37 protein-coding genes and 1 other annotated feature are annotated in these 45,755 nt (G+C 27.3%); of the genes, 29 read left to right on the top strand and 8 right to left on the bottom strand.

What is annotated here, in order from left to right; translation table 11 throughout:
- Nucleotides 1-702, top strand: a 702-nt coding sequence (locus B2W91_RS19220) for a hypothetical protein (RefSeq protein ID WP_291583852.1), incomplete at its 5' end; no start/stop codon positions are given.
- 90 nt (nucleotides 703-792) lie between these two features.
- Nucleotides 793-1,275, top strand: a complete 483-nt coding sequence (locus tag B2W91_RS19215) for a peptide deformylase (RefSeq protein WP_291583850.1) — start codon at nucleotides 793-795, stop codon at nucleotides 1,273-1,275.
- 122 nt (nucleotides 1,276-1,397) lie between these two features.
- On the opposite strand, the gene B2W91_RS19210 is transcribed toward B2W91_RS19215, so the two are convergent.
- From B2W91_RS19210 to B2W91_RS19200, 3 genes are all read right to left on the bottom strand, one after another.
- Nucleotides 1,398-1,958 (bottom strand): cob(I)yrinic acid a,c-diamide adenosyltransferase, encoded by a 561-nt coding sequence (locus B2W91_RS19210; protein WP_291583848.1) that lies wholly within the window; start codon nucleotides 1,956-1,958, stop codon nucleotides 1,398-1,400.
- Between the two features lie 295 nt (nucleotides 1,959-2,253).
- Entirely contained in the window at nucleotides 2,254-2,460 is a 207-nt protein-coding gene (locus B2W91_RS19205) for a hypothetical protein (RefSeq protein ID WP_291583846.1), read from the bottom strand.
- Nucleotides 2,461-2,849: 389 nt separating this feature from the next.
- The gene (locus B2W91_RS19200; RefSeq protein WP_291583844.1) at nucleotides 2,850-3,746 is read right to left on the bottom strand and encodes a hypothetical protein; all 897 of its coding nucleotides are present in this window, start codon (nucleotides 3,744-3,746) and stop codon (nucleotides 2,850-2,852) included.
- Between the two features lie 148 nt (nucleotides 3,747-3,894).
- Between B2W91_RS19200 and B2W91_RS19195 the strand changes: the two genes are divergently transcribed.
- The 6 genes from B2W91_RS19195 to B2W91_RS19170 all read left to right on the top strand — a co-directional run bounded on the left by B2W91_RS19195 (nucleotide 3,895) and on the right by B2W91_RS19170 (nucleotide 10,388).
- Nucleotides 3,895-4,674, top strand: a complete 780-nt coding sequence (locus B2W91_RS19195; RefSeq protein WP_291583840.1) for a GNAT family N-acetyltransferase — start codon at nucleotides 3,895-3,897, stop codon at nucleotides 4,672-4,674.
- A 153-nt stretch (nucleotides 4,675-4,827) separates the two neighbouring features.
- The gene (locus B2W91_RS19190) at nucleotides 4,828-5,253 is read left to right on the top strand and encodes a flavodoxin (RefSeq protein WP_291583838.1); all 426 of its coding nucleotides are present in this window, start codon (nucleotides 4,828-4,830) and stop codon (nucleotides 5,251-5,253) included.
- A gap of 36 nt (nucleotides 5,254-5,289) precedes the next feature.
- Nucleotides 5,290-5,910, top strand: coding sequence for a DUF3793 family protein (locus tag B2W91_RS19185; RefSeq protein ID WP_291583836.1), 621 nt, complete (start codon nucleotides 5,290-5,292; stop codon nucleotides 5,908-5,910).
- Between the two features lie 826 nt (nucleotides 5,911-6,736).
- The gene (locus tag B2W91_RS19180; RefSeq protein WP_291583835.1) at nucleotides 6,737-7,183 is read left to right on the top strand and encodes an NUDIX domain-containing protein; all 447 of its coding nucleotides are present in this window, start codon (nucleotides 6,737-6,739) and stop codon (nucleotides 7,181-7,183) included.
- A gap of 225 nt (nucleotides 7,184-7,408) precedes the next feature.
- A complete protein-coding gene (locus B2W91_RS19175) occupies nucleotides 7,409-9,547 on the top strand; it encodes a M1 family metallopeptidase (protein WP_291583832.1) in 2,139 nt (712 codons plus the stop codon).
- Between the two features lie 373 nt (nucleotides 9,548-9,920).
- Complete coding sequence (locus B2W91_RS19170; RefSeq protein WP_291583830.1) at nucleotides 9,921-10,388, top strand: hypothetical protein; 468 nt, start codon at nucleotides 9,921-9,923, stop codon at nucleotides 10,386-10,388.
- Between the two features lie 136 nt (nucleotides 10,389-10,524).
- Here the strand turns inward: B2W91_RS19170 and B2W91_RS19165 are convergent, their stop codons facing one another.
- A complete protein-coding gene (locus B2W91_RS19165; RefSeq protein ID WP_291583828.1) occupies nucleotides 10,525-11,469 on the bottom strand; it encodes an NAD-dependent epimerase/dehydratase family protein in 945 nt (314 codons plus the stop codon).
- A gap of 497 nt (nucleotides 11,470-11,966) precedes the next feature.
- On the opposite strand from B2W91_RS19165, the gene rsgA reads away from it, so the two are divergent.
- The 10 genes from rsgA (at nucleotide 11,967) to B2W91_RS19115 (ending at nucleotide 28,084) form a co-directional block, all read left to right on the top strand.
- On the top strand, nucleotides 11,967-13,040 hold the full coding sequence (gene rsgA / locus B2W91_RS19160) for a ribosome small subunit-dependent GTPase A (protein ID WP_291583826.1): 1,074 nt from the start codon (nucleotides 11,967-11,969) through the stop codon (nucleotides 13,038-13,040).
- Between the two features lie 74 nt (nucleotides 13,041-13,114).
- Nucleotides 13,115-13,582, top strand: coding sequence for a methylated-DNA--[protein]-cysteine S-methyltransferase (locus B2W91_RS19155; RefSeq protein WP_414633139.1), 468 nt, complete (start codon nucleotides 13,115-13,117; stop codon nucleotides 13,580-13,582).
- A gap of 629 nt (nucleotides 13,583-14,211) precedes the next feature.
- Entirely contained in the window at nucleotides 14,212-15,960 is a 1,749-nt protein-coding gene (gene abc-f / locus B2W91_RS19150; RefSeq protein ID WP_291583822.1) for a ribosomal protection-like ABC-F family protein, read from the top strand.
- Between the two features lie 468 nt (nucleotides 15,961-16,428).
- Nucleotides 16,429-18,798, top strand: a complete 2,370-nt coding sequence (locus B2W91_RS19145; protein ID WP_291583821.1) for a YhgE/Pip domain-containing protein — start codon at nucleotides 16,429-16,431, stop codon at nucleotides 18,796-18,798.
- Nucleotides 18,799-18,853: 55 nt separating this feature from the next.
- Nucleotides 18,854-19,426, top strand: coding sequence for a TetR/AcrR family transcriptional regulator (locus B2W91_RS19140; protein ID WP_291583820.1), 573 nt, complete (start codon nucleotides 18,854-18,856; stop codon nucleotides 19,424-19,426).
- Between the two features lie 912 nt (nucleotides 19,427-20,338).
- Nucleotides 20,339-21,034 (top strand): response regulator transcription factor, encoded by a 696-nt coding sequence (locus B2W91_RS19135; RefSeq protein ID WP_291583818.1) that lies wholly within the window; start codon nucleotides 20,339-20,341, stop codon nucleotides 21,032-21,034.
- Nucleotides 21,035-21,036: 2 nt separating this feature from the next.
- Nucleotides 21,037-22,287 carry a sensor histidine kinase gene (locus B2W91_RS19130; RefSeq protein WP_291583816.1) on the top strand — a complete coding sequence of 417 codons (1,251 nt, stop codon included), beginning with the start codon at nucleotides 21,037-21,039 and terminating at the stop codon, nucleotides 22,285-22,287.
- A gap of 132 nt (nucleotides 22,288-22,419) precedes the next feature.
- The gene (locus B2W91_RS19125) at nucleotides 22,420-23,103 is read left to right on the top strand and encodes an ABC transporter ATP-binding protein (RefSeq protein WP_291583814.1); all 684 of its coding nucleotides are present in this window, start codon (nucleotides 22,420-22,422) and stop codon (nucleotides 23,101-23,103) included.
- Entirely contained in the window at nucleotides 23,100-25,670 is a 2,571-nt protein-coding gene (locus tag B2W91_RS19120) for an ABC transporter permease (protein WP_291583813.1), read from the top strand. Before B2W91_RS19125 ends, B2W91_RS19120 begins: the two co-directional genes overlap by 4 nt.
- Nucleotides 25,671-26,032: 362 nt before the next feature.
- Nucleotides 26,033-28,084 carry a methyl-accepting chemotaxis protein gene (locus B2W91_RS19115; RefSeq protein WP_291583812.1) on the top strand — a complete coding sequence of 684 codons (2,052 nt, stop codon included), beginning with the start codon at nucleotides 26,033-26,035 and terminating at the stop codon, nucleotides 28,082-28,084.
- Between the two features lie 91 nt (nucleotides 28,085-28,175).
- Here B2W91_RS19115 and B2W91_RS19110 read toward each other — a convergent pair whose 3' ends face one another.
- The gene (locus B2W91_RS19110) at nucleotides 28,176-28,709 is read right to left on the bottom strand and encodes a DUF4352 domain-containing protein (RefSeq protein WP_291583811.1); all 534 of its coding nucleotides are present in this window, start codon (nucleotides 28,707-28,709) and stop codon (nucleotides 28,176-28,178) included.
- Between the two features lie 331 nt (nucleotides 28,710-29,040).
- Between B2W91_RS19110 and B2W91_RS19105 the strand changes: the two genes are divergently transcribed.
- From B2W91_RS19105 to B2W91_RS19060, 10 genes are all read left to right on the top strand, one after another.
- Nucleotides 29,041-31,221 (top strand): DNA topoisomerase III, encoded by a 2,181-nt coding sequence (locus tag B2W91_RS19105; protein ID WP_291583809.1) that lies wholly within the window; start codon nucleotides 29,041-29,043, stop codon nucleotides 31,219-31,221.
- A gap of 230 nt (nucleotides 31,222-31,451) precedes the next feature.
- A complete protein-coding gene (locus B2W91_RS19100) occupies nucleotides 31,452-32,447 on the top strand; it encodes an aromatic acid exporter family protein (RefSeq protein ID WP_291583806.1) in 996 nt (331 codons plus the stop codon).
- Between the two features lie 139 nt (nucleotides 32,448-32,586).
- Nucleotides 32,587-33,033: an aminoglycoside 6'-N-acetyltransferase gene (gene aac(6'), locus B2W91_RS19095; RefSeq protein ID WP_291583804.1), complete on the top strand. Its 447-nt coding sequence runs from the start codon at nucleotides 32,587-32,589 to the stop codon at nucleotides 33,031-33,033.
- Between the two features lie 29 nt (nucleotides 33,034-33,062).
- Nucleotides 33,063-33,323, top strand: a complete 261-nt coding sequence (locus B2W91_RS19090) for a TIGR04076 family protein (RefSeq protein WP_291583802.1) — start codon at nucleotides 33,063-33,065, stop codon at nucleotides 33,321-33,323.
- Between the two features lie 145 nt (nucleotides 33,324-33,468).
- A complete protein-coding gene (locus tag B2W91_RS19085; RefSeq protein WP_291583800.1) occupies nucleotides 33,469-34,710 on the top strand; it encodes a S41 family peptidase in 1,242 nt (413 codons plus the stop codon).
- Nucleotides 34,711-35,055: 345 nt separating this feature from the next.
- Nucleotides 35,056-36,222 carry a sensor histidine kinase gene (locus tag B2W91_RS19080; protein ID WP_291583799.1) on the top strand — a complete coding sequence of 389 codons (1,167 nt, stop codon included), beginning with the start codon at nucleotides 35,056-35,058 and terminating at the stop codon, nucleotides 36,220-36,222.
- A 25-nt stretch (nucleotides 36,223-36,247) separates the two neighbouring features.
- Nucleotides 36,248-36,904 carry a response regulator transcription factor gene (locus B2W91_RS19075; RefSeq protein ID WP_291583798.1) on the top strand — a complete coding sequence of 219 codons (657 nt, stop codon included), beginning with the start codon at nucleotides 36,248-36,250 and terminating at the stop codon, nucleotides 36,902-36,904.
- Nucleotides 36,905-37,151: 247 nt separating this feature from the next.
- The gene (locus tag B2W91_RS19070; protein ID WP_291583796.1) at nucleotides 37,152-38,096 is read left to right on the top strand and encodes an ABC transporter ATP-binding protein; all 945 of its coding nucleotides are present in this window, start codon (nucleotides 37,152-37,154) and stop codon (nucleotides 38,094-38,096) included.
- A 33-nt stretch (nucleotides 38,097-38,129) separates the two neighbouring features.
- Nucleotides 38,130-39,200 carry an ABC transporter permease gene (locus tag B2W91_RS19065; RefSeq protein WP_349680822.1) on the top strand — a complete coding sequence of 357 codons (1,071 nt, stop codon included), beginning with the start codon at nucleotides 38,130-38,132 and terminating at the stop codon, nucleotides 39,198-39,200.
- A gap of 2 nt (nucleotides 39,201-39,202) precedes the next feature.
- Nucleotides 39,203-40,282, top strand: a complete 1,080-nt coding sequence (locus B2W91_RS19060) for an ABC transporter permease (protein ID WP_291583794.1) — start codon at nucleotides 39,203-39,205, stop codon at nucleotides 40,280-40,282.
- A gap of 69 nt (nucleotides 40,283-40,351) precedes the next feature.
- On the opposite strand, the gene B2W91_RS19055 is transcribed toward B2W91_RS19060, so the two are convergent.
- The gene (locus B2W91_RS19055) at nucleotides 40,352-40,903 is read right to left on the bottom strand and encodes a sugar O-acetyltransferase (protein ID WP_291583791.1); all 552 of its coding nucleotides are present in this window, start codon (nucleotides 40,901-40,903) and stop codon (nucleotides 40,352-40,354) included.
- A gap of 493 nt (nucleotides 40,904-41,396) precedes the next feature.
- Nucleotides 41,397-41,728: a binding site (T-box leader), on the top strand.
- 271 nt (nucleotides 41,729-41,999) lie between these two features.
- Here B2W91_RS19055 and aspS point away from each other — a divergent pair.
- Nucleotides 42,000-43,286 (top strand): aspartate--tRNA(Asn) ligase, encoded by a 1,287-nt coding sequence (aspS, locus tag B2W91_RS19050; protein WP_291583789.1) that lies wholly within the window; start codon nucleotides 42,000-42,002, stop codon nucleotides 43,284-43,286.
- Between the two features lie 241 nt (nucleotides 43,287-43,527).
- On the opposite strand, the gene mscL is transcribed toward aspS, so the two are convergent.
- Both mscL and proS read right to left on the bottom strand, forming a co-directional pair.
- A complete protein-coding gene (mscL, locus tag B2W91_RS19045) occupies nucleotides 43,528-43,926 on the bottom strand; it encodes a large-conductance mechanosensitive channel protein MscL (protein WP_291583787.1) in 399 nt (132 codons plus the stop codon).
- 179 nt (nucleotides 43,927-44,105) lie between these two features.
- Nucleotides 44,106-45,542 (bottom strand): proline--tRNA ligase, encoded by a 1,437-nt coding sequence (gene proS / locus B2W91_RS19040; protein WP_291583785.1) that lies wholly within the window; start codon nucleotides 45,540-45,542, stop codon nucleotides 44,106-44,108.
- Nucleotides 45,543-45,755 lie beyond the last annotated feature (213 nt).

Below are 45,755 nucleotides of genomic sequence, written 5' to 3'. Positions count from 1 at the left end.
GAAACATTCCAAAGTATGACTAACATTAAGGTAATTATAGATAGAGATGAGTACAATATTCCAGTACAGCTAAAGAGACTTTGCGGAAGAACTACTTACTTTGATGGGACACCAGTAAAGAATCCAATAGCTTTAACTAATAATGATATTAAAGTTATAGGAAATGAAGAAGGATATTATGAAATATGTTTAGCTGAGAAAGAGGAGTATATAGCAATATTTAATAAAGATTATTCTAAAGAAGCCTTAGAATGCTGGTTATATGATGTTAATTTAATTGAAAATATAGAGTTAGATGTAAGAATAGATAAATTTGAAATTTATGGGTTGCACGGATGGTATGGTGAACATAGTGTTAATATACATTTTGTTCCAATATCTTTAACAAAAGTATTAGAGAATATGAAATATGTAAGTGATGAATCGGATAAAAACAATAATATTTGGTCAGAAGTAAGTGAAGAAGATATAAAAATTTATATAGGTGATGTGGAACAAAAAATAGTGGCATTTAGAGAAGTTGAAGATTTTTTATGCTATGAAGATAAAGGAAAGATTAGTAGACCAGCCTATTTAATTAGCATTGCAAAAGAAACTATGGTCAATGATGTTATAAAAGTTGTTATTAGCAATAAAGCATTGAAAGATAATAAAGAAATAATTGAAAAAGGTGAAAGCTATTATTTTGGATTTTTAAGATAAAAAATATTTAATTAAAGAAACTAAGTTTATTTAATTATTGTAAAAAACATAACTTTATGAAGAAAATTATAGTTTTAGGGGGAAGAACATATGGCTATAAGAGAAATCTTATTATTAGGTAATGAAAAATTATATCAAGTATCAAGTGAAGTGAAAAAAGAAGAATTAGAAGAAGTGAAAAAAATAGCTGAAGATTTGCACGATACTTTAATAGAATTTAGAAAAAAATATAAATGTGGAAGAGCAATAGCAGCACCACAAATTGATGTATTTAAAAGAATTATTTACATGTATATTGATAAACCAGTAGTATTTATTAACCCTAAGCTGCAGTTTGTTGATGAAGAAAAATTTGAACTTTGGGACGATTGTATGAGCTTTCCAAAACTAAAGGTTAAAGTTTTAAGATATAAAAAATGTAAAATTTCTTATAAAGATTTATTATGGAATGATTGTGAAATGTTGCTTTCTGATGATTTATCAGAACTATTACAACATGAATATGATCATTTAGATGGAATACTAGCAGTGCAAAGAGCAATTAATGATAAATCACTTAAGATGGAAATATAGATTATAGTATTAAAACACTTCATAGTTTAACATTACATTTAACTGTGAAGTGAGGATAAAAAATGAGATTAAAATTAATTATAAATTTTAATCTCATTTTTATTAATACTATAGAGTATATTTTATTTTAGTTCCATTATAGTTTCCTTTTTACCCTGTAGATGATTTAAATATCTAGATAGTGTAAAGAAATAGTCAGATAATCTATTTACATATTTATAGCTAGCCCCTACATCTATATTTCTTTCATGAATTAATTCAACGAAAGCTCTTTCGGCTCTTCTAGTTATAGCCCTTGCTACATGTGCATAAGTCCCTTCTGGAGAGCCACTGTATAAAATAAAGTGAGTTTGTGCCGGCATTGAATTAGTCATTTTATCAATAGCTTCTTCAAGAGCAGTAACATCCTCTGATTTAATTTTAGGTTCTTTAAATTCTAAGGAGATTTCCACACCAGTTACATATAGTTTATGTTGAATTTCTTCTAAGAAAGTTGAAATTTCTTTTCTAGCAGAAGGTTTAATACCTTGATTTAAACAAAGCATAGAATTTAAATATCCTACATGACTATTTAATTCATCTATATGCCCTTGAACATCAATTAACAAGTCGCATTTTAATAGTCTGTTTCCAGCTAGGTTAGAAGTTGAACCTTTGTCTCCACCTTTTGTATAAATACCCATAGTTATCACCTCTAAAATTATATATTTATATTATTAATCTATTTTAGTATGTATTTAATTATATCTTAATTATACACTAAATTGCAGGAGGGATAAAGATTATTAGTTGATAAAGGTAATTAATTAAGTAATTATTAGCAAATATTTTTTAAAAATCAATAAAATATTAAAAAGGATTGGTATTTAAATACCAATCCTAGAGAATTATAAATTATTTATAATATATAAAATTTTATTATTTAATCTCATTAAGAGAATTAGTATCAAACGCTATAGTGAGTTAATAGAAGCAAGATTAGAATAGGGAGAAAAGAAGTAATAAAGAAAGTAGGTCATCGCCTTCATTGCCCCAATCATTACTCCAATCGTCTCTTCTACAATGTCTTCTTTCGCATCTTCTTTCGCATTTTCTTTCACATCTTCTTCTGCACTTTCTTCTACATCTTCTGTCTCTATCACAGCGATCGTCAAAATCACAGAATCCAAATAAACCATCACACATTATTAATTACCCCCAACTAATTTATAATTATTATCTTTAATGTCAAAATTATGAATGGCTTGTCCATTTATAATTACTCCTACTCATAATATATACATATTATGAAAAATTGTGATTAAAGATATGCATATAATAAAAAATATATAATAAAAAACTAGATTAAAATATAATTTTCTTGATTTCATAATGTATATATTAAAAGAATAGATATATGATATTAATTAGAAAATATAATAAATAGTTAAAATGTTATATAATGAAAAAATTACTATATAATCAACAAAAAGAAAGGATGTGATAAATTCATATCCTTTCTCTGTAAAAGGGGCTTAATTGTATGAATAATATAATATTATAAATATTTATATTCTAATAGAATTAGATAAAAGTTATTGGAGTTTTAAATAAAAGTTATTACCTTTTATAGTAAAGCCATTATTTTTATAAAAATGTATTCTATCATCATTAATATCTCCTTCAGAAATAGAATTACTTTTACTATAAAGCATTTGAGTTTTAAATTCCTTGCTTAAAGATAAATTTCCTTCTTTGAGTTTTTTATCTAATATATGATTAAGTTCAGGGATTAAAGTTTTAATTAAATATTGAAGTGCAGTTGCACCTCTGTCTGAATCTTTTTCCTTTCCAACTTCTAAAGTTTTAAGCTCAAGTACAGAAGTAAAATTATTGCTATATCCTAAAGTCATTTGAATATAATTACCTTTTTGCGATAAAGATTTATACTCACCATAAAAACCATAAATTTTGAAATTATTTGCGGTATAAGAAAAGTCTGGCGAATTTATATGGCAAAAAAAGGCTATAGGACTTCCCTTTTTATCTTTAGAGAAGTGAAAATACGGTCTTTCTACATTTGAGTAATCAATCCTACAATCCTTTAAAAATTTATTTAAATCCTTTACTACATTTATATATTTGTTATAGTTTTTACAATTACTTTCTATATTTTGAATTATTTTATTGCTTATAAATAATTGTTCTATAATAGTATCTTCGGTAGGATAGTTGATATTTGATAGATGAATACTATCTAAAATATCTTTAGACACAATATCTTCTAAAGAAATATAAGAAAGATCACTACATAGTATTTCATGTATATATTTACAGTTCAAGCATAAATATTTAAATCTATTTAATTTAATAGAGGTTTCAATTTTTGCATTTTCTAATATTTTATTATATTCCCTTAAAGTGTCTAAGGTTTTTTCGGTATTATTTTTACTTATGACAGATAGAAATATATGTTTAAAAGAATACTTCATAAAAACGCTCCTTTCAAAATGGAGATATCGTTAGATTATATGAAGTATAAAGGCTTAATTATTCTTATTTTCAAATAAATTTTATAATCATAAATATTAATTTCATAGAATATATTTATATATTAGAAATTTTATGGAGGAAATCAACTTGATTGTAAAGTTAAATGAAAGCCATAGTGAGAAATTAGAAGAGTTTCTAAACAAAAATAAAGAAATTAATGTTTGTATTATAGGATGTTTAGAGAAATTTGGTTTTGATGATAGGTTACAAGAGATATGGGCTGAATTTGATGAAAATTACAATTACAGAGCTATACTATTAAGACATAATACTCAATTTTATTTTCACTCTATAATAGAAGAGTACGATACAGAAGGATTTTGCAGGATTATAAATGGTTATAAAGATAAAGAGCAGATTTGGGGAGAACTTATTTCTATAACTAAGTTATTATCTGTATTAACTTATGATAAAGTAAAATTTAATCAATTTGCATATTTAGATAATTTATTATTAATAAAAGAAAATGCTTCAGTGATAAAGGCAAATCTGGAGGATGCAGAGGAAATTTATAGTCTTAGAAAGACAATAGAGGAGTTTGATGATTTTAAAACATCACCTGCTAGTATTAAAGCAGCAATTAATAGCGGCTTTGGAAGGGTGTATTGCATTAAAGAAAATAATAAAATTTTAGCTTCTGCAGCGACTACGGCAGAAAGTAAAGAGTTGGCAATGATAGTTTCGGTTATGACTCACAATAGCCATAGGAATAAGGGATATGCAATGAGTTGTGTTTATAAGATATGTAGGGAACTTATAGATGAAGGAAGGACCCCCTGCTTATTTTATGATAATCCTAAAGCAAAAAACATATATAAAAACTTAGGGTTTGAGGATATAGCGGTATGGGTCATAGTTAATTTCTAAGAGTGTATTTATTGGATAAACCACATTTTTCATTTTTTTATGAAAAATGTGGTTTTTGATGTTGACAAATCCAAAAATAACAAATATAATACAAATAGATGGTAATGATAATCAATTTCAGTTAAAAGTGATTTTCGTAAAGGAAGTGTTATTATGAGTAAAGTTTCAATAATTTATTGGAGTGGTACAGGAAATACAGAAACTATGGCTAACTTCATTGCAGAAGGCGCTAAAAGCGAAGGAGCAGAAGTAGAAGTAAAAGCTGTCTCAGATGCAGCTACTAGTGATATAGATAGTGCAGACGTGACTGCTTTAGGATGTCCTTCAATGGGTGATGAAATTTTAGAGGAATCAGAAATGGAACCTTTTATAGAATCAATAGAAACCGCTGTAAAAGGAAAAAAAATAGCCCTATTTGGTTCGTACGGATGGGGAGATGGAAAATGGATGAGAGATTGGGAAGAAAGAATGACTGGTTATGGTGCAATTGTGATAAATGAAGGATTAATTGCTAACTATACACCAGATTCAGGCAAAGAACAAGAGTGTTTAGAGCTTGGTAAAGAATTAGCAAAGTAGTTTTAACATCATCAAAATATTAAGGGAGTGATTACAGTGAAGTTAGCAGTTAAAGCTTTTAGGGAAAAAATAAATACTTTAAATGATGTAGAATATATGTTTAATGTGATAGCCTATAACATTGCCCCTACAATTAAAGGGCTTAAGGCTGCTACCACTGTAACCCTATGTAACCATGATAAAAACATGTGCAATAACTGGAAGGGTTATAAACATGAATTATTAAATAGATTAAAGATAAAAGCCTTTGAGTTAAAAGAAACAAATAATGCAGTAGTAGTACTATTTTATAATGAAGAGTTATTAAATAATAGATTAGAAGATAAAAGAGTTACAAATTTTTTAGTACAGTTTGGCTATGAACCAAATATGTCTATAACTGAAAAGCTAGAAGTATTGAAAAAAAGATATGATATTTCAATTTGTCCTCACGAAATGGGAATATTTTTAGGATTTCCACTAAATGATGTACAAACATTTATAGAAAGTCCACATAAGGAATGTTTACTTTGTGGATATTGGAAAGTGTATTATGATAGAGACTCTGCCTTACAAACTTTTAAATACTTTGATGAAGCAAAACTAGAAATAGTAAATAGCATTTGTCAGGGTAAAAAACTATTCGAGGCTATAGAAGTATTATCTATAGCCTCATAGGAAAATAGGTCAAACAATCTTCTTTAAATATATAATATTTTTTAGTACATGATATACAAACAAACTTATAAAATCCACAGTTTTATCTAAAAATTGGTTAAAGCTGTGGATTTTATTTTAAATAAATTCAATATAAGATTTTATTTAGTAGGCTAATCATCTATTTTTTGGATTTATAGGAATTATAGAGGAAATTTGAAAAGTTTGTAGAAATATAATGTAAGTTTTATTAATTATATTTTCATTATAATTTAAGTACAAATTAAATAAATTTATAGTCATTTATATAAAAATATATTAATTAGTAGGGGTATAAAAGTGTAATGCAGGGAAATAATATGGTATTACCTAAAGTTACTAATTATAGTTTAAAATAATAATCAATATATACAATATCTATTTCTCTATGAAGCTTGCATGTACTTTATAATATACTTAATTCTATTAAAGAATTTATAATAAATCTAAAGAAAAAAGTAGATTTTGATATATTTAATGACACTATAGAAAAAAGAACAGAAATGAATCTATCTAAATTTTTTGATGAATAGATTTTTGAGATAAAAACCTTTAAATATGTTGCTGATGAATTAAAATTTAATGAAATTTTGACAAAACATAATAAAAAGGTATAATAAAAGGCAATTTACATTTTAGTTGATGTATAATGGAAAAATTTATAATATATATTTAATTATTTTATATTGTAAAGTTTGATTGTGAGAGTTAATTAAAGTAAGAAACAAATTTAAATTTCACATAGCTTTAAATGTATCTTCTTAAAATGTAATTTTTACTAAATATATTAATAAAGATAGGTGATAATATGTCAAAGGAAAGAGCACAAGCAGTTATAATTGAAGAAGATAGCGTGTTACTTGGTATTGGTAAAATTAATGGGCAAATTAGACACTTTTTTATTAGTGGAAAAATGCATGAGGGAGAAACCCCAGAAGAAGCTGTAATTAGAGAACTGAGGGAGGAAGCTAATGTAGAAGGGAAAATCATTTTTAATATAGTTGATAATACTTATTTAATAGATATAGGAAATCAAATTCCGATTTTAGGTTATATTTCTAAAGAAGAGGATGACTTGGAATTTTCCGAAAGGACATTAGAGGATATAAAGTATATATCACTAGATGATTATGAAAGCTTTAAGGACATAGATATAAAATATTTTATTTTTCTAGAGAGAAAGTGTAAAGCCTTAAATTATTATCCAATATGGTATGAAAAATTAAGAAATTTAATTGAGCATTATAAAGTGTAGCTTAATTTTTAATGGTTAATATTTATTAAGAGATTAGAAATTATAAATGGAATTAATTCTGAGAAATTAATTCCATTTATTTTGTTACAATATTGTAAGATTGGACTTTAAAAATGTAAGTCTGATGAATGGACTAAAAAGTACTATAAATATAAAATTATAGTAGAATACAGATGGGTAAATTTAATTTATATATATGAGGAAGTGTTTTAGGAGGTAATGGGAATGAAAAGTATAAAAAAACTTGTATCTTTAGCAATAGCATCAATGATAATATCAGGAATGCTAGTTGGATGTGGAAATATTACAGCAAGTAGCGCTGATAATTCTAACAGTTTTATAAATTATAAAATAGATGCAAATTTAAATGAAAAAGATCAAACTATAACAGCAGAACAAAATGTTAAGTTTAAAAATATATATAAAGATGAATTAAAAGAGATATCATTTAATGTTTTTGCTGATGCTTATAATAAAAAAGAAACACAAACTGAAATGTTTAGAAATAGTAATGAAAAGATAGCAAAGGAGAATCCAGATAAAAAGCCGGAAGACTTTTTAGGAGGAATAGATATAAAATCTATTAAAAGCAGTGATGGAAAAGAATTAAAGTTCACAAAAGAAAATCAAGTATTAAAGGTAGAACTAGAAAAAGTATTGAAAAATTCAGAAGAAATTTCTTTTGATATAGAGTTTGAGGTAAAAATTCCTTTTGGAATGAATAGATTATCATATTACAATGATGTTTTCTCAGCAGTTCATTGGTATCCAGTAGTTGCGGTATATGATGAAAAAGAAAAGAGATGGAATGAGATTCCTTATAGTAAAGATTTCGAGACAGATTATTTCGAGTCATCAAATTATGAAGTGAATTTGAATGTTCCTAAAGAGTTTAATGTGGGCATTACAGGAGCTGAAACGGAAAAAATAGAAGGAGACAGAAAAATAGTTTCAGCTAAGGCTGAAAATACAAGAGAATTTGTTTTCTTCGCTAGTAAAGATTACAAAAAAGCTAGTAAGACCAAAGATGGGATTACTGTGACTATTCATTATTTAGGTGGAGATGAGAAAAAAGATAAATTAATGAATGAATATATAGATGAGGGTTTTAGTGCTATTGAGTTCTTTGGTAAGAAATTTGGTAAGTATCCATATAAGGAATTTGATGTATTTGAATCATATGTTGAAGGCGTTGCTATAGAATATACAGGAGCAATACAATTAGGAAGATTTAATGTAGACGGAAATAATCCTAAAGAGAATTCAGTGTTTATTCATGAAATAGCTCACCAATGGTTCCATGGTATTATTGGAAATAATTCAGAGACAGAATCTTTCTTAGATGAAGGCTTTGCAGACTTTTCAACATACTACTATTTAGATAAGACTCAGGGTAGTGAAAATGGCTTTGAAAGTATGTTACTTTATGAGAGTGGTCCAGCAAATAAAAAAATTACTTCCACTAATAAAGAAGTTGATGGAATGTTTAGCCAAGTTTATTATGATAGAGGAAGAACAGCAGTATATGAGCTTTATAAAAAAGTTGGTGAAGAAAAATTTGATAAGCTTATGCAAACTTATTTTAATAAATATAAGTTTAAAAACTCTACTATAAAAGGATTAATAGAAACAATAGAAGAAGTTTGTGGTAAAGATATGGCAGACCATTTTAATGATATAATAAACGATCCTAATTTTGATTTAAGCGATGAATATAAATTATCACCAGAAAGACAGGTAGAATTGCAAGCTAAAAGTATAAAGGAATTATATGACAGTTTATTCCAGATGGAAAGTACTCCAGAGCTTTCTTTGGCTAGAATTATGCATAGAAGATTAAATGAAGAAAAAGTCACATTAGTAAAAGCAACAGGAGTTTCAGAAAAAGAAAATATAGCACAAAATAAATTAATTGAAAAACTTACTTTACAATATGAAATGATGAATGTGAATTTTGAAGTTGTAGAAGATAATAAAATTGATGATAATGCAATAAAAAATAGCAATTTAATAATATTAGGAAATTCATGGAGCAACTCTTTTTATAAGAAAATAGAGAATAAAATAAATAAAAAAGTTACAAAAGAAGGCTTTACTTCAGATAAAAATGTTAAAAATGAAAATATATTTGGAGCATTTATGGATAAGAATCCTGAAAATGAAGAATACTTAGCAGAAGTGATTTTTTGGAATGGTGAAATATCAGATGATGAAAATTTTGAGAGTACTTCTCAAGATATAGTTACTAAAAGTACATCATTTGGATCAAATTTTTACGAATATATTGTATACTCTAATAATGGAGAAAGATTAGTAGATAAAAAAGAGAAAAATCCATATTCAGATTTCTTCCAAATGGATTAGTTTAAATGGCGTGAGCATTGCTTACGTCATTTTTGCAGCCTCTAAAGTTATATTTATAAATTTTACAAGTATTTATTTTATAAACGATAAGCTTTAATTGAATATAAAGATAATCAGAAAATGCTCCTTATTAACCATGAATTAGTTTATAATTTTATTATATGGGGTTACAATAATTGAGGAAATATATTACAATTATATTATCTTAAGTCTTATTAAATATATGAAGAAAATAACTAATTTAAAATGCCAAATGTATTTTGTGTCAGAAAAAAAATATTTTTTAACTATTAAGTTCTGATAATATATTATAATGAAAGCATACTTACACTAGCTAATTTTTAAATATGACTTACATCGGAGGATTATATTTATGGATAATAGGGATATTAAAGAAGAAGAAAAAACTATAAGCGAAATTGCTAATTATGAAATGCATACAATTTTTATATTAGTAATAGGGTTGTTTTTAGATGTAGTTTATAAGTTCTTTATATTACAAAAGCCATTTTATGAGTTTGCCATATCATTTTTTACCCTTGCAATAGGAATGTTATATCTTTCTATAAAGTTATGGGAAAATGGTATAATAATGAAAAGCAAAAAAATAAATGAAGTTAAAAGGATAAAATTAAGCTTATTTAAGGAAAGTATGATCATAGGAATATTTATATCCATAATTACCTATGCAATTGCTAAAGATGGGTTTAAGATACTATATCCACAAGATCTTAGAATAAGCTTTGTGTTAACTTTTATTTTAGAATCTTTTTTTGCGACAATAATAAGCTATTTTATAAAAATAATGATTGGTAAAGTCTTTAAGAAGACTTTAGAATAATAGATTGTGGAATAAATTCAAAAGGAATTTTAATAATTATTAATTTAATTATAGTTATAAGATGAAATTAAAAAATCGTGGCTAAAAGTCACGATTTTTTAATATATTTCTTAAATATATATTAAAATTTTATATTTTAAGCTAGAATTACTTTATCTATATTAACCATGGAGTTATCCTCTAATTTTACAGTAGAATTTAAATACCAACAAAATGATTTTTTAAGTCCTTCTTCTAAATCAATTTTAGGAATATATATATTATCTTTTATAAGTTCAGTAATATCAAGCATATAATTTATATTCCTAAAAGGAAAATATGAACGAGGACTAAAAGGAAACTTTTCTGTATTTACTTCTCGTATTATAGGTGTTTTTCTCATTACTTTTCCACAAGTTTTTACTAGTTCTTTAAAGGTTATTATTCTAGGATGAGTAATATTATAAGCTTTTCCTACTACATTACTCTTCATAGCACTTTCAAAGGCTCTAACCAAATCATCAATATGGATAAATTGAGTTTTAGCATTGCCATGAGGTATAGGAATAGGTTCTTGATTTAGGATTTTATCAAAAAAATAAGCTTCTCTATATAAATTATTTTCTTCGCCGTAAATATAGGTAGGTCTAAAAATTATAATAGGATAATTATTTTCTTTAGATTTTTCTAACAAATAATCTTCTGCCAATTTTTTATTTAATCCATAATCACCAAAATTTTTGTTTTTTCCTCTTTGAAAATCTTCAAAAATCAAATCTTGATTTTCTTTATAAACAGCGCCTGAGGAACAAAAAATATATTTTTTTAGTTTACTACTATCTATAGTTTCTATTACATTTTCTACGTCTTCTTTTGTATATCCACTTATATCTAATATATAATCATAGGTTTTTCCTAAAAATACTTTTCTCAATTCATCAATATTTTTTCTGTCGCAAATTAAATGATTTTTATATCCATGATAGTTTATTTTTCTAAGGCCTCTTGTAAGTATGTCTACATTATAACCTCTGCATATTAAATGTTTACATAAGTTGCTACTTACAAAGGTTGTACCTCCTAAAATTAAAACATTATACATTAATCTATCGCTCCTTAAATGTTTTCATTATGGACTAATAGTAATTTTATTATAAATATATTATATGAATGTTACATAATTATGACAATCTAGCGTTTTTACCATATTATGCTTATGAATAGCTATAAAATAATTAACTAACATACTATCTTTAAATAGTTATTTTATTTAAGAGTAATTAAACTATTGAATTAGAAACTTTATTATGATAAAATAAATACAGAATATTTTGAAAGGAGTGGTGTTTTATGAAAAAGAGAATTTTATTTGCAAAGTTAAATTTTAATAAAAACTACTCCAAGGTATGTATGGTTTCTTAGCATATTAAAAGTTTGAATCACTGAGGGATTTAAAAAATTTTAATATTCTTATGTTGTGATATGATATTTACAACATTATTTAGCTATACATTATAAATTAGAATAGTTCCCTGGGGTAGTTAACAACACTATTTCAGGGTATTTTTATACCCAAAGTTAAAATTTGGGAGGAAATAAATGAATTATAAAAGATTATATGACTTAGGGCTAAATGAAGAATTATTAAAAGAGGTAGAAGAAAAATATAGTGATTTTTATATAGGAAGAGTTGCTTTTGAAAGTAAGGGATTATATAGGGTTATAACTGAAGAAAGTACAGTTATAGCTAAAGTTTTAGGAAAATTAATTTATAACTCTAATGGAAAATCTGATTATCCAGCAGTAGGAGATTGGGTTGTATTAGATAGAGATAGTGATAAAAATGGAGAGGCCATTATTTATGATATACTAAATCGAAAAAGTAAATTTTCAAGGAAGGCTCCAGATAGAAAAATAGAAGAGCAAATAGTAGCAGTAAATATAGATTATGTGTTTATTTGTATGTCACTTAATAATGATTTTAATATAAGAAAGTTAGAAAGATATATTTCTGTAGCCTATGATAGTGGTGCTGGAGTAGTGGTTATACTGACGAAAGCAGATTTATGTGATAATGTAGAGGAAAAACTTTTAGAAGTATCATCTGTAGCTTTTGGAGCAGATGTTATAGTTATAAGTTCTATTTTAAATTTAGGAATAGAAGAGGTTAAAAAGTACGTTAAAAAAGGTAAAACTGTTGCTTTTCTAGGTTCTTCAGGAGTAGGGAAGTCTACTTTGATAAACAGCTTATTAGGTGATGAAAAGCTAAAGACTGGTGATGTTAGAGAAGGTGATGACAAAGGAAGGCATACTACAACTCATAGAGAATTGATATTGCTTCCTGATGGAGGAGTAGTAATAGATACCCCTGGAATGAGAGAGCTTCAAATCTATGATTCTTCTCAAGGGGTTAGTACTAGCTTTAGTGATATAGAGGAGTTAGCAGCAAGGTGTAAATTTTCAGACTGTAATCATGATACTGAGCCAGGATGCCAGATTAGAAGAGCTCTAGAGGATGGAAGCTTAACTATTGAGAGATTTAATAATTATTTAAAATTAAAAAGAGAAGCTGAATTTATGGACAGAAAGATAAAAAAATCTGAAGCATCAAATTATAAGAAAAATATGGCTAAGGCAAGTAAAAAGTTTCATAATGAAAAAAGAAAGCACTAAATAGTTATAATTATAAATTTTAGGCGTATGAAAGAAAATGATAACCTAAAGATTCTAAATTAATGGAGGAGAAGATGGAAACTTTATATACAGCATATTATCAATCTCCCATAGGAGTTATATCAGTTCAAGGAAATGAGGAAGGTATAGTATATATAAACTTTTTAGATGAAAGTAGAGAAGATGATGAAAACTTACCTGAAGTAATGTTAGAATGTTTAACTCAATTGGATGAATATTTTAGTGGCAAAAGAAAGGACTTTAAATTAAAACTAATAACTAATGGTACAGAATTTCAAAAAAAAGTATGGAATGCTTTAACTACTGTTAGTTATGGAACTACTGCTTCCTATAAAGATATAGCAGAAAAAATAGATAACTCTAAAGCAGTAAGGGCTGTAGGAGGAGCAAATAATAAAAATCCTCATAGTATAATTGTTCCATGCCACAGAATAATTGGAAGTAATGGTAATTTAGTTGGATATGGTGGAGAACTTTGGAGGAAACAGTGGCTTTTAGATTTTGAAAAGAAAAATCTTTAGTATTAAATGTGACATATGAAAGAAAATAATAAATCAAAGATGTTAGTATAGTTTATATTCTACTCACAGTGGGGCTATGTTCAGAAACTGACAAGGTCGTATGATGGAAAATAGGCTAACATACTGGTATATTATTTCTTGAATATGCCCAAATTAATGATATAATAGTAGTGTGAATATTTGTGAAATTTCGGAGGTAATATCTAAAATGAGAATTTCTGTTTTTAACTAACCAAATTTAATATTTTCTAAAAGAATAATTTATAAAATTACCTTGGGTATTTTTTTAGATGCCTTAAATAAGGGTTTATTTAGTATGTATTCTTTTAGATTAGGTTGTTAAGAACAGAGGTTTATAATGATTTTAAGAATATTATGCTCTAAATTTTAAATTTATTAAAGCATGATAAGTCATAAGTAGACGTGTGTCTATTTATGACTTTTTTTATTTCTAAATGAAGAAAAAGTATATCTATATTTGATAAGAAAGGTTTTTATTAATAATTAACTTGATAAAAGTTTATTATTTAGTACGGATTAATTATAGATTTAGAATTAAAAACAAGATGTTCTTAATAACCAAAGATAAAGCATCTTTTGAAGATGTATAGCTTTGAGGAGGAATATTTATGTTATTATCTTTTAAAAATATAAAAAAAGATTTTGAGAATGTAGAAGTATTAAAGGACATTAATCTAGATATAAAGAAAAATAAAATATTAGGGATTGTAGGAAGAAACGGTGCAGGGAAGAGCACTCTAGTTGATATTATTTTTGGACTATCAGAAAGAGATGAAGGAAATATAATCTTTCACCAGCCAGAAATTAAGGCAGCTTATCTTAGACAGAATGGTTCTTATGAGCTCAATATATTGTGTAAGGAAAATATCGGAAAAGATAAAGGTATAACTTTAAATCATAATATGCTTAAATATACTAGTGAATTAGGACTTGAAAAATTTTACACTTGGGATGATGTTAGGCTTGACAATTTAAGTGGGGGAGAGAGAACTAAAGTATCTCTAGCCAATATTTGGAACTCTAAGCCACAACTTTTAATTTTAGATGAGCCTACAAATAATATGGATTTTAAAGGAGTTAACTGGCTTTTAAGTGAACTTGAAAAATTTAATGGGGCGGTAATTATCATATCCCATGATAGATACTTTTTAGATAAGGCTGTGGATGAAATTCTAGAGATAGAAGATGGAAAGTCTATAATTTTTGAAGGGAACTATAGTTTCTACAAGGAAGAAAAAGAGCGTAGATTTAAATCTCAGCTTAATCAGTATAAGAAAGAGCAAAATTATAGAGAAAAGATTCAGGAAGATATTAAAGATTTAAAGAATTGGTCAGAAAAAGCTCATAGAGAATCTACAAAAAGGAGAATTGTAACGGAAAATAAGATGGGAGGAAAAGAGTATTTTAGAGCCAAAGCAAAAAAGAGAGATGTGCAAGTTAAATCTAAAATTAAAAAATTAGAAAAATTAAAAGTAGACGGTGTGAAAAAACCTAAAGAAGATAAAAAAATATATTTTGAATTTAACTCTAATACAAAAGGAGGAAAAAGACTTTTAGAATTTAAAAATGTAAGCAAGGCTTTTGAGAAAAATGTATTATTTAATAATTCTAGCTTTTACATTAATAGAGGAGAAAAGATAGGGATTTTTGGTGAAAATGGCACTGGTAAAAGTACTCTTATAAAAATAATACTTGGTGAAGAAAAGTTAAATAACGGAGAAATGTGGATTAGCGACTCACTGGAAATTGCATATTTAAGCCAAAATGTAGTAGATTTAGATAGTGAAATCACTCCATTAGAGCTAATAGGTGAACTTCCTAGAGAAGATATGGGAAAGGTAAGAACTATGCTATTTAATATGGGTTTAAGTAGTAGAATTTTAGATACAAAAATAAAATATTTAAGTTTTGGGGAGAAAATGAAAGTAAAACTAGCAGGATTCATATTGAAAAATTATCCACTAATTATTTTAGATGAACCAGAAAATCATATTGATCTACCAAGTAGAGAACAATTAGAAGAAGCATTGATAAATTATGAAGGTACAGTAATAATTGTTTCTCATGATAGATATATGATGGAAAGAGTTTGCAATAAGATGATAGTAATTGAAAATAAAATGATTAAAAGATATGAGAAAAATATTAAAGATATAAATTTAAGGGAAAACCATAATAGTTTAACTAATGATGAATTAAAATCAAAGCTTATGGTAATTGAAAATAAAATTGCTGAAGTGTTAGGAAAGTTAAGTCTGATTGTAAATAAAGATGAAAAATATTTAGAACTTGAGGAGCAGTTTAATGTTCTTCTAAAGGAAAAATCTATGTTAATGGACAGGATTAAAAACAAATAATTATAATTAAAAAGTATAAAAATAGTGATAGATTTTAATCAAAATCTATCACTATTTTATGTATTAAGGCTAAAAAGGGTTTTCGGGTATATTAAAATAATATTATAAATTAATAAATTAGATGTGAATTAAATATTAAAAATTTTAAAATTATTATATAAAATGAAAAAATATGAGTTTATAATTTTAAAACTACAAATTTATATGAATATTAATAAAATTATGAAGCTTAATGATATGTAAAAAGTATATTATTAGATTTTTTTTAACATTAAATGCAATTATTTATATATATTAAAATGATAATATCTGTATTTTTTTGATTGTATACAATTACATAAAATTTTATTTAAAAAAATATAAATTCGACATATTTTTTTGTCAAAAAAGGTTGATTTTTAAAAAATATGAGTGTATTATAATACAATACTGACTGGTCAGTACAATAAACTACAGAGAGGTGATTGCATGAAAGTTACAGAGATAACTAAAAGAGATCTTAATAAAATAAAAAAGAATGCCTTTAAGATTTTAGTAGCCTTAGGAATTTGTATTATTCCTGTTATTTATGGATTTACTTATTTAGCTGGATCGTGGGATCCATATAATAATTTAGATAAAATGAAGGTTGCTGTAGTAAATGAAGACAATGGCTATATGAGGGAAGATAAAAGATATAATTTTGGACAAGATTTAGTTGACAAGCTAAATGAAGAAAAAAATTTAGATTGGCAGTTTGTATCTTTAGAAGAAGCAAATAAAGGCATGGAAGATAAAAAATATTATGCTATGATTCAAATACCTGAAAACTTCTCAAAAGATATGTTTACTCCCATTGACAGCAAAGAAGTGAAGGAACCAGTAATATATTTTACTTCTAATAAGAAAAAAGGATATGTTTCAAATAAAACAGTAGATGTGGCAATGGACACAGTACAAAAGAATTTGAATCAATCTGTATCCCTTAAGGCTACTGCTAGAGTTGTAGATAAAGTATATGACACTAAAGACAAATTGGTAAAAGCAGTTGACGGCAGCAAAGAATTAAATAAGGGAATGGAAGGGCTTAATGAAGGAGTTAAGAAGATAAAAGATGGTACAGATCTTTTAACAGGAAAAGCTCCTGAAGTAAAAGAAGGCGTAGAAAATTTATATAATGGTGTAGTTCTTATAGATGACAACATCGATATGCTAAACAAGAAATTTAAAAATGTAGAACATATGTTAAATGAGAATTTAGATTCAATAGATAAAGCAAGTTTAGATAAATTAATAAATGATGCACATCAACTTGAAAATGGTTTAGCACAAATTGATATGGAAAAAATAAATGCTACATTATCAAATCCAATGATTCAAAAAGTATTAAGTAACCCAGAAGAGTTACAGGGCGAAATTAATGAATTGAATAATAAAATTGATAAGATTCTAGCTATAACTAACAGTTCAGAAGTTGTTAATGCTATGCAAACTCTTTCTTCAGTAGGAGAAAAGTTAAATCAAATACAATCTTCAGGAATACTAAATCAAACAGCAGCAATAGCAAATAATAAAGATGGATTGTTAAAGCTAATAGGATCACTTCAAGCAAATGGAGCTATAACAGAAGAACAAGGAAAATTACTTATGGGTTCTGTTATGGTAACTAGTACGGTTAATAATGAAGCAGGTAATCTAGAGTCAATTTCAAAGACAATTAATGGATTAAGCATCAATCCTCAAGATATACAAAAAATAAATGATACGTTGGTAAATGCTAAAGGTTCGCTTAATGCTATAGCGCCAATGTTATCGCCAGAAAATATGAGTAATTTAACAGTTGTAAAATCTTTAATACCACAAGTTAATGAAATAAAATTAGATATTCAAAAGAACCAAGGAAATATACAAGCTGCAAAACATGCAGTGGAACAAGGTAAAGAATACTTAGATTTATTACCAAGCTTGTCAGAAAAACTTGATATGTTTAGTGAAGGATCTAATAAATTAAGAACAGGTGTTGAATCAATGTATAATAAGATTCCTTCAGCATTAGAAAGTGTAGATAAATTATCAGGAGGAACATCTGAGTTATATGATGGATCAATAAAAATTAAAGATGGATCTAAAAAACTAGCTACTGAGTTAGAAGATGGTGTAAAAGAGTCTGATAAGGTTTTAATTCATAATAGTAAAGAACTTTCAAAATTTATGGAAGAACCAGCAAAGGTAGAGAAAATATTCTTAGGAAATGTTGAAACTTATGGTGAAGGATTAGCGCCATATTTAATTCCATTATCATTATGGGTAGGAGCGTTAGTTAGTTTCTTCTTAGTAAAAGAGAAAGTGGATAAAGACTTAAAGGATACCAACAAAGTATCAATAGTTTTAGGAAAGTTTATGTCTTATGCTTTAATAGGTATAGTACAGTCAATAATACTCAGTACAATGCTTTTAGTATTAGGAATAAAACCAGATAATATAGTCTTATACTATTCTTTAAATGCCTTGCTTTCATTAACATTTATGTCAGCACTTCAATTCTTAATATTTACATTTGGAGATATAGGAAAATTTTTAGGTATAGTAGCCTTAGTTATGCAATTGGTAAGTTGTTCAGGAACATTTGCTGTTGAAACTTTACCAAAAGTATTTTCAGTAATACATCCATTTGTACCATTCACTTATGCTGTTGATTTATTAAGAGAAGTATTAGCAGGACCAAATATGAGTATAGTTATTAAAGATTCGCTTATCTTAGGAGGATTTTTGATTGGATTTATTCTGCTAACAATAATCTTTAAAGATAAATTAAGTGAAAAAGTAAAAGATGGAATTGAAGAAGCTTTAATGGATTAGTATTTATGTAGTATAATTAATGTTAAATTATCCATTGGGATTTTGGGAGGAGAATATGAGTAAGACAAAGGAAGCTATCTTAAACTCTGCAATAAAAGTTTTTTCGACAAAAGGTTATGACGGAGCCACAATGGATGACGTAGCCATTGTTGGAGGAGTAGCCAAAGGAACTTTATATTACCATTTTAAAAGTAAAGAAGAGCTTTTTAAATATGTTATAGATGAAGGCATAAAAAGTATGGAAGAAAAAAGCTCAAGTGTATTATCTCTTGAACAAGAGCCTCTTGACAAGATAAGAGCATTAATTAAAATACAATTAGAATTAGTACATGAGTATAAAGATTTTTTTAGAGTTGCGTTAAGCGAACTATGGGGAAATCAAGAAAGACAAAGTGATCTTAGAATTACCATTAAAGAACACATAGAGTATTTATCAAATCATATTAAAAAAGCTATAGAAGCTGGAGTAATAGAAAAAAATGATTCTGAGTTTTTAACATATACCTTCTTTGGAGGACTATGTACTCTAGCTATATATGATATAATCAATGAAGATAAATATGATGTAAATGAATTAACTGAAAAACTTATAACATATATATCAAAAGGGATAAGCTTAAATAAATAAAATACCTCTAGGATATTACCTAAATTAGATAGTATCCTAGGGGTATTTTTAGATTATAGGGATACAATGTGAAAACTTAACATGTATTGTGGAAAATAAATTTTTTATAAAAATAGTTTAAATTCTTATAAATTAAGAATTAATAATTAATAATGAAAAATTTAGGATGAAATTCACTGCTAGTGAATTTCTAAAATGGAATTTATTTTGAAAAACTCCAAAGACTTTGACAGTGAAGTTTTAACCATAATTCTTCATTCTTAATTTTTAATTCATGGTAAAAATTTTATTATGGAAATTAAAATTATGCATAAGCTAAATTTTCATTGTGGAACCATATAAAATCTTAGTGTGATTTATCTCTTACTATTTTGTAAGCTTAAAATTCATTTAGCTATAAGATTAAATATTTATAATAGATTTATAAAATTTCTAGCAATCATGTTCCAAAATAAATATTAGATTTTCAGATACTATGCTAAAAGAAGAAATAGTTATAATTGAAAAAAGTGGTCAGGACTTTAGAAAAATTAATGCTAGCAGCTAAACTAAAAAGAATGATAGAATACTAATGCCATAATATATTTAGCTGCACTAAACGTAGCAACAAACAGTGTTCGCCATATATTATTGAATGAATATTAAACTATAATTGTGAATTTTACATTGTGAATTGTGAATTGAAATACTCAAGGGCGTAGTTATATTTGGTTATATATTAATTTTTAAGGTAGTTTATCTATATAGAAAGTATAATTGTAGCTTTGAATAGTTATTTTCTTTTATTTATTATGACTTTATAATAAGTATTATAAATATTATTCAATAGGTAAAAAATGAGGAATTTAATATATAAAAAATTATTTGTATAATAGAATTTAAGTATTAAAATATCGATAAAGAGGAGGAAATATGGTTAAAGTTTTATTAGTTGAAGATGATGCCACATTGGCTATGGGAATGGAATATACTTTAAAAAATGAAGGTTTTGATGTTACAGTTACATCAACTTTAAAAGAAGCAAGAGAAGGTATAGAAAATTATAATATAGATTTAGTATTACTAGACTTAATGTTACCAGATGGAAGTGGTTATGAACTTTGTAGAGAATTAAGAAAAAAAAGCAATACTCCTATAATTTTTTTAACTGCCTCTGATGAGGAAGCCAATGTAGTTATGGGGTTAGATATGGGCGGTGATGACTATATTTCTAAACCTGTTAGAATTGGTGAATTAATTTCAAGAATTAAAGCAGTTTTAAGAAGATATGAAAAGGATTCAGGTTATAGAAGTAATAAATTACATTCAGGAGATATTACTATTGAACTTTTAAGTAATAGGGTTATGAAAAACCATGTAGAAATTATATTGACATCATTAGAATATAAATTACTTATATCCTTAATACAAAACCCTAAAGTAGTACTTAGCAGAAGTCAAATACTAGAAAAAATATGGGATGTAGGTGGAGAATTCGTCGATGATAATACTCTTTCTGTATATGTAAGGAGGCTTAGAGAAAAGATTGAAGATGATCCAGCAAAACCAGAATACATAATTACAATGAGAGCAGTAGGATATAAATGGAATAAAGAAACGAGGGAATAGCTATGGAAAAATTATATAGAAATCCAGAAATTAAAAGTATCACTATTAAAATTGTGATACTTTGTTTTGTATTTTTAATATTTACTCTAGTAACTATGAATATAGGTATAAATAATATAAATAAAAAAGTAATAAGACAAAATGCAGCAGTATTAGGTATAGTATTAGAAGAAAATCCTGAATTAGAAAAAAATATAGTAGGATATTTTACTAAAGGAATATCAGAGGATCAAATTAAGAGTGGATTAGCTACTTTAGAAAAATACAGTTATAATGAAACATTAAAACCAGTAGATATTCCTTTGATTAGAGAAGCTTCAAAGAGCTTGTTATTTAACGTTTTAACTGTTAATATTATATTTTTTATTACAATCTTTTTTATAGTCTTGCTTGATTATAAAAAAATTCTATCTAAAATAAATATCGTATCTAGTAGTGTTGAAAGAGTTTTAGAAGGAGAATATGATATGACTCTTGAAGGAGGAGAAGAGGGAGAGTTTTCTATTTTATATAATCAATTAAACTTACTAGTAAATAGATTAATCGAAAACATGGAAAAATTGAAGAAGGAGAAGGAATTCTTAAGGAATATTATTTCAGATATTTCTCATCAACTAAAAACTCCGCTATCATCTATAATCATGCTCAATGAGCTAATGACTAGTAAAGATGATATGGATGAAGAAACAAAGGTGAAGTTTCTTAATAAAACTAGCGAACAACTTACTCGTATGGAATGGCTCATAATTAATTTGTTAAAGATAGCTAGAGTAGAAGCTGGAGCTATTAATTATAAAATGAAAAATCAACCTTTAATCATAACCATAAATAAAGCATTTTCTCCATTAAAAGAAAAAGCTAAGACTAAAAAACAAAATATTATTATAGAAGACAAAAGAGACGTTTATTTAAATCATGATAGTGATTGGATGACTGAAGCCATAGGAAATATAATAAAAAATGCTATTGAACATACAGAAGAATATGGAACTATATCTATAGAAATAAAAGAATCTCCACTGCTTGTAAGTATTATTATTAAAGATAATGGTAATGGAATAAAAAAAGAAGAATTACCACATATTTTTGAAAGATTTTATAAAGGGAAGCATGAAGTAAAGCCTATTAGTATAGGAATAGGTCTCACACTATCTAAATCCATAATTGAAAGTAATGGTGGCAGTATTTCGGTAAAAAGTATAGAAGGAGAAGGAACGGAGTTCGTTATAACATTTTTGAAAAGTATTGTATAAAATGCAATGTTAATCTTATAGAAGATTTTAAATGCTTTATAATCTTTCTATTTTGTAAGAATAAAATTCACTATAGAGTAAGAATAGGAAAGTATACTTAAGATATAAATTAAGAAACTAGGAGGAAATACTATGGAGATATTAAAAACCCTTTCTCTTTGTAAAAGTTATGGTGAAGGAGAAATTAAAGTTGAAGCATTAAAGAATATTAATCTTTCTATAAATCAAGGTGAGTTTGTTGCAATAGTAGGGGCAAGTGGTTCAGGGAAAAGTACATTATTACATCTGTTAGGAGGGGTAGATAGACCTACCTCAGGAAATGTCATTGTTGATAATGTAGATGTGTATAATTTAAATGAAAATCAGCTTGCAGTATTTAGAAGAAGGAAAGTAGGATTTATATTTCAGTTTTATAACTTAATACCTGTACTTACTGCAGAAGAAAATATAAAGCTTCCTCTTCTTTTAGATTATAAAAAAGAAGATAAAAATTACCTTGATGATTTAATTAATATTTTAGGTATAAAAGATAGATTACATCATCTTCCCTCTGAGCTTTCAGGAGGACAACAACAAAGAGTTTCTATAGGAAGAGCTTTAGCCTATAAACCGTCTATAATATTAGCGGATGAGCCAACAGGAAATTTGGACTCTAAAAACTCAAAAGAAATATTAGAACTATTAAAACTTTCAGTTAAAAAATATAATCAAACACTTATAATGATTACTCATGACGTAAATATTGCCTCTCAAGCAGATAGAGTTATTACTTTAGAGGATGGCAAGATGGTAAGTGATGAGGTGATAAGAAGATGAAAAGCTACAGTGAAATTACAGGAAGATATTTAAAGGTACAAAAAAAGAGGACTATTCTGACTATAATAGGGATAGTACTTTCAGTAGCACTTATAACTTCTATTGCCACAATGTTTAAAAGCTTTCAAGATAATAGGATAAGACAAGTAAAGGAATTTTCAGGAGATTTCCATGTATCCTTCAGAGATGTAAATGGTGGACATATACCTTATTTTGAAGCTCATAAGGATATAAAGAAAATGGGAATAACTAGATATGATGGGGCGAGCATCATCGATAAAAATAAAAAAAGTGGTAGAAATGTAGGCCTTTATGTAGAGTCTTACAATAAAGGAATGTTTGAATTAAAAAATATTAAATTAAGTGAAGGACGCCTTCCGCAAAAGGAAAATGAAATTATTCTTGAGCCTTGGGCTATGGAAGCGCTAAACGTTAAAGTTGGAGATAAAATAACTTTAAAATTAGGTGAGATAATATACCCAGAAGATGAAGGTAATGGTAAAGGAATCAATTATGAAGATATAAAGTTTAAAGAGAAGAACTCTAAGGAGTATATCGTATGTGGATTAATAAAGGAATCAACATATGGAAATGCAATAAGTTATTTATCGGAAGAAAGTTCTTTAAATAAAAATTGCGAGTATAATATTTATGCCAATATAAATTTAAAAAAACAAGCTGAAGTTATAGGTAAACAAATTGTAGAAGAAGTAAATTTAGAGGAAGACAGTGTTTGGTATAATGAAGAGCTTTTAAGACTTATGTTAAAGAGCTTAGATGATAGTGAAAATAGAGCAATAGGTTTGATTGCAGTATTTTTTATAATTTTAGTTATTGTAGCAACTATTTCGGTAATTTATAATTCTTTTCATATGTCTGTTATGGAAAGGGTATCTCAATTTGGAATATTGCGTTCTGTAGGAGCATCTAAAAATCAAATAAAGAGAATTGTAATGAAAGAAGCTATGATTTTAGCAATTATATCAATTCCAATTGGATTAGTTTTAGGATTAGTGGCTTTAAAAATTGTAATTATGATATTAGGTTCACTTGCTTTCTCTATGTTTGAAGGCTTTGAAATAACTATAAATCCAATAATATTATTAGGAAGTGCAGTTTTAGGTCTTATAACTATATATATATCATCAAAGGGACCAGCAAAATTAGCTGCTAAAGTATCTCCATTAGAAGCTATTAAAAATAGTGGAAGTGTAAAGAAGGAAGATCTTAAAAAGGTTAAAAGTGGAATTATGGCAGGAAAGATCTTTGGTATAGAAGGACAAGTTGCTTATAAAAATTTAAGAAGAAATAAAACAAGGTTTAGGATAACTATTTTTTCAATGGTTATAAGTATTGTATTGTTTATTGTATTTAACTCCTTTGCTTATGACATAAAAAAAGTAGAAAAAGTTGCAATGGCGACGGAACCTGAATATAGAGTTATGCTAAGCAATTATGAATTAGAAGAAAGCACTCTATCAAAATTTTGCGAGGATATAGAGAAAATACAGGGAATAGATTTAGTGTATAAAGAAATACATGAGTCCCCAGCTATAGCTATTGAAAAGGATAAGCTTAATAAAGAGTATGAAGATTTAACGGAAACAAATTTTTATAATTTTGATGATGGAGATTATGCTTTTACCTATAGTCCATTTTATGCTTATAATAGTAAAGCTTTTGAAAAGAGCAAGAAAAATATTATAGCAGGAGAAATAAATGAGAAAAAATTAAATGAAGAAAATGGAGTTATAATAATCCAAAATGCTCATATCAAAACTAAAGATAAAAAAAGGGCTAATATTAATGTTACTAATTATAAAGTTGGAGATGAAATATCAATTATACCCTCATCAATTGCTGGAGATACAGATGAAAATTTATTAAACCATGTAGGAAAGATTAAGGTTAAAGTCTTAGGAATTCTTGAAGAAGATGCTGTATTTGAAGATAGCTGGGAATGGGGTAGCTTAAGATTTATAAGTACAGAAAAAGTATATAAAGATATATTTGGAGAACTGAGATTTAACAATTTAAATATAAGGACTGGAAAGGATGTGGATCATAAGGTAATTAAAGAAAAGCTAGAAACTATTGCTAATGAAAATAATATGTATATATTTGATAATGTGGAAGCGGCAAAGAGAGATAAAAGTATGATGATACAAATAATGGTATTTATTTATGGATTTATAACAGTAGTTACCTTGATTAGCTGTATAAATATAATAAATACTATAAATACAAATTTACTACTTAGAAAAAGAGAATTGGCAACCTTTAAATCTATAGGTATGGCAGAAAAGCAAATTAAAAAGATGATAGTTTTAGAAAGTGTATATTATGCTATTATTGCATCATTCGATGGAATATTGATAGGAATGCCATTATCCTACATTCTTTATACGTTAATGAGTGAATTGAGAGCTTATCAATGGAATATACCTTGGAGTTCAACAGTAATGGCATTTATAGGTTCCATAGTAATAGTAACTATAGCATCAATGATATCTTTAAGAAAGATGAATAAAATAAACATAATGGATAGCATTAGGGCAGAAGAATAATGTCTTAGATGATTTGCAATCTATTTAGACTTCTAAATAAAAATATTAGTTTAGCTCATATTAAGAAAATCATGACTTTGTCATGATTTTTTTAGTTTTTTTCTTTATATTTTGAAATAAAATTAGATTAATATTTACTAAGCTATTATATAGGGTTCCTTAATGAAAGTTTAGCTTATGCATGATTTTAACCTTTATAATAAAATTATCCACTGAAATATATCTTCATTAATAAATAGTTAACAGGTAAAAAAACTAAAGTTTCCTTAGATTTTAACGACTATAAATTGTATAATTTAATGTAATTTATCGTAATAAATTAAAATTTTTTAAAAAATTATTACATTTAGAAGGAGGATAACATGGTAAAGTTAAGGTTTAAAAGTATAAAAAGCAAAATGTTAGTTATGATATTACCAGTAACTATAATATCAATGCTTATGTTATCATCACTATCTTATATTACAGCAAAACAAATAATAGATAGTGAAATTAATGAAAAAATGAAATATCAAACTAATTCAGTCATCGAAAATATATCTAAAGCTTTAGACAAGCATTCAAAAATTCCTTTAATCTTAGCAAAAACAGTAGGCATATGCGGAAAAAATTTAAGTGAAAAAGACTATGAAAACTTAGTAAAGTCATATGCAGAGTCTAATGATGAAACTTTTGGATCTGGAGTATGGTATGAACCTTTTAAATACAAAAGTGATGTTAAATTTTTTGGACCATATGGTTATAAAAAAGATGGTGTAGTGACTTATACAGAAGAGTACAGTAAAGTAGATTATACATCTAGTGATTGGTATAAGCAAGGTAAAAATATAGATAAGGATTTAAGCTGGTCAGAACCATATGAAGATGAGGTTGCAAATGTAACTATGATAACTACGACAGTACCTATAGTAGACGATAAAAAAAATTTTATAGGTGTTACTACAGCAGATATAGACTTATCAAGGATACAGGAAATGATAAGAAATATAAAAGTGGGCGAAAGTGGAAGAGCATTTTTGGTAAATAAAGATGGAATATATCTTTCCGATATAGATGAAGAAAAAAATATGAAAGTTAATATTTCAAATGATACAAATGAAAGTATATCATCTATAAGTAAAGAAATATTAGAAAATGAAAGTGGAGTAGGTTATTTTAATGATTCTAATGGAAAGAATATGATATTTTATTCTAAAGTGCCAAATGTGAATTGGAAATTAGTTTTATCTATTCCAGAAAAAGAACTGTTATCTCCATTAGAAAGTTTATCTAATAAGGTATTAATAACTATGACAGGTACCATTATAGTTATAATCTTAATTGTAATACTTATAGTTAATAATATTAAAAATAGGATATCTGGTGCTAATAAATTAGCAGAATCTATAGCTTCGGGTGATTTAACAAACAGGATAGAAGTTACTAATAATGATGAATTAGGAGTAATGGCAGTTTATCTTAATAAGATGAATGATAATTTGAAGAATATAATAAAAAGTGTGTCTGACGGATTAGAACAAGTAGTTGCTACTTCGGAAGAATTAACTGCTAGTGCGGGACAAACTAGAGAAGCAGCAGATCAAATAGCTGTTTCTATACAAGAAATAGCTAACGGTAGTGACTTACAGTCATCATCATATGATATTATGTCAGAGGAAAGTGAGCAGGTATTTAAAGGCGTAGATAAAATAGCGAATGATATAAATACTGCAACAAACTCTTCGATTACTGCTTATAATAAAGCTTTCGATGGAAATGATGTCATAATAGGAACAATAAATCAAATGAATGAGATAAATTCTAAGGTATATACTTCATCTAAAATGATAAATTCTTTAGGAGAAAAATCAAGTAAAATAGGAGAGATAATATCTTTAATAACAGATATATCTTCACGAACTAATTTACTTGCATTAAATGCAGCCATAGAAGCTGCAAGAGCTGGAGAACAGGGAAAAGGCTTTGCAGTTGTTGCTGATGAAATAAGAAAATTAGCAGAGCAATCTGCCAATGCATCAAATAATATTTCTTCAATAATAAATGAAATTCAAAATGAAATTTCATTTGCTATAACCTCAATGGATGAAGGGAATAAGGCAGTTGATGAAGGAATGAATCTTGTTGAAAATGCAGGAGAATCATTTAAGGAGATATTAAGTGAAATCGAAAATGTTTCTAATAATATGAAGAGTGTTTCAGGAGTGATAGATAGTGTTTTATCAAGCACTAAAGTAATGGTTAAATCTATAGATGAAAATGCTCAAATTCCAAAGCAGACTGCTTTAAATTCGCAAAGTGTAGCGGCTTCAAGTGAAGAACAATCTGCTCTGATGCAAGAAGTTTCACATGCATCAGAAGAACTTTCAAATATGGCATTTGAGCTACAATCAGATTTAAATAAATTTAAATTATAGCCTATTATAGTATAATTTAAAAGCAAATAAGAACTTCTTTAAAGATATTTTAAAAATATTTACGAAGAAGTTCTTATTTATTTAATTTTTATTATTGTTCAATAGTTGCTTTTATGTAATTTGGTTTTCCAGTTAAATTAAGGTTAACTTCTAATTCTACTTCTTGAGTGTCCATAGGAACAGAGAATGCAGTTTCACCAGTCATTTTTCTTCCAGCTGTAAGTGCACCATCTAAGCTACCTTTTAAATCAGTTACAATAGCCATATCAAAGCTTCTTCCATCTTTATCAAGTAGCTTGAAATTTAAGACTGAACTTATAGCTGCATCTTCATTTCCTATATTTTCAATTGTAACATCTGCTGCAACCCACTTAGTTCCTTCATCAGGTTTCATGAAATCATCTGTAGGTTTTACTTCTCTAATTTTATTTACAGTAACCTTAAGGCCATCTTGTTCAAAAGTATCTCCAACCTTAAGTTCTTTATCTTCTTTTTTACTTTCTTCCACTACAGGTTTATCTGTATTTTCATCAGCTTTTGTATTATCTGATGAACATCCTACAAAAGCAAGAAGAGAAACAGCTGCTAAAGAAGCACAGATTAATCTAAATTTTTTACTTATCATAATTTAACCCTCCAATAAAATTATAGTATAAAGTTATATCTATATAAAATTAATTAAATACAACTTATTTATGAAAATTATAGCATAAAATTATACTTATGTAAAATTAATGAATTATATTGTTGTTTTATGTAGAATATTAAATAATTAGCATGATGATATAAAATCTAAATTTAATAAGAATTTTTTATAAAGAATTAAGTGAATAAATATATTGATATAAATAATAAGTAGAATATAAATTTTTCATTAGGAATAGTGATTTTATCGCGATTTTTCTTTTTAGTGGTATAATAAATATTACTATATAAATTTAGATTGGAGATATGAGATGTCAAAAATATTGGTTTTAGCTGAAAAGCCTTCTGTTGGTAAAGAGTTAGGGAAGGTTTTAGGTTGTAATAAAGTTAATAATGGATATTTAGAAGGAAATAAATATATAGTTACTTGGGCACTTGGACATTTAGTTACATTGGCTGACCCAGAAGCTTACGATAATAAATATAAGGTTTGGAGTTTAGAAAATTTACCTATGCTTCCTAAAAAGATGGAACTTGTGGTAATTAAACAAGGTGGAAAACAGTTTAGTGTTGTTAAAAATCTTATGAAACGAGAGGATGTTGCAAGTCTTATTATAGCTACAGATGCTGGAAGAGAAGGAGAGCTTGTAGCGAGATGGATTATGGAAAAAGCTAATTTTAGAAAGCCTTTTAAAAGACTTTGGATTTCTTCTCAAACAGAAAAAGCTATAAAAGATGGATTTAATAATTTAAAAGATGGAAGGGCTTATGATAATTTATATAAGGCAGCACAATGTAGAGCTGAGGCAGATTGGCTTGTAGGTTTAAACGTAACTAGAGCACTGGCAAGTAAATATAATGCACAATTATCAGCAGGACGTGTGCAAACACCAACCCTTTATATGATAGTAAAAAGAGAAGAGGAAATTAAAAAATTTAAACCTGTGGATTATTACAGTATAGATGTGAAAACTAAAGGTTTTAATTTAAGTTATGTGGATAAAAATAATAATAATAGAATTTTTGACAAGAAAAAGGCTGATATTATAGCAAGCGATTTTAAAAATGGCACTATAACAATTAGCGAGGTTAAAAGTGAGAATAAAAAGGAGCTTCCACCATTAGCTTATGATTTAACAGAACTTCAAAGGGACGCTAATAGAAGATATGGTTATTCTGCAAAGCAAACTCTTCAGCTTATGCAAAGATTATATGAAAATCATAAGTTATTAACTTATCCTAGAACAGATTCAAGATATTTAACTAGTGATATGGTATCTACCTTAAGTGATAGACTTAAAGCAGTGAATGTAGGGCCTTATAGTGAAGCTGTAAGAAAAATATTAAGAGGAAAAATTAACGCTACTAAAAGGTTAGTTGATAACTCTAAGGTATCAGATCACCATGCTATTATTCCTACTGAACAGCATGTTAATTTATCTTCACTAAGTTTTGAGGAGAGAAATATATATGACTTAGTTGTTAAAAGATTTTTAGAGGTTTTATCTCCAGCTTTTGAATATGAACAAATTACAGTTAAGGGAGAATGCAATAATCATATTGTAAGAGCTAGGGGAAAAGTTGTTAAATCCTTAGGATGGAAAGAAATCAGTGGAAATGTAGTTAATGATAAAGAAGATGAGGATGAAAAAGAACAAAATCTACCAAGTATTAATGCTGGGGATAAATTAAAAGTAGAAGGAGTTTCCTTAAGAACTCTACAAACTAAACCACCAGCAAGATACACAGAAGCTACATTACTTTCAGCTATGGAAAATCCTCAAAAGTTTATGGAAGACAATAAAGCCTTAAAAGAAGCTATAAATGAAGCAGGGGGACTAGGAACTCCAGCTACAAGAGCAGATATTATTGAAAAATTGTTTTCTACATTTTATGTAGAGAGAAAAGGTAAGGAAATACATCCAACTTCTAAAGGAATTCAGCTTATAGACTTAGCGCCAGAAGATTTGAAATCACCTAAGCTTACAGCAAAATGGGAACAAACTTTAAACTTAATAAGCAAAGGAAGCTCAAATCCTAAAGATTTTGTAGAGGAAATGAGAAGATATTCTGCAGAGCTTGTTAAAACAGTAGCAGGTAGTAGTACAAAATATGTTCATGATAACATGACTAGAGAAAAATGTCCTGATTGTGGCAAATATCTACTAGAGGTAAATGGCAAAAAAGGAAAGATACTTGTATGTCAAGATAGAGCCTGTGGATATAGAAAAGGAATAGCAAGAGTAACTAATTCAAGATGTCCAGAATGTCACAAAAAGCTAGAGTTAAGAGGACAAGGAGAAGGGCAGATATTTGTATGTCCAAACTGTAGCTATAGAGAAAAAATGTCTGAGTTTAAAAATAGAAAGCAAGAGGGTAACAAAAAAGTTACTAAACAAGAAGTAAATAAATATTTAAGAAAGCAACAAAAAGAAAATAATGAACCTATAAATTCTGCATTAGCAGATGCTTTATCAAAATTAAAGTTTTAAAAAATTGTTTTAATTGAAATCAATTTTTATTAATTTTGTTAAAACCCCAGAGAAAGGAACTTTCACTGGGGTTTTAATCTGTATAAAAAGTTATAATATAAAGCTTATCATAGCTTACTTTATTTTTTATGAGATTGATAAAATTATATATAAAATGGTGAAATTTTACGATACTATATATAGTATATGAATTAAAGAAAATAGTAGCATTATAGATAAAGGAGGAGTTTATGGGGAGATTTATTGGACTTAGAGTATTAAAAACTGCTATTGGAGCAACACTTGCCATTATCTTAGCTAAGGCAATAGGATTACAATATGCTGTATCAGCTGGGGTTATTACTATTTTAACTATTCAAAATACAAAGAAAAAATCAATTGCTTTAGCCTTTCAAAGATTCGGCTCTACAGTAATGGCCTTAGTAATAGCAGCTATTTTATTTACTGCATTTGGCTATAATGCTGTATCATTTGGAGTATTTTTACTTATTTTTATTCCATTTACGGTGAAGTTTAATTTGACAGACGGTATAGTAGTCAGCTCAGTACTAGTAACTCATTTATTAGTTGAAAAGTCTATTTCGCTTTACTGGATGAAAAATGAGATATTACTTATGACAGTAGGAGCAGGAATTGGAATTTTACTAAATGCTTATATGCCTAAAATTGAAGGTGAGATAAAAGAAGATCAGCGTTATATTGAAGAGAGTATACGAAAAATACTGTTAAATATGGCTCATACTTTAAGAAGTCACTCTATTTATATAGATGAAGAACAGACATTTCAAGATTTAGAGAAACGATTAAAAGAAGCAAATGAGCGTGCAAGGCAGCATTTAGATAATTATATTATGCATGAAGTGAAATACTATGTACAATATATGGAAATGAGAACTACTCAATTTACAATATTAGAACATATGCGTAAACATATTGTTAAGTTTGAAATGACGCCAACTCAAACGGAGATTGTGGCAAGTTTTGCAGAAAAAATTGCTCTAGAGCTCCATGAATATAACAGTGCAGAAGAACTATTAAAAGAATTTAAGGTTGTATTAGAAGCCTGTCGTATTCAAGAGTTACCAAAGACTAGAGAAGAGTTTGAGAGCAGGGCAATATTATTTCAATTTCTAAACGATTTAGAGTACCTATTAGAAGTGAAACGAGATTTTAAAAATAATTTAGATAGAGAAGAAATTGGATATTTCTGGCCAAGTGAAAAGTAAGTGATATAAAAATATAAAAGAGCAAAAATACTATTGAATGTTATATAAGTTTCGATAGTATTTTTATTTTAATTTTATGTAAAAATAATCCAGTTTAATGTTATAATTAATTGAAGGTTTAGCGAAATGAGGGGGATTTATGGATAAAAATATTGTATTTGCAAGCTTAGAAAATATAGATGATATCTTACTTATGGCTTTACAATTATGGCCTGATAATACTTATGAGGGACTTAAAGAAGAGCTAACAGAAATTTTAAATAATGAAAAAGAAGAAATACTTCTATACAAGCTAGAAAATGAGTTTATTGGATTTAATCATGTTGCTATAAGGCATGATTATGTGGAGGGATCAGATTCTAGTCCTGTTGGATTTATAGAAGGTATATTTGTAAAAGAAAACCATAGAGGAAAAGGTATTGCTAAAATATTAGTTAGAAGTAGTGAAGAATGGGCAAAATCAAGAGGATGTACACAAATGGGATCCGATGTTGAATTTAACAATGTAGAGAGCTATAACTTTCATAAAAAAATAGGATATACGGAAGTTAATAGAATAATATGCTTTTTAAAGGATATAGGCTAATCATTTTAGATTTAAGGAGTAAAAAAATTATGCCAAAAGTGAAGTTAACTATAAAAGAAAGTAAATGCAGATGTGGATATTATAAAAGTGGTGATAGTTTTATTGTTGAAGATATATGTCCACCTATTTGCCATGAACTTTGGAATAGTATATATCCAAGTGTATACGCTCTTCTAAATGGTGCTACATTAGACTATGGTAATTATAAAGAGAAAAAATTTCAAATGAAATGTCCTGATAATGGTAGAGTTGTTATTTATGGAGAAGTAGAAGAAAGTGAAGTTAAATAAGAACATAATTATATTATTTATCAAAGATACGTATATGATAAAATGACCATAACAATATATGAAGAAATTATAAAATAGGGATTTCTAAAGGAAATGTCAAAACAAATAATAGTTTGGCTTAATAAAAATAGGGGTGAATTATATAATGAAGAAAATTATTTCATTAATTTTAATAATAGGGGTTATATGTATTTTTGCTGTAAATAGTGATGCAAAGTATATTTCTGGAAATAGCGATAGAATAGATAAATGGGAAAAGGACATTAATTATATTGCAGATAAACTTCCTAAAAAGCACAAAAATATGTTTTTTAAATTAAATGAAGAAGAGTTTAAAAATGAAATAAATGAATTAAAAGGACAATTGAATCAAATGAATGATGCTGAAATTAAAGCTAATTTATCTCAAATAGTTGCTTCAATTGGAGATGCTCATACTTCAATTAACTTTAGTGAAGAAAAAATCTTTCCATTAGAATTTTACTGGTTCAATGATGGAATTTATCTTATAAACACTTTAGAGGATTATAAGGATTTTAAATATAAAAAACTTGAAAAAATTGATAATAAAGATATCAACGAAATAATTGAAAGAATATCTTCCGTAGTTTCTCATGAAAATGAAGCTATTTTAAAATCACAAATTCCTATTAGGATAGCTCTGCCTGAGTTACTTAAAGGGTTAAATATTATTGAAAATGTTGAGAGTGCAACTTTTACTTTTGAGGGTAATAGTGAAAAAAGTATTAATGTTAAAGCGTTAGATGGAGAAGAAGTATTTGAGAATATATTTGGGAAAGGTAGAGAGGGCGAAAATATTCCTTTATATATGCAAAACAAAGACAAGTATTATTGGTTTAAACATTTAGAAGACAAAAAAGCAGTATATTNNTATTTTAATTATAGTCAATGTATGGAGATGAAAGAGAAACCTTTTAAAGAATTTTCTGCAGAGCTTATGAATGTAATTAATACTAAAGGTGTAGAAAAGCTTATTATAGACATTAGAAATAATGGCGGAGGAAACTCAATGATACTGGAAAATTTAATTAATGAAATAGGAAAAAGTGAGTTAAATAAGAAAGGCAAATTATTTGTTATTATAGGTAGGAGAACTTTTTCATCGGCTATATTAAATGCTATAGAATTAAATAATAATACTGATGCTATTTTTGTTGGAGAACCTACAGGTGGAAAACCAAATCATTATGGTGAGGTAAAAAGTTTTGAACTTCCTAATAATAAGATAACTGTAAGGTATTCAAGTAAATATTTTAAAAATTACGATAAAGATATGGATACTTTTGTGCCAGATAAAAATATAGAATTAACTATAGAAGATTATATAAACAATGTGGATCCAGTACTTGAGTATATTCTTCAATGATATTAAGATTAAATTTGTTTAGAACAGGGTTGAAATTATATAAAAAATTAAGGAAAGTTTATTTGCTTTCCTTAATTTTTTTGAGAGTTAATACAAATTACCCTTACATTACATAATAAAATTGAAACATAAACATTTCTTAAATAATATTATAAGTGTTCAATATAATACAAGTACTAGTAAATCGTAAATTTGGAGTTTCACCTATAAAAAGCAATATACAACTTCAAATAAAAAGTAATTCTTTTTATTTGAAGTATTAGATTATTATTGTAGAATAATGAGTAGAAATAAATCTATATACCTAGTAAGGTATGAATTAAACAAATCTGTTAAGGAGGAATTATGTTTAGAAAAGTACAACAACAAAAGTATATGATATTTTTAAGGTATGGATATATATTACTTTTTCTGCTATCTTTCGGGAAAGAATATAAAAATATAGGTTCATTAGAAGTTATAATTTTCCTAACTTATATTATAAATAATCAGTTAAGATATTTTATATTACCTGAGGAAAATATTTATATAGTGCCGTCACTGATACTTGAATTATTGTTAGGTTATAACTTATATACTTTAGCTGGAAATTTTGGTGGATTAATATTTATCTTGTCATTAATAGATGTTATTTATATGTTTAAAAAAGTGTACACACTAATATATATATTGGGAATAACAATATTAATAATTACACAAAAGAACTTAGAGCTATTGATAAGTTGGATTATAGCAGTTTTACCTATATTTTTATTATTAGTAAAAGTAAAAGATGAAGAAGGAAGAAAGTTAGAGGCTCAAGACTTATATGATAAATTAAGAGAAAAAGATGAAGAGCTAAAAAGAGTAAATAAAGAATTGGAGGTTTACGCTAATACGATAGAAGAAATCACTATTTTAAGAGAAAGAAACAGAATATCAAGGGAAATACATGATAATGTTGGACATGCATTATCTACGATAATAATACAATTAGGAGCTATTGAAAAAATATGTAAAAGTGATGGAGAAGCAGCTTCAATAATGGCTAAGAATTTAGGAGATTTTGCGAAAGAAAGCATGGAAAGAGTTAGAGGAGCTGTGAGGGCTATGAAGCCTAGAGAGCTTGAGGAATATGAAGGTGTAATAGCTGTATCGGAAATGATAAAGAACTTTCAGAAGCTTACAGGGGTAGAGGTAAAATTGAGGGTATCAGATAGTGTTTGGAAATTAAATTCAGATCAGACTATGGTTATATATAGAATAATCCAAGAATTTTTATCTAATGCTGTAAGGCATGGTAAGTCAACAGAGGTAAAAATATTCTTGAATTTTTTAGAAACTCATTTGAGAATTCATTTAAAAGATAATGGAGTAGGATGTTCTAAGGTTGTACCAGGAATTGGACTTCAAAGCATAAAAGAAAGAGTTGCAACTTGGGGAGGTAATATAGAGTATTTTACTAAAGAAGGGCAAGGCTTTGAGCTTGTAGTAACAATGGATAAAGTGAAGCTAAGTTTAGATGGAGTATAATTTTTATTATAGGAGAGCGAAATAAATGGAAAAAATAAAAATAATAATAGTTGATGATGAAAAATTAATTAGAGAAGGGTTAAAAATAATACTTTCCACCTATGAAGATATTGAGGTTTTGTCTATATGTGAAAATGGAAGAGTTGCCTTTGAATTTTGCAGAGAAAATACTGTTGATGTAGTTTTGATGGATATAAGGATGGAAGAATGTGATGGGGTGCTTGGAACAAAGCTAATTAAGGAAACTACACCTAATACGAAAGTTTTAGTTTTAACTACCTTTAAAGATGGAGAGTATATTGAAGAGGCACTTAAAAATGGGGCTTCAGGATATCTTCTTAAAGATAGTTCTTATGATTTAATATACGGTGGAATTAAAGCAGTTCATGGAGGTAATGTAGTAGTTCACCCAGAAATTATTACAAAGCTTATGGTGAAAGAAGAAACAGAGTGTGAACAGTTAAAAACAGAGTGTATAAAAAAAGAAACAGGGTTAACGGAAAGAGAGTTAACTATAATTAAGGAAATAGCTAAAGGATTATCAAATAAGGAAATAGGAGAAAACATGTTTTTAACTGAAGGAACTATAAAAAACAATATAACCACCATACTTTCAAAGCTTTCCCTCAGAGATAGAACTCAGATAGCTATATTTGCTTTTAAAAATAACTTGGCTCAGTAATATTATAATGTAATAATTTTTAGGTTAATATTCAAATTTTAAATAATTGGCAGCAAAAATAAATATTAAATTAAGAAGTGAAATAATTCATAAGACATTTACGCTCAAAGAGGTTGATTATATCAGCCTCTTTGCTTTTAGCACTACATTAAATGACTTAAGTCATTTAATGTGATGACCTAGGCTAATAGGTAGAATGACAAAATTAATTTATAATTGACTTATAAGGTTAATGGAGGTAAGTAGTATGAAGTTTATAGAAACTAAAAACTTAACAAAAAGATTTAATGATAAGCTTGTTATAGATAATGTTTCTTTAGGAATAGAAAAGGGTGAAATTTTTGGATTACTTGGTCCTAATGGAGCTGGTAAATCTACTTTAATTAATTTGATAGTTGGACTTTTAAAAATAGATAGAGGAGAAGTAGTTATAGGGGGGTACAATATATCAAAGGAACCTTTAAAGGCAAAGGAAAAAATAGGACTAGTTCCACAAGAAATAGCTCTTTTCGAAAACTTAAATGCTAAAGAAAATCTAGAATATTGGGGAGGACTTTATGGATTAAGGGGAGCTATGTTAAGAGAGAGAATAAATGAAGCTTTAGAAATAGCAGCTTTACAGGAACATATAAAAAAGCCTGTAAAAAAATATTCTGGAGGAATGAAAAGAAGACTTAATATAGCTGCAGCTATGATGCATCATCCAGAGGTTTTAATTATGGACGAGCCTACAGTAGGAGTAGATCCTCAATCAAGAAATCATATTTTTGAAGTGGTTAAGAAAATGAATAAAGAATATAATTCAACAATAATATACACTTCCCACTATATGGAGGAGATAGAAACACTCTGTGACAATATATTTATTCTTGATTTAGGAAAAGAAGTTGCTTATGGGAGTAAAGAAGAATTAAAAAGAATGGTTATAAGCGATAAGGTAATAAAAATAAAAGCTCAAGGAGAGCTAGAAAAACTTATGTTTGATATAAAGAAACTTTCTGCCATAAGAGGAGTAGAAATAAAAGGGGAAGAGCTTAAAATAATAGCAAATGAAAAGATAACCCTTAATGAATTATTTAATGAAATTTCAAAACATAAAGTAGAAGTGAAAAATATAGGTATAGAAGAACCAAATTTAGAAGAAGTTTTCTTAACTTTAACTGGTAAAAAATTAAGAGATAAGGAGGAATAAAAATGCAAATATTTCCTCAGATTAAAAAGNNTTATTTGTTTTTTAATTTTTCCAATGATAATGGCTTATATATACGGCACAATGCAAGAGGATATGTTTCAAGGAAAAAGTCATTTTGAACCAATAAAAACTATTTTTAATTATAATAAATCTTCAAAAGAAGGAGAAGTTTTAAAAGCAATACTAGAGGACAAACAGACGGAAAGTTTTATAGCTGTTGTGGAAGATGAAGAACCTCAATGTAAAGTAACCATAAGTGATGATTTTAGAACCATAGATATTGAAAAATTAAAGGGATCAGATACTCAAGTAGACATGGTGAAGAGATTTATGGAAACCTTTAATGAAAATATAAATCAATATAATACAGTGGTAGATAATATAAATAAATTAAGTTTAACCTCTGTAGAAAAAGAGGAATTAATAAATAAGATACTATTTAAATTACAAGAAAATAATAGAGAACCATTAATAAAAGAACAGTTGGTAGAAGGCTATAAAAGTTTGGGGGCTAGAGAGTATTATACAATTTCAATGTTTAGTTTTACGTCAATAATGCTTGTTGTAGTTTTAATAAAAGGATTCTATAAGGAGAAGAAACAAGGAGTAATTAGAAGAAGCTTTTCTACGCCAAATAGTAAGATAAGTTATCTTTTAGGATATTTAAGCTCTTGTTTTATATTAGCATTATTTATAAATATTATTTATGTAGCTATAAATATAATATTAGGAATAGCATTCTTAGATAATTTTATAGGGAATACTATAATTATAATACTTCAAAGCTTACTTCAAACAGCTGTGGTAGGAATGATAATTTCTTTTATAAAAAGTGAGAGAATAGCAAATTCTATTATGAATATCATTGTATTCATACCAGCTATAATTGGTGGAGTATTCTTTTACTCTGATTTAATAGAAATTAAGATTTTAAAGTTTTTTTCAAATATCTCACCAAATTCATTAATATTAAATTCATATAAAAATTTGTCTATAGCTCAAGAAATTTATGGAGCTAAAAATCAGATAATAATTATGATGATATTATCGCTAATACTTTTAATTGTAAGTTTTATTAGAGTTAAAGTTAGTTGGGAGGAGTAATGATGAAATTCTTAATTGTTTTAAACAGTAATTTGAAAAGAATCGCTAAAAGTAAAAAGATTCTTATTGCAAACTTTCTAGTGCCAGCTATAATTATTTTAACTCTTGGATTTGTATTTAATAGAATTACTGGTACAGATAATGAATATGCAATTATAAATAGTGATAAAGGTGTTTATGGGGAAGAATTTATAAAGGGGGTTGAAAAAAATAATAAGCTTAAGGTTTATCAAAAAGATGAGGGAATAGAAAGAGTTAAGAAGAAAAGAATGTCTTTATGTTATGAGATTCCAGAAGAATTTTCAGAGTTAATATCTAAAGGTGAAAAGCCTCAAATTATTTCTCATAAAATAGAAAGTGGTATAGAGCCAGGAAACTTTCAGCTTAGCGCAAATTCTTTGATAAATAAGATGATTTTGAGAGAAGAACTTAAAAATAATGGAAAAAATATTTCATTAGAAGCTCTAAGTTATGAAGAACACAATATAAATGTAATAAGCAAAGATAAAAAAGCAATGGGTGACATCATAATTTTAAATATGATTATAAGCTTTATTCTATTTGGGTCTATAGGAATTTCTATGGAGCTATTTGAACTTAAAAGACAAAATATCTTAAAAAGAAGCTTTGCTACATCAAATAAACCTAAGACTATAATTGGAGGAGTTCTAGCAGCATTATTTTTAATATCTTCACTAGGATATAGCGGAATATTTTTATTAAATTCATTTATAAATTCAAACAACTACCTAAATAAAGCACCTATTATAATATTAAATATAGTGTTTTTAGTATTACTTGCACTTAGCTTAGGGGTATTTATTACAAGAATAATTAAAAATGAAAATCTTATAGCTATAGTATCACAAATAATAATATCCCTTACATGCTTTGTTGGAGGAAGTTTTATGCCTATAGAGATTTTACCTAAAGGTATAAGAGTATTTTCAAAATTTACTCCACAATATTGGGCACTACAATCAATCGATACAGGAAATGTTTGGCTATCATTTATAGTAGTATTATTTGCATTAGCTTTATTTACAGCAGGAACTTTTAAGACAAAAAACTTTATAGATTAAAAAAATATAACCTAATAGAACTATACTATTAGGTTATATTTATAAATACGTATGTATTTATAAAAGTTATTATTTTATAGTTTTTATTATCTTAGCAGGATTGCCACCAACAACTACATTGCTAGGTATATCTTTTACTATAACAGAGCCAGAAGCAACAACTACGTTATCACCTATAGTTACGCCAGGATTTATAGTAGAATTGCCACCTATCCAAACGTTATCTCCTATGGTTACTGGTTTTCCAAGCTCAGTTTTAAGTCTTTCTATAGGATCAATTGGGTGAGAAGCTGTATATATATGTACAGCAGGAGCTATAAAACAATTACATCCTATACGTATTTCACAAACATCTAGCATAACACAGTTAAAATTAGCATAGAAATTTTCTCCTACATGTATGTTATATCCATAATCACAATGAAAAGTAGGTTCTATATAAAGAGATTCTCCCGTAGATCCAAAGAGTTCTTTTAATATAGAAATACGTTCATCTATTTCATCTTCAGTGGAATTATTAAAAAGCCTAGTTAATTTTCGAGCTTTCATTCTCTCTTTTACTAATTCAGGATCATTTGCTATATAAGGATGACCTTCAATCATTTTTTCTTTTTCTGTCATAAAATACCTCCTTTAATAGTAGTTTTATAAGTACTTATGTATGATTATTATATGTTAGTATTTAAAAAGCTATAACAATACAAATAACTTTTAGAATAAGAGTTTAGAAAGTTCGGGATTAAGAAAAATATAGATATAAATTTATAAATATTAATTTGAAAAGTATATCTATATAATTACCATCAATAGAAAGTTCTTTTCTTGTTTTTTAGTTATAATGGAAATATAAAGTAAATTGTTTAAATATGATATTTTGAAATAGGTGCATTATGAAAATTATAATTTTAACCTAACTAGCAGAAGTTCTCATATTCAACGAAGCAAGTGGTAGTAGTTCACTATTATAGAATTCATAGATTTTATATGGAATGTAATTTGTATAATGAGTTAAAGTAAATGGAATAAAATTAAAAAGTTTTAGGAGAAAATAAATAATTATTTTTTAAATATTAAAACTATATTGACAAATTGAATATTTAGTAGTAGAATCTTATTAAATTCTATGAAGGAAAGAGTAGGTATTGGGTTAGTATCTAAAGCGAATGAGGGATGGTGGAAGCCTCGTGAGAAAAACAATGCTGAATGACATTCCAGAGAAGTTTATCTGAACGCTATTTTAGTTAATAGGATAAAACGTATTCCTACGTTACAGGATTAGAGATGGCTTTAATTTTTAATTGAAGTTAAGCAGGATGGTACCGTGAAGTTTATACTCTCACTCATGCACAATGAGTGAGAGTTTTTTAATTTTCATAATGTGCTGCTTAAAATTTAATTATATATTAAGGTTAATTAGGGTGGTACCGCGAATTTTTCGTCCCTTGAGATTTATCTCAAGGGATTTTAATTTTTAAAAGAAAGCTTTCATCAAGTAAACTAATATATCAAAATTAAGAATAAATAATTGTAAATTAGATTAATTATAAAAAACTAGTTTTTTAAATAGACTTTATAAGCATCAATAATTAGGGACATTTATGATAAATTATTGATTTCTCAAGGTAAATTAAATTTCTTTAACTTAGTAAAGAAATTGGCTTTAATTGTAGATAATTTAAAGTTTAAAATGAAGATTTATTTTAAAGGAGAGATTTATATGAAAAGAATTATGATAAATGAATTATTAAATTATGAAAATCAAATTGTATCTATAAAAGGCTGGGTTCATAGAATAAGGAAACTTAGCAAGATTGCATTTCTAGTAATAAGAGATAGAGCTGGTATGGTGCAGGTAATTATAGATAATAATGAACTTTTGAAAGATATTAAGTTAGAAGCAGTAGTTTCTATAGAGGGATTAGTGGTAAAAAGCAACAATAAGATTTCACCTATAGAGATACAAGTAAATAATGTTCAAATTATATCAGAGGTAAAGGAAGATTTACCTATAGAAGTAAATTTAGATAGAATTAATGGAAATTTAGATACTATATTAAATAATAGAGCTTTAAGCTTAAGGAATGTAGAGTTAAATACAATTTTTAAAATACAGGCATTATTGGCTCAAGGCTTTAGAGAGTATCTTATAAAAGAAGAATTCATTGAGGCTTTTACTCCTAAAATTGTAGCGGAAGGTGCAGAAGGAGGAACTGCAATTTTTGAGATTAAATATTTTGAAAAAAAAGCATATTTAACTCAAAGTCCTCAGTTTTATAAACAAATGATGGTCGGGGCAGGTTATGAGAGAGTCTTTGAAGTAGGCAGTGTTTATAGAGCAGAAGAGCATAATACCAATAGACATTTAAATGAATATGTGAGTATGGACCTTGAAATGGGATTTATTGAAGATGAAAAAGAGATTATGAAATTGGAAACAGAACTTTTGAGATATATGCTAAATAAGCTAAAAACAGAAGGTGAAGAATATTTAAAAATATTAAATATAGAAGTACCTTTTATAGGAGAAGAAATACCTTCTTTACCACTTAATGAAGCAATAGAGATACTAAAAAAGGAGTATAATAAGACTGACTTAGAAGGAGATTTGGACCCAGAAGGAGAAAGGCTCATTTGCCAATATGCTAGGGAAAAGTTAAACTCTGAATTTATATTTTTAACAGATTATCCTAAAGAAAAAAGGCCAATGTATACTATGCCTAAAGGAGATAATTTAACTCATAGTTTCGATTTGTTGTTTAGGGGACTTGAAATAACTACAGGAGGCCAAAGAATTCATAATTACGAAATGCTTATGGAAAATATGATATTAAAAGGACTAAATCCAGAAAATTTTCATAATTATATGGAATTATTTAAATTTGGTATGCCGCCTCATGGTGGTTTAGCTATAGGTCTTGAAAGATTAACAGCTCAACTTATAGGACTTAAAAATGTAAGGGAAGCTTCTTTATTCCCAAGAGATAGAACTAGAATAACACCTTAATTAGGCATCTTGAAAAAAATACTAGATCAGTATATTAGCCTATTTTCCATCATACTGCGTCATCAGAACCTGCCCATAGCTCCACTATGAGCAGAACCTAAATCCTTGTATGATATGAGGCATATTCAAAAAAATAACTAGCTATTTTATTTCATATGCTTAAAATATACTAACATCTTTGATCTATTATTTTCTTTCAGATGCCTTAGAATAAAAAAGCGTGATTTATTTCACGCTTTTTTTATTTCTCTTTTAATATGTCACGAATTTCAGTAAGTAACTCTTCTTCTTTGCTTATTTCAGTTACAGCTAGTTTGTCCTCTACTTCTTCTTTATGTTTAAATTTAGATATAAATTTTATAAATAGAAAAATAGAAAGAGAAATTATTAAGAAATCTATGACAGTTTGAATAAACATTCCATAGTTTAGAGTAAGTGCTGCCAAGCCATCCTTTTCAGGTCTAATTGTATATTTTAAAGATGTGAAGTTAACTCCACCAAGTAACAATCCTATTATAGGCATTATTATATCATTTACTAAGGAAGTAACAATTTTACCAAAGGCGCCACCGATAATAACTCCTATTGCTAAATCCATAACATTGCCCTTAAGTGCAAACTCTTTAAATTCTTTAAGCATAGAATACCTCCTATAATAAATATAATTATTATTATAGAGAAATTTCATAAAAAAATATATAGGGAATTTCTTGCATTATGCTTCGAAGATAAAATTAAATAATAGAGTATTATCAATATGGAAGTATTAATAACTAATAAAAAAACCGCAACTTAGTCACGGTTTTTGAGTTAGCTCTTCTAATAAGCTTTTCCCCAATATACTAGAGAAACTGCTTGTTTTCCGCAACATACACAATTATTAGAAATAGATTCTTGTTTAAATGGCATACATCTAGCGGTTACTCCTGCTTCTTCTTTTAATTTATCTTCGCAAGCTTTATCTCCACACCACATTGCTTTTATAAACCCAGGTTTATTTTCAGCAATATTTTTAAATTCTTCTAAAGTTAATGCATTGAAAGTTTTTGATTCTCTATGATTTTTTGCCTTTTCAAGTAAATCTATCTGAATTGCATCAAGGAGTTTAGAAAGTTCATTTTCAAGTTCATCAATAGAAGCTACAAGTTTTTCTCTTGTATCTCTTCTAACTAGAACAACTTGATTATTTTCAATATCCTTAGGACCTATTTCAAGTCTTATAGGTACTCCTTTCATTTCATATTCATTAAATTTCCATCCAGGCATTTTATCACTAGCGTCAAGTTTAACTCTAAAGCTATTAGAGATTCTTTTTTTAAGTTCTTTAGCTTTATCTAAAACTCCTTCTTTATGTTGAGCAATAGGAACTATAACTATTTGATTTGGAGCTATTTTAGGTGGTAGCACTAAGCCACTATCGTCTCCATGAACCATAATTAATGCGCCTATTAATCTAGTAGTAATTCCCCAAGAAGTTTCGTGTACATATTGTAGATTTCCATTTTTATCGCTATATTTAATATCAAAAGCTTTAGCAAAATTATCCCCAAAATTATGAGATGTACCACTTTGAAGTGCTTTACCATCATGCATTAAACTTTCTATTGTGTAGGTGGATCTAGCACCTGCAAATTTCTCTTTATCAGTTTTCTTTCCTTTTATAACAGGTATAGCAAGCACTTGCTCACAAAAATCTGCATAAAGATTTAGTATATTTATTGTTTCTTCTTCAGCTTCTTCATAAGTAGCATGTATTGTATGACCTTCTTGCCATAAAAATTCTGTAGTTCTTAAGAAAGGACGGGTTGTTTTTTCCCACCTAACAACAGAACACCATTGGTTATAAAGTTTAGGTAAATCATTGTATGATTGAACTATTTTAGCATAGTGCTCACAAAATAGAGTTTCTGAAGTAGGACGAACACAAAGTCTTTCAGTTAATTCTTCTGAGCCACCATGAGTTACCCAGGCAACCTCAGGCGCAAATCCTTCAACATGATCCTTCTCTTTTTGAAGCAAGCTTTCAGGGATAAACATAGGCATATATACATTTTCATGTCCTGTAGCTTTAAGTTTTTCATCTAGAATTTTTTGAATGTTTTCCCATATGGCATATCCATATGGACGAATTATCATGCATCCCTTAACACTAGAATAGTCAACAAGTTCTGCTTTTTTAACTATATCTGTGTACCATTTTGCAAAGTCTTCATCCATTGAGGTTATGGCTTCAACGAACTTTTTATTTTTAGACATAATTTATAACCATCCTTTACTAATTATTTTTATACATAGACTTTAGTTTAAGATTTTATTAGAATTGACATTTAGCTATTAATAATACAATTGTATATAGGGTTCCTTAATGAAAATTTAACTTATGCATGATTTTAATTTCCATAACAAGAATTCTTTTCTACGAATGAAAAATTAAGAATGAAGGATACGAATTATGGTTAAAACTCCACG

The organism is Clostridium sp. UBA6640, from assembly GCF_002455975.1.
Classification (GTDB): Bacteria; Bacillota; Clostridia; order Clostridiales; family Clostridiaceae; genus Clostridium_J.
This window is presented reverse-complemented; position numbering and strand designations above follow the sequence as displayed.

Excerpts from the sequence above, each read along its gene's own strand:
- rsgA (WP_291583826.1), top strand. The coding sequence starts at position 11,967 with ATGAATTATAAAAGATTATATGACTTAGGGCTAAATGAAGAATTATTA.
- mscL (WP_291583787.1), bottom strand. The coding sequence starts at position 43,926 with ATGCTTAAAGAATTTAAAGAGTTTGCACTTAAGGGCAATGTTATGGAT.
- B2W91_RS19155 (WP_414633139.1), top strand. The coding sequence starts at position 13,115 with ATGGAAACTTTATATACAGCATATTATCAATCTCCCATAGGAGTTATA.
- B2W91_RS19115 (WP_291583812.1), top strand. The coding sequence starts at position 26,033 with ATGGTAAAGTTAAGGTTTAAAAGTATAAAAAGCAAAATGTTAGTTATG.
- B2W91_RS19090 (WP_291583802.1), top strand. The coding sequence starts at position 33,063 with ATGCCAAAAGTGAAGTTAACTATAAAAGAAAGTAAATGCAGATGTGGA.
- B2W91_RS19210 (WP_291583848.1), bottom strand. The coding sequence starts at position 1,958 with ATGGGTATTTATACAAAAGGTGGAGACAAAGGTTCAACTTCTAACCTA.
- B2W91_RS19105 (WP_291583809.1), top strand. The coding sequence starts at position 29,041 with ATGTCAAAAATATTGGTTTTAGCTGAAAAGCCTTCTGTTGGTAAAGAG.
- B2W91_RS19125 (WP_291583814.1), top strand. The coding sequence starts at position 22,420 with ATGGAGATATTAAAAACCCTTTCTCTTTGTAAAAGTTATGGTGAAGGA.
- B2W91_RS19170 (WP_291583830.1), top strand. The coding sequence starts at position 9,921 with ATGGATAATAGGGATATTAAAGAAGAAGAAAAAACTATAAGCGAAATT.
- B2W91_RS19140 (WP_291583820.1), top strand. The coding sequence starts at position 18,854 with ATGAGTAAGACAAAGGAAGCTATCTTAAACTCTGCAATAAAAGTTTTT.
- aspS (WP_291583789.1), top strand. The coding sequence starts at position 42,000 with ATGAAAAGAATTATGATAAATGAATTATTAAATTATGAAAATCAAATT.
- B2W91_RS19120 (WP_291583813.1), top strand. The coding sequence starts at position 23,100 with ATGAAAAGCTACAGTGAAATTACAGGAAGATATTTAAAGGTACAAAAA.
- B2W91_RS19205 (WP_291583846.1), bottom strand. The coding sequence starts at position 2,460 with ATGTGTGATGGTTTATTTGGATTCTGTGATTTTGACGATCGCTGTGAT.
- B2W91_RS19200 (WP_291583844.1), bottom strand. The coding sequence starts at position 3,746 with ATGAAGTATTCTTTTAAACATATATTTCTATCTGTCATAAGTAAAAAT.
- proS (WP_291583785.1), bottom strand. The coding sequence starts at position 45,542 with ATGTCTAAAAATAAAAAGTTCGTTGAAGCCATAACCTCAATGGATGAA.
- B2W91_RS19110 (WP_291583811.1), bottom strand. The coding sequence starts at position 28,709 with ATGATAAGTAAAAAATTTAGATTAATCTGTGCTTCTTTAGCAGCTGTT.
- B2W91_RS19215 (WP_291583850.1), top strand. The coding sequence starts at position 793 with ATGGCTATAAGAGAAATCTTATTATTAGGTAATGAAAAATTATATCAA.
- B2W91_RS19190 (WP_291583838.1), top strand. The coding sequence starts at position 4,828 with ATGAGTAAAGTTTCAATAATTTATTGGAGTGGTACAGGAAATACAGAA.
- B2W91_RS19145 (WP_291583821.1), top strand. The coding sequence starts at position 16,429 with ATGAAAGTTACAGAGATAACTAAAAGAGATCTTAATAAAATAAAAAAG.
- B2W91_RS19165 (WP_291583828.1), bottom strand. The coding sequence starts at position 11,469 with ATGTATAATGTTTTAATTTTAGGAGGTACAACCTTTGTAAGTAGCAAC.
- B2W91_RS19055 (WP_291583791.1), bottom strand. The coding sequence starts at position 40,903 with ATGACAGAAAAAGAAAAAATGATTGAAGGTCATCCTTATATAGCAAAT.
- B2W91_RS19060 (WP_291583794.1), top strand. The coding sequence starts at position 39,203 with ATGAAATTCTTAATTGTTTTAAACAGTAATTTGAAAAGAATCGCTAAA.
- B2W91_RS19135 (WP_291583818.1), top strand. The coding sequence starts at position 20,339 with ATGGTTAAAGTTTTATTAGTTGAAGATGATGCCACATTGGCTATGGGA.
- B2W91_RS19075 (WP_291583798.1), top strand. The coding sequence starts at position 36,248 with ATGGAAAAAATAAAAATAATAATAGTTGATGATGAAAAATTAATTAGA.
- abc-f (WP_291583822.1), top strand. The coding sequence starts at position 14,212 with ATGTTATTATCTTTTAAAAATATAAAAAAAGATTTTGAGAATGTAGAA.
- B2W91_RS19180 (WP_291583835.1), top strand. The coding sequence starts at position 6,737 with ATGTCAAAGGAAAGAGCACAAGCAGTTATAATTGAAGAAGATAGCGTG.
- B2W91_RS19080 (WP_291583799.1), top strand. The coding sequence starts at position 35,056 with ATGTTTAGAAAAGTACAACAACAAAAGTATATGATATTTTTAAGGTAT.
- B2W91_RS19130 (WP_291583816.1), top strand. The coding sequence starts at position 21,037 with ATGGAAAAATTATATAGAAATCCAGAAATTAAAAGTATCACTATTAAA.
- B2W91_RS19100 (WP_291583806.1), top strand. The coding sequence starts at position 31,452 with ATGGGGAGATTTATTGGACTTAGAGTATTAAAAACTGCTATTGGAGCA.
- B2W91_RS19070 (WP_291583796.1), top strand. The coding sequence starts at position 37,152 with ATGAAGTTTATAGAAACTAAAAACTTAACAAAAAGATTTAATGATAAG.
- B2W91_RS19175 (WP_291583832.1), top strand. The coding sequence starts at position 7,409 with ATGAAAAGTATAAAAAAACTTGTATCTTTAGCAATAGCATCAATGATA.